General features: G+C 59.5%; 58 protein-coding genes, 1 tRNA gene and 1 pseudogene (1 of these 60 only partly in view). 17 read left to right on the top strand and 43 right to left on the bottom strand.

What is annotated here, in order from left to right; all coding sequences use genetic code 11:
• Nucleotides 1-17 precede the first annotated feature (17 nt).
• The 4 genes from LRP59_RS11325 to LRP59_RS11310 form a co-directional block, all read right to left on the bottom strand.
• On the bottom strand, nt 18-185 hold the full coding sequence (locus LRP59_RS11325; RefSeq protein ID WP_252236871.1) for a hypothetical protein: 168 nt from the start codon (nt 183-185) through the stop codon (nt 18-20).
• Nucleotides 186-352: 167 nt separating this feature from the next.
• Complete coding sequence (gene tyrS / locus LRP59_RS11320) at nt 353-1,609, bottom strand: tyrosine--tRNA ligase (protein ID WP_002514214.1); 1,257 nt, start codon at nt 1,607-1,609, stop codon at nt 353-355.
• A gap of 83 nt (nt 1,610-1,692) precedes the next feature.
• On the bottom strand, nt 1,693-2,241 hold the full coding sequence (locus LRP59_RS11315) for an arginine repressor (protein ID WP_002521289.1): 549 nt from the start codon (nt 2,239-2,241) through the stop codon (nt 1,693-1,695).
• Between the two features lie 95 nt (nt 2,242-2,336).
• The gene (locus tag LRP59_RS11310; protein ID WP_002514216.1) at nt 2,337-2,948 is read right to left on the bottom strand and encodes a TetR family transcriptional regulator; all 612 of its coding nucleotides are present in this window, start codon (nt 2,946-2,948) and stop codon (nt 2,337-2,339) included.
• Between the two features lie 12 nt (nt 2,949-2,960).
• Here LRP59_RS11310 and bioB point away from each other — a divergent pair, with 12 nt between their 5' ends.
• Entirely contained in the window at nt 2,961-4,127 is a 1,167-nt protein-coding gene (bioB, locus tag LRP59_RS11305) for a biotin synthase BioB (protein ID WP_002514217.1), read from the top strand.
• A 241-nt stretch (nt 4,128-4,368) separates the two neighbouring features.
• On the opposite strand, the gene pheT is transcribed toward bioB, so the two are convergent.
• The 7 genes from pheT to LRP59_RS11270 all read right to left on the bottom strand — a co-directional run bounded on the left by pheT (nt 4,369) and on the right by LRP59_RS11270 (nt 11,157).
• Nucleotides 4,369-6,888: a phenylalanine--tRNA ligase subunit beta gene (gene pheT / locus LRP59_RS11300; RefSeq protein ID WP_002514218.1), complete on the bottom strand. Its 2,520-nt coding sequence runs from the start codon at nt 6,886-6,888 to the stop codon at nt 4,369-4,371.
• Entirely contained in the window at nt 6,885-7,994 is a 1,110-nt protein-coding gene (gene pheS, locus LRP59_RS11295) for a phenylalanine--tRNA ligase subunit alpha (RefSeq protein WP_002514219.1), read from the bottom strand. Before pheS ends, pheT begins: the two co-directional genes overlap by 4 nt.
• A 122-nt stretch (nt 7,995-8,116) precedes the next feature.
• Entirely contained in the window at nt 8,117-8,938 is an 822-nt protein-coding gene (locus tag LRP59_RS11290; RefSeq protein WP_002518404.1) for an RNA methyltransferase, read from the bottom strand.
• Between the two features lies 1 nt (nt 8,939).
• Nucleotides 8,940-9,311 (bottom strand): 50S ribosomal protein L20, encoded by a 372-nt coding sequence (gene rplT, locus LRP59_RS11285; protein ID WP_002514221.1) that lies wholly within the window; start codon nt 9,309-9,311, stop codon nt 8,940-8,942.
• Between the two features lie 103 nt (nt 9,312-9,414).
• Nucleotides 9,415-9,621: a 50S ribosomal protein L35 gene (gene rpmI / locus LRP59_RS11280; protein ID WP_002514222.1), complete on the bottom strand. Its 207-nt coding sequence runs from the start codon at nt 9,619-9,621 to the stop codon at nt 9,415-9,417.
• A gap of 100 nt (nt 9,622-9,721) precedes the next feature.
• Nucleotides 9,722-10,363: a translation initiation factor IF-3 gene (infC, locus tag LRP59_RS11275; protein ID WP_002514223.1), complete on the bottom strand. Its 642-nt coding sequence runs from the start codon at nt 10,361-10,363 to the stop codon at nt 9,722-9,724.
• 353 nt (nt 10,364-10,716) lie between these two features.
• On the bottom strand, nt 10,717-11,157 hold the full coding sequence (locus tag LRP59_RS11270) for an SseB family protein (protein WP_002521294.1): 441 nt from the start codon (nt 11,155-11,157) through the stop codon (nt 10,717-10,719).
• A gap of 117 nt (nt 11,158-11,274) precedes the next feature.
• Between LRP59_RS11270 and LRP59_RS11265 the strand changes: the two genes are divergently transcribed.
• Nucleotides 11,275-11,874 (top strand): hypothetical protein, encoded by a 600-nt coding sequence (locus tag LRP59_RS11265; RefSeq protein WP_252236869.1) that lies wholly within the window; start codon nt 11,275-11,277, stop codon nt 11,872-11,874.
• Between the two features lie 61 nt (nt 11,875-11,935).
• Here the strand turns inward: LRP59_RS11265 and hisG are convergent, their stop codons facing one another.
• From hisG to LRP59_RS11240, 5 genes are all read right to left on the bottom strand, one after another.
• Entirely contained in the window at nt 11,936-12,790 is an 855-nt protein-coding gene (hisG, locus tag LRP59_RS11260) for an ATP phosphoribosyltransferase (protein ID WP_002514226.1), read from the bottom strand.
• Nucleotides 12,791-12,847: 57 nt separating this feature from the next.
• On the bottom strand, nt 12,848-13,114 hold the full coding sequence (locus LRP59_RS11255; protein WP_002514227.1) for a phosphoribosyl-ATP diphosphatase: 267 nt from the start codon (nt 13,112-13,114) through the stop codon (nt 12,848-12,850).
• Nucleotides 13,115-13,180: 66 nt separating this feature from the next.
• Nucleotides 13,181-13,852: a nicotinamide riboside transporter PnuC gene (gene pnuC, locus LRP59_RS11250; protein WP_002514228.1), complete on the bottom strand. Its 672-nt coding sequence runs from the start codon at nt 13,850-13,852 to the stop codon at nt 13,181-13,183.
• Nucleotides 13,853-13,920: 68 nt separating this feature from the next.
• Nucleotides 13,921-14,715 (bottom strand): SCO1664 family protein, encoded by a 795-nt coding sequence (locus LRP59_RS11245; RefSeq protein ID WP_002514229.1) that lies wholly within the window; start codon nt 14,713-14,715, stop codon nt 13,921-13,923.
• A 2-nt stretch (nt 14,716-14,717) separates the two neighbouring features.
• Nucleotides 14,718-15,299, bottom strand: coding sequence for a DUF3090 domain-containing protein (locus tag LRP59_RS11240; RefSeq protein WP_002514230.1), 582 nt, complete (start codon nt 15,297-15,299; stop codon nt 14,718-14,720).
• A 202-nt stretch (nt 15,300-15,501) separates the two neighbouring features.
• Between LRP59_RS11240 and LRP59_RS11235 the strand changes: the two genes are divergently transcribed.
• Nucleotides 15,502-16,476, top strand: a complete 975-nt coding sequence (locus LRP59_RS11235) for an aldo/keto reductase (protein ID WP_002521298.1) — start codon at nt 15,502-15,504, stop codon at nt 16,474-16,476.
• A gap of 11 nt (nt 16,477-16,487) precedes the next feature.
• Here LRP59_RS11235 and LRP59_RS11230 read toward each other — a convergent pair whose 3' ends face one another.
• Together LRP59_RS11230 and LRP59_RS11225 are read right to left on the bottom strand one after the other, a co-directional pair.
• Nucleotides 16,488-17,798 carry a citrate synthase gene (locus LRP59_RS11230; protein WP_002514232.1) on the bottom strand — a complete coding sequence of 437 codons (1,311 nt, stop codon included), beginning with the start codon at nt 17,796-17,798 and terminating at the stop codon, nt 16,488-16,490.
• Nucleotides 17,798-19,162 (bottom strand): M20/M25/M40 family metallo-hydrolase, encoded by a 1,365-nt coding sequence (locus tag LRP59_RS11225; protein ID WP_002514233.1) that lies wholly within the window; start codon nt 19,160-19,162, stop codon nt 17,798-17,800. The genes LRP59_RS11230 and LRP59_RS11225 overlap by 1 nt, the downstream gene beginning before the upstream one ends.
• Before the next feature lie 139 nt (nt 19,163-19,301).
• On the opposite strand from LRP59_RS11225, the gene LRP59_RS11220 reads away from it, so the two are divergent.
• The 4 genes from LRP59_RS11220 (at nt 19,302) to LRP59_RS11205 (ending at nt 22,088) form a co-directional block, all read left to right on the top strand.
• A tRNA-Leu gene (locus tag LRP59_RS11220) sits at nt 19,302-19,387 on the top strand.
• A 581-nt stretch (nt 19,388-19,968) separates the two neighbouring features.
• On the top strand, nt 19,969-21,102 hold the full coding sequence (locus tag LRP59_RS11215) for an alpha/beta fold hydrolase (RefSeq protein WP_002514234.1): 1,134 nt from the start codon (nt 19,969-19,971) through the stop codon (nt 21,100-21,102).
• Between the two features lie 218 nt (nt 21,103-21,320).
• Complete coding sequence (locus LRP59_RS11210) at nt 21,321-21,536, top strand: CsbD family protein (protein ID WP_002514235.1); 216 nt, start codon at nt 21,321-21,323, stop codon at nt 21,534-21,536.
• 21 nt (nt 21,537-21,557) lie between these two features.
• Complete coding sequence (locus LRP59_RS11205; RefSeq protein ID WP_002521301.1) at nt 21,558-22,088, top strand: methylated-DNA--[protein]-cysteine S-methyltransferase; 531 nt, start codon at nt 21,558-21,560, stop codon at nt 22,086-22,088.
• Here LRP59_RS11205 and dprA read toward each other — a convergent pair.
• The 7 genes from dprA to rplS form a co-directional block, all read right to left on the bottom strand.
• The gene (gene dprA / locus LRP59_RS11200; RefSeq protein WP_002514236.1) at nt 22,063-23,196 is read right to left on the bottom strand and encodes a DNA-processing protein DprA; all 1,134 of its coding nucleotides are present in this window, start codon (nt 23,194-23,196) and stop codon (nt 22,063-22,065) included. The genes LRP59_RS11205 and dprA overlap by 26 nt on opposite strands.
• Nucleotides 23,193-24,677: a YifB family Mg chelatase-like AAA ATPase gene (locus tag LRP59_RS11195; RefSeq protein ID WP_002533590.1), complete on the bottom strand. Its 1,485-nt coding sequence runs from the start codon at nt 24,675-24,677 to the stop codon at nt 23,193-23,195. The genes dprA and LRP59_RS11195 overlap by 4 nt, the downstream gene beginning before the upstream one ends.
• 35 nt (nt 24,678-24,712) lie before the next feature.
• Entirely contained in the window at nt 24,713-25,135 is a 423-nt protein-coding gene (locus tag LRP59_RS11190; RefSeq protein ID WP_002514238.1) for a YraN family protein, read from the bottom strand.
• 263 nt (nt 25,136-25,398) lie between these two features.
• Nucleotides 25,399-25,710, bottom strand: a complete 312-nt coding sequence (locus LRP59_RS11185; protein ID WP_002514239.1) for a DUF2469 domain-containing protein — start codon at nt 25,708-25,710, stop codon at nt 25,399-25,401.
• On the bottom strand, nt 25,707-26,348 hold the full coding sequence (locus LRP59_RS11180; RefSeq protein WP_014604147.1) for a ribonuclease HII: 642 nt from the start codon (nt 26,346-26,348) through the stop codon (nt 25,707-25,709). The genes LRP59_RS11185 and LRP59_RS11180 overlap by 4 nt, the downstream gene beginning before the upstream one ends.
• Before the next feature lie 8 nt (nt 26,349-26,356).
• A complete protein-coding gene (gene lepB, locus LRP59_RS11175; protein WP_002514241.1) occupies nt 26,357-27,181 on the bottom strand; it encodes a signal peptidase I in 825 nt (274 codons plus the stop codon).
• Nucleotides 27,182-27,351: 170 nt separating this feature from the next.
• Nucleotides 27,352-27,705, bottom strand: a complete 354-nt coding sequence (rplS, locus tag LRP59_RS11170; RefSeq protein WP_002514242.1) for a 50S ribosomal protein L19 — start codon at nt 27,703-27,705, stop codon at nt 27,352-27,354.
• A 32-nt stretch (nt 27,706-27,737) separates the two neighbouring features.
• Here rplS and LRP59_RS11165 point away from each other — a divergent pair, with 32 nt between their 5' ends.
• Nucleotides 27,738-27,935 carry a hypothetical protein gene (locus tag LRP59_RS11165; RefSeq protein WP_002514243.1) on the top strand — a complete coding sequence of 66 codons (198 nt, stop codon included), beginning with the start codon at nt 27,738-27,740 and terminating at the stop codon, nt 27,933-27,935.
• Between the two features lie 20 nt (nt 27,936-27,955).
• On the opposite strand, the gene LRP59_RS11160 is transcribed toward LRP59_RS11165, so the two are convergent.
• The 13 genes from LRP59_RS11160 to LRP59_RS11100 all read right to left on the bottom strand — a co-directional run bounded on the left by LRP59_RS11160 (nt 27,956) and on the right by LRP59_RS11100 (nt 40,119).
• Nucleotides 27,956-28,729, bottom strand: a complete 774-nt coding sequence (locus tag LRP59_RS11160) for a succinate dehydrogenase/fumarate reductase iron-sulfur subunit (RefSeq protein ID WP_002514244.1) — start codon at nt 28,727-28,729, stop codon at nt 27,956-27,958.
• Nucleotides 28,726-30,753 carry a fumarate reductase/succinate dehydrogenase flavoprotein subunit gene (locus LRP59_RS11155; protein WP_002514245.1) on the bottom strand — a complete coding sequence of 676 codons (2,028 nt, stop codon included), beginning with the start codon at nt 30,751-30,753 and terminating at the stop codon, nt 28,726-28,728. The genes LRP59_RS11160 and LRP59_RS11155 overlap by 4 nt, the downstream gene beginning before the upstream one ends.
• On the bottom strand, nt 30,753-31,433 hold the full coding sequence (locus tag LRP59_RS11150) for a succinate dehydrogenase cytochrome b subunit (protein WP_002514246.1): 681 nt from the start codon (nt 31,431-31,433) through the stop codon (nt 30,753-30,755). The genes LRP59_RS11155 and LRP59_RS11150 overlap by 1 nt, the downstream gene beginning before the upstream one ends.
• A gap of 180 nt (nt 31,434-31,613) precedes the next feature.
• Nucleotides 31,614-32,333 carry a tRNA (guanosine(37)-N1)-methyltransferase TrmD gene (trmD, locus tag LRP59_RS11145; protein ID WP_002533336.1) on the bottom strand — a complete coding sequence of 240 codons (720 nt, stop codon included), beginning with the start codon at nt 32,331-32,333 and terminating at the stop codon, nt 31,614-31,616.
• A gap of 2 nt (nt 32,334-32,335) precedes the next feature.
• Nucleotides 32,336-32,875, bottom strand: a complete 540-nt coding sequence (gene rimM, locus LRP59_RS11140) for a ribosome maturation factor RimM (RefSeq protein WP_002514248.1) — start codon at nt 32,873-32,875, stop codon at nt 32,336-32,338.
• Between the two features lie 107 nt (nt 32,876-32,982).
• Nucleotides 32,983-33,261, bottom strand: coding sequence for an RNA-binding protein (locus LRP59_RS11135; RefSeq protein WP_002514249.1), 279 nt, complete (start codon nt 33,259-33,261; stop codon nt 32,983-32,985).
• Between the two features lie 2 nt (nt 33,262-33,263).
• Nucleotides 33,264-33,707 carry a 30S ribosomal protein S16 gene (gene rpsP / locus LRP59_RS11130; RefSeq protein ID WP_002514250.1) on the bottom strand — a complete coding sequence of 148 codons (444 nt, stop codon included), beginning with the start codon at nt 33,705-33,707 and terminating at the stop codon, nt 33,264-33,266.
• 190 nt (nt 33,708-33,897) lie between these two features.
• On the bottom strand, nt 33,898-35,061 hold the full coding sequence (locus LRP59_RS11125) for an amidohydrolase family protein (RefSeq protein ID WP_002514251.1): 1,164 nt from the start codon (nt 35,059-35,061) through the stop codon (nt 33,898-33,900).
• A 76-nt stretch (nt 35,062-35,137) separates the two neighbouring features.
• Nucleotides 35,138-36,724 (bottom strand): signal recognition particle protein, encoded by a 1,587-nt coding sequence (gene ffh, locus LRP59_RS11120; protein ID WP_002514252.1) that lies wholly within the window; start codon nt 36,722-36,724, stop codon nt 35,138-35,140.
• 75 nt (nt 36,725-36,799) lie between these two features.
• Nucleotides 36,800-37,942: an esterase family protein gene (locus LRP59_RS11115; protein ID WP_049785435.1), complete on the bottom strand. Its 1,143-nt coding sequence runs from the start codon at nt 37,940-37,942 to the stop codon at nt 36,800-36,802.
• Between the two features lie 49 nt (nt 37,943-37,991).
• Complete coding sequence (ftsY, locus tag LRP59_RS11110; protein WP_002514254.1) at nt 37,992-39,182, bottom strand: signal recognition particle-docking protein FtsY; 1,191 nt, start codon at nt 39,180-39,182, stop codon at nt 37,992-37,994.
• A gap of 50 nt (nt 39,183-39,232) precedes the next feature.
• Nucleotides 39,233-39,400 carry a hypothetical protein gene (locus LRP59_RS11105; protein WP_002514255.1) on the bottom strand — a complete coding sequence of 56 codons (168 nt, stop codon included), beginning with the start codon at nt 39,398-39,400 and terminating at the stop codon, nt 39,233-39,235.
• A 59-nt stretch (nt 39,401-39,459) separates the two neighbouring features.
• Nucleotides 39,460-40,119: a GtrA family protein gene (locus LRP59_RS11100; RefSeq protein WP_002521314.1), complete on the bottom strand. Its 660-nt coding sequence runs from the start codon at nt 40,117-40,119 to the stop codon at nt 39,460-39,462.
• Between the two features lie 422 nt (nt 40,120-40,541).
• Between LRP59_RS11100 and LRP59_RS11095 the strand changes: the two are divergent.
• The 3 genes and pseudogenes from LRP59_RS11095 to LRP59_RS11085 all read left to right on the top strand — a co-directional run bounded on the left by LRP59_RS11095 (nt 40,542) and on the right by LRP59_RS11085 (nt 41,456).
• Nucleotides 40,542-40,729, top strand: a pseudogene (locus LRP59_RS11095) (toxin-antitoxin system, toxin protein, HicA family).
• Nucleotides 40,729-41,070 (top strand): type II toxin-antitoxin system HicB family antitoxin, encoded by a 342-nt coding sequence (locus tag LRP59_RS11090; RefSeq protein ID WP_002521317.1) that lies wholly within the window; start codon nt 40,729-40,731, stop codon nt 41,068-41,070. The pseudogene LRP59_RS11095 and the gene LRP59_RS11090 overlap by 1 nt, the downstream one beginning before the upstream one ends.
• Nucleotides 41,071-41,204: 134 nt before the next feature.
• Entirely contained in the window at nt 41,205-41,456 is a 252-nt protein-coding gene (locus LRP59_RS11085; protein WP_002514259.1) for a hypothetical protein, read from the top strand.
• Here LRP59_RS11085 and mutM read toward each other — a convergent pair.
• The 4 genes from mutM to LRP59_RS11065 all read right to left on the bottom strand — a co-directional run bounded on the left by mutM (nt 41,407) and on the right by LRP59_RS11065 (nt 43,808).
• Nucleotides 41,407-42,249 (bottom strand): bifunctional DNA-formamidopyrimidine glycosylase/DNA-(apurinic or apyrimidinic site) lyase, encoded by an 843-nt coding sequence (gene mutM / locus LRP59_RS11080; RefSeq protein WP_002514260.1) that lies wholly within the window; start codon nt 42,247-42,249, stop codon nt 41,407-41,409. The two genes, LRP59_RS11085 and mutM, sit on opposite strands and share 50 nt — an antisense overlap.
• Complete coding sequence (rnc, locus tag LRP59_RS11075) at nt 42,242-43,039, bottom strand: ribonuclease III (RefSeq protein ID WP_002521318.1); 798 nt, start codon at nt 43,037-43,039, stop codon at nt 42,242-42,244. The genes mutM and rnc overlap by 8 nt, the downstream gene beginning before the upstream one ends.
• Nucleotides 42,993-43,184 carry a 50S ribosomal protein L32 gene (gene rpmF / locus LRP59_RS11070; RefSeq protein WP_002514262.1) on the bottom strand — a complete coding sequence of 64 codons (192 nt, stop codon included), beginning with the start codon at nt 43,182-43,184 and terminating at the stop codon, nt 42,993-42,995. Before rpmF ends, rnc begins: the two co-directional genes overlap by 47 nt.
• A gap of 63 nt (nt 43,185-43,247) precedes the next feature.
• Complete coding sequence (locus tag LRP59_RS11065) at nt 43,248-43,808, bottom strand: DUF177 domain-containing protein (RefSeq protein ID WP_002514263.1); 561 nt, start codon at nt 43,806-43,808, stop codon at nt 43,248-43,250.
• Nucleotides 43,809-44,070: 262 nt separating this feature from the next.
• Here LRP59_RS11065 and LRP59_RS11060 point away from each other — a divergent pair, with 262 nt between their 5' ends.
• The 3 genes from LRP59_RS11060 to LRP59_RS11050 all read left to right on the top strand — a co-directional run bounded on the left by LRP59_RS11060 (nt 44,071) and on the right by LRP59_RS11050 (nt 47,310).
• Nucleotides 44,071-45,381: a sugar ABC transporter substrate-binding protein gene (locus LRP59_RS11060; RefSeq protein WP_002514264.1), complete on the top strand. Its 1,311-nt coding sequence runs from the start codon at nt 44,071-44,073 to the stop codon at nt 45,379-45,381.
• Nucleotides 45,382-45,460: 79 nt separating this feature from the next.
• Nucleotides 45,461-46,417 (top strand): carbohydrate ABC transporter permease, encoded by a 957-nt coding sequence (locus LRP59_RS11055; protein ID WP_002514265.1) that lies wholly within the window; start codon nt 45,461-45,463, stop codon nt 46,415-46,417.
• Nucleotides 46,414-47,310 (top strand): carbohydrate ABC transporter permease, encoded by an 897-nt coding sequence (locus tag LRP59_RS11050; RefSeq protein WP_002514266.1) that lies wholly within the window; start codon nt 46,414-46,416, stop codon nt 47,308-47,310. The genes LRP59_RS11055 and LRP59_RS11050 overlap by 4 nt, the downstream gene beginning before the upstream one ends.
• A gap of 20 nt (nt 47,311-47,330) precedes the next feature.
• Here the strand turns inward: LRP59_RS11050 and LRP59_RS11045 are convergent, their stop codons facing one another.
• A complete protein-coding gene (locus LRP59_RS11045; RefSeq protein WP_002514267.1) occupies nt 47,331-48,341 on the bottom strand; it encodes a LacI family DNA-binding transcriptional regulator in 1,011 nt (336 codons plus the stop codon).
• A gap of 322 nt (nt 48,342-48,663) precedes the next feature.
• Here LRP59_RS11045 and LRP59_RS11040 point away from each other — a divergent pair, with 322 nt between their 5' ends.
• From LRP59_RS11040 to LRP59_RS11030, 3 genes are all read left to right on the top strand, one after another.
• Entirely contained in the window at nt 48,664-48,981 is a 318-nt protein-coding gene (locus LRP59_RS11040) for a TIM-barrel domain-containing protein (protein ID WP_002514268.1), read from the top strand.
• Nucleotides 48,982-49,292: 311 nt separating this feature from the next.
• Nucleotides 49,293-52,376: a glycoside hydrolase family 38 C-terminal domain-containing protein gene (locus tag LRP59_RS11035; protein ID WP_002514269.1), complete on the top strand. Its 3,084-nt coding sequence runs from the start codon at nt 49,293-49,295 to the stop codon at nt 52,374-52,376.
• Nucleotides 52,373-52,718, top strand: the start of a protein-coding gene (locus LRP59_RS11030; RefSeq protein ID WP_002514270.1) for a hypothetical protein. Its footprint extends 854 nt past the window's final position; 346 of the gene's 1,200 nt are visible here — the first part of the coding sequence; its start codon is at nt 52,373-52,375; its stop codon lies off the right edge, out of view. The genes LRP59_RS11035 and LRP59_RS11030 overlap by 4 nt, the downstream gene beginning before the upstream one ends.

Here is a 52,718-nt window from a genome sequence, read left to right as displayed (position 1 = left end):
AGGCGACCCGACCAACCCTACCACACCAACCCCGAAACCACAAAACCACGATCCCAGAACCAGCCAGCAGAACCAGCCAACCACACCACCACCAAAGCAGCAGCCCGGAAACCATACCCGAACACTCCCCCGCCGTCAAACCCGACAAGAAAACATCCCAGCACAACCACCACCAAGAACCACACACGCAGCCCCCAACGGCCCAACACACACTACACACACACCCACCACCAACACAAACCCACACCCACCAACCACCCGAGGCGTTTGTCTGGCACGCATCTGCGGGTACACAAAATCGTCCGGGGACCGCCCAACTAGCGGCCCCCGGACGGATCATGATCAGGACAGGTCAGCGAGTCAGAGCACCCACAGTCTTCTTTCCACGGCGGACCAGAGCGACACGGCCACATAGGAAGTCGTCGTCAGTCAGACGCTGATCAGGATCAGCGACTTTAACATTGTTGAGGTAAGCCCCACCCTCGGCGACAGCACGCCTGCCCGCAGACTTGGTGTCAACCACACCAGCGGCAACCATCGCGCCAACCACTGTCGGGTACTCGCCACCTTCGTGATGGGCGGCACCGAGCTCGTCAGACAGAGAGAGCACCGTCCGCTCATCGAGGTCGCGCAACTCGCCACGTCCGAAGATGGCCTGGGCTGCAGCCTCGGCAGCCTTACGCTGCTCCACACCATGCACCAGATCGGTCAGGTCGTCCGCAAGGCAATGCTGAGCCGCTCTACGCCACGGTTCCTCCTCAGTCTTACGGGCAAGATCCTCAATCTCCTCCCGAGAACGAGGGCTAAAGATTTTGAGGTACTCAATGACCTTTGAGTCCTCCGCGTTGAGGAAGAATTGATGAAAGGCATAGGCGCTCGTCAACTCAGGATCCACCCATACCGTCCCAGACTCCGTCTTGCCGTACTTGGTACCGTCGGCCTTAGTAATCAACGGAGTCACCAACCCATGAACAACGTCACCGGTCGTCTTGCGAATGAACTCAGCACCGGCAGTGATGTTTCCCCACTGATCCTGAGCACCCGTTTGTAACGTACAGCCATAGCGTTTATGAAGTTCGTAGAAGTCCAGCGACTGCAACAGGACGTAGCTGAACTCCGTGTATGAGATACCGCTTTCTAGTCGTCGGGCAACGACGTCGCGGGCGAGCATACGGTTGACTGAGAAATGCTTGCCGACGTCGCGCAGCAAGTCTAGGGCTGTGTACTTAACCGTCCAGTCGTAATTATTGACGATCTGAGCAGCATTCCGGCCATCAGTATCGACATACTTGCTCACCTGGTCCTTGATCGACTCCACCCACTCAGCAACGACTTCCCGATCGTTCATATGTCGCTCGCCGGTCATCTTAGGATCACCAATAAGACCGGTCGCCCCACCGACGAGGAGCAACGGCTTATGGCCGCGTTCCTGGAGGGCTCGCACCAGCATCAACTGGACAAGATGGCCAATATGGAGGCTTTTGGCGGTTGGATCAAAGCCCACATAGAAGGTGACGGGTCCTTGGGCGAGGTGAGCCTCCAACGCCTCACGGTCGGTGGAGTCAGCGACGAGGCCCCTCCACTCCAGGTCGTCCAACAGATCCGACACGTCATCTTCCTCTCGTCAACGACCTCGTGCGAAGCCGACTGACTATAAGTCTAGCGATGGGCCCGACCAGACAGTCTGTGTGTTCAAGCAAATTCCTCACGCACCGAGCGCGACAGGATCTCAGCCGGCACCCCCGTCACGGCCATTTGCGAAAAGGCATCCGCAAGTTCTCCTGCATCCACCCCAATAGCACATATCAACGCGATAGTGTCATCTCCAGCAATCGTCCCCAACACGATGTCCAGACCTGCCTTATCAATGGCCGATCCGTAATACTGGGCCGCACCTGGTGGCGTTTTCAGGACGACCAAGTACTCGTTGTTCCGTACCCCGGTACACAGTTCCTTGGTCATCCTTGCCAACTTGACCCACGCCGGCGATCCTGTCGTCACATCGGAGGGATGCTCGCCCTCGGGAATCGAATAACACGGGTTCCCAGCATGATCACGTCCACGCACAGCACCAATCTCAACCAAATCACGTGACAACGTGCCTTGAGAGGCCACAAAACCCTCAGAAGCAAGGATCTCCCCTAGCTCAGCTTGGGAGGAGATTCGTCCCTCCTCAATTAAGACGCGAATCCGGGCATGCCGCGCCGTACGTGAGGTCGGTGCACACTGCCCCTCACTCATCGAACCCCCTCGGTTACGCCCATCAGGAGCGCCTACTAAACATTCACCTAGCTACATATATGTACCATGGTGAGCCATGGAATCCAGTTGCTAGTTCACAGCAAAGAGACAAGACCGGCGACAAAAATGGCCAGGGCCAGGTCAAAATCGTCATCTTGTCTGGCCGGATCAATCTTGCCCACCACCCCGAGGTCATGCAACTGGGTACGGGTCTGCTCCTCCATCGTGTGGCCAAGCACCAAGTGCACCAAGGCCCGACAGGCCGAATCCGCACGCTCGCGGCAGACCCCCTGACACTCCATAAATTGGCGCAACTTAACGGTTGGGTCGGTTTTCCCTAGTCCCACCGAAATCGTCGACGCAACGAGTTCAGCACCGTCACGGTGAGCAAGGAGAGTAACCCTAAAACATCGCGCCCATTCGTCAACTCCGTCGGAAAGTTCGGCGTCCTGAGATGGCACCGTCGTTGGGCCTCCGTCAACCGCAAGAATTTCGTCGCTTACCGCAGCAAGCAAGCTCTGCTTATTAGCAACGTGCCAGTACAGCGCTCCCGCCTTCACTCCAAGACGCTCAGCCAGACGTCGCATGGACAGGTCGCCGAGCCCGTACGCGTCGAGAATCTCTACTCCTGCCCGAACAACGTCCGGCTTCGTCAGGCTCACGATGACTCCCTTGACGACGACACCATTTCCGGGGGTAGTCCACATTGGTGCTGCCTCATGGACTACATTGAATCCCGTTCAATCCTGAACGGCGTTCAGGACGTCTCCAGTCTCGGAAGGACCAGAGTATTGCTGAATCTAGCCGACATGACCGAACGCGGCCTGAGGGGGGAGTCCATTACCCGCGAAGAGGCCCTCGAGATTCTTCGCAGCAGTGATGATGAGCTCATGTCAATCATCGCCGCCGCCGGAAAAGTGCGTCGCCACTTTTTCGATAACCGGGTTCGCCTCAACTACCTGGTCAACCTCAAGTCCGGCCTGTGTCCCGAAGACTGCTCCTATTGCTCGCAGCGTCTGGGATCGCGTGCCGAGATCATGAAATACTCCTGGGCCGATCCGCAGAAGGTACACGACGCCGTCGAGGCTGGGATTGCCGGTGGTGCACGTCGCGTCTGCATGGTGGCCTCCGGTCATGGTCCATCTCGGCGAGACGTCGAGCGCGTCAATGGCATGGTACGTTCCCTCAAAGCCGACCACCCCGACGTTGAGGTTTGTGTCTGTTTGGGGTTTGTCGACGACAAGAAGGCGGCTTCCATCAAGGAGGCGGGCGCCGACGCCTACAACCACAATGCCAATACCGCTCGCTCTCATTACGGCGAGATCTGCAGTACCCACTCCTACGAGGACAGGATGGATACCGTCGAGGTCCTCAAGCGCAATGGTCTGTCGCCCTGCTCCGGAGTTATTGCCGGCATGGGCGAGACCGACGAGGAATTCGTCGATGTTATCTTCGACCTGCGCAAGCATGGGGTCGATTCGGTGCCGGTGAATTTCTTGCTCCCCTTCGAGGGCACTCCGCTGGCCGGTGGAGCCCAGCACATCACCCCACAGTGGTGCCTCAAGCGTCTAGCCATGGTGCGCTTTGTTCACCCCGACTCCGAGGTGCGCGCCGCTGCCGGGCGTGAGCAACACATCCGTACCATGCAGCCGCTGGCCCTTGAGGTCGTCAACTCGATCTTCCTGGGGGACTACCTCACCAGTGAAGGGGCTGCCGGCGCCGCCGACCTGCAGATGATCGAGGATGGTGGATTCGTTCCGGAGGGGGCTGACGGTCAACCGATGGTTCACACCGACGTCAATTCGCATCGTTCAGCAAACCTGCCCGTCAACGCGGTCCCGATCCGTCATCGCGGCATCGGAACCGAAGTTCCGGCGAACGCCTGACTACCCGAGTCACATCGTGGGGTGGGAGCGATGGCGTCGTCTCCACCCCACATACGTCAGTTGTGCTGGGAGTCCGCCGTCGTCACAGACTCCGGCGGCGGGCGGAAACCAGGACGCCTGAGCGTCCAAAACCCGTCCCTGCCTCATAATCGATCAAGCTGCGCGACTCACCGGAGGTCTGTGTCCCGAACTCACCTCGGCTCGCGAAGGCCTCGCACGATCCTCGACGACATTGGCAGCGTCAGGACCTCAACTGGGCACCGCAGGTTTCCTCAGCCCGCACCACCGCAGCGTCACGAGCCTCGAGGGCCTCAGAGTCGGTCAAGGTTCGGTCAGCTCCCCTCAGCCGCAGGTTGAAAGCCAACGACTTGCGGTTATAACCCACCTGCTCGCCCTCGTAGACGTCGAAAAGCTCGACGGACTCAAGCAACGGTCCCGCTCCCTCGATGAGAGCCTGCCGAACATCCTCTGCAGCAACAGACTTATCAACGACCAGGGCAACGTCCTCCTTGGCGACCGGGAAGCTTGAAATAGCCATGACCTCACCACCGCGCGGAGCCGCAGCTACCAAAGCATCTAGATTGAACTCGACCGCACAGGTGCGCTGAGGCAGACCAGCCTTCGACACTACTGTGGGGTGCAACTCACCAGCATGGCCAATGACCTTCCCATCGACGATGAGAGCCGCACAACGACCGGGATGCCATGGAGCCTGACGGTCAGCCTTGCGCACCAGCCTCACGCCAAGAGCATCAGCAGCCTTCTGGGCGACCAGCACAGCGTGTCGCCAGTCAGCCTTGACCGACTCTCCATCCCAGCGATCGGGCAGCCAGCTGCCACAGATCACGGCCGCGAGCATGCGCGGCTGGGCTGGCAAGGCGGCGTCGATCTCGGCAAGGACTTCATCGGAGGGGCGCTCGTCGACACCGGGACGCGGTGCCGCAGCCGGAGTGACGGCGCGGAATACAGTTCCGCTTTCGAACACTGCAAGATCATCCTGAGATCGCGACATATTCGTCGTTACTGCATGGAATAGACCAGGCAACAACGTAGTGCGTAGGTAGGGGCGAGTATCGTCAAGCGGATTGGCAAGTTTGACAGTTGCGTGACGCGTGTCATCACCGCTAATGCCGAGAACGTCGAGATCCTTATCCCCGATGAATGGCAAGGTGATGAGCTCGACGAACCCAGCCTCGACAACTGAACGCAGCACCCGACGACGACCCCGCTGAGCCTTCGTCAGACCGCTAGCACCCAAGCTCGGGGGCAGAACAGCCTTGATGCGATCAAACCCAATCTTGCGGCCGATCTCCTCAACATAGTCGTAGGCATCAACAAGGTCAGGACGCCAAGTCGGGGCAACAAGGTGAAGGGAGTCCCCCAATGCGGTCACCTTAACCCCAGAACGCGTCAAGATCTCGATGACCTCTTCAGTTGGCACCTTCGTGCCGAGAATCCGGTTAGGTAAATCAGCGTTGATCGTTTGACGTGGCATCTCGGGGACCTCACCAACGACGGTGGGCTCACCGACGGTGGCACCGCCGTACTGGGCGAGCAATTCCGCTGCGCGAACGGCTGCGGTATGGGCGCAAATCGGATCAACGCCCCGCTCAAAGCGGCGGGAGGCCTCCGAACCGAGCTTGTGGCGTCGGTAAGCACGAGCGACCGTCATCGGGTCGAAGTGAGCGCCCTCGAGGATGATTGACGTCGTCTCAGCAGTCACTTCGGTGGCCGCACCACCCATGACGCCAGCCAGGCCAATGGCTCCCAAGTCGTCGGCGATGACTAGATCGTCAGGATCGAGGGTGCGATCGGTGTCGTCGAGGGTCAATAGATGCTCACCCTCGTGGGCCTTACGGACCACAATCGTCCCGCTGACGTTGTCGGCATCATAGGCATGAAGCGGCTGACCAGACTCCAACATGACGTAGTTGGTAACGTCGACAACCAGATTAATCGGACGCATCCCGGCACGGGTGATACGGTCGGTGATGAACCGGGGCGTTGGAGCGCCGGGGTTCATACCACTGACCGGCAGAGCGATGAACTGGCTGCAGGCGTCAGATTGGACGTCCACAGCAACGGGACCCAGCACCGGACCGATGGGCTCATCGTCGTAAGGGTCGCGAAAGTGTACCGACATGGCGTGCGCCACCTCGCGGGCGATGCCGCGCATCGACATGCAGTAGCCGATATCTGGAGTGACGTCAACATCCAGGACCTCTTCGGGGACCCCGAGAATCGGCAAGGCGTCCTCGCCGGGAACGAGCTGGTGACCCTCCACCGATGGTGGCAGGGTGATGATGCCGGCGTCGTCGACACCGATACCCAACTCGTCGGAGGCACACAGCATGCCGTCAGACATGTGGCCGTACGTCTTTCGGGCACTAATGGCGAATCCGCCGGGGAGCACGGCGCCAGGCAGAGAGACGACAACCCAGGCTCCCTCGACGGCATTGGGAGCGCCACAGATGATGCCGCGGCCCTCGACCCCCTCCTCAATGTTCTTAGGATGTCCCTCTGCGTTATAGCGGGGGCCAACGTCAACCCGGCACCAGTTAATGACCTTGCCGTTCTTCTGCGGTTCGGGAACCGAAGAAAGAATGTGTCCGATCACGATCGGGCCGGTCAGCTCCCCACCAACGACCTCGACCTTCTCAACGGTCGCTGTGTGGTTGGTCAGCGCCTTGGCCACCTTGTCAGTAGTGGTGCCGTCTGGCAGATTAACCATGGCCTGCAGCCATGACATAGGAACCTTCATCGTGCTCCTCCCCTCAGTGAGCGGCTGAATCGAACGTCACCCTCGACGAAGTCGCGCAGGTCGGGGGCATTGTTGCGGAACATCACCGTGCGATCGATGCCCATGCCAAAGGCAAAGCCGGAGTAGACGTCCGTGTCGATACCGCAGGCAATAAGTACCCGTGGGTTGACGACCCCGCAGCCGCCCCACTCGATCCACCCCTCGGAACGGCAGGTGCGGCACGGACGATCAGGGTTGCCAACCGAGGCCCCATGACAGACGAAACATTCCAGGTCGACCTCAGCGCTGGGCTCGGTGAAGGGGAAGTAGTGTGGACGGAAACGGGTGCGCACGGCACCGAACATGGCGCGGGCAAAAGCGTCGACGGTGCCCTTGAGGTGACCCATGGTGATGCCCTTGTCGACGCACAATCCCTCGACTTGATGGAAGACTGGAAGGTGAGTGGCATCGTACTCATCGGCACGGAACACCTTGCCCGGGCTGATAATGCGCACCGGAGGTTGCTGCTTAAGCAAGGTGTGGATCTGCACCGGACTGGTAGCTGTGCGCATGCACTTACCGTCATCAACCGGGTCGAGCCACAGCGTGTCCTGCAAGGCACGAGCCGGGTGATCAGTGCCAAGGTTCAGAGCGTCGAAGTTGAACCACTCGGATTCAGCTTCGGGACCCTCAGCAACTTCCCAACCCATAGCAGTGAACACGTCGCAGACGTTGTCAATAAGAGCCGTGATCGGGTGCGGAGCACCTTGAGGCGAAGTAACAACCGGCAACGTAACGTCGGTGGTTTCCGCTGCGAGTCGGGCCTCAAGCTCAGCCTCGGCAAGTTCCTGTTGGCGAGCCTTTAAGGCCTGATTCACCCGCCCTCGAGCCTGCCCAATGCGCTTACCGGCATCCTTGCGGGCAGCAGGCGGCAGCGCACCAATCTCGCGGTTGGCCAGAGCCAGCGCAGACCGGTCACCGGTATGAGTGATACGCACCTGCTTAAGCTCAGCAGTAGTAGAAGCCCGGGCAATCGCCTCCAAGGCCTCGGCCACCCGGGCCTCGACCTGATCGGCGTCCAGGGCGCTTACCTGGACCGGGTCATAATTCGTGTTGGGGCCACTCATGGGCCTTCCCCCTGATGGGTTGACGTTGGACAACGCGCGTGTTCCGGACACACGTGTACGACTAATGGACATAAGTCTAGTGGCGTCGACGCCGTCAACAATGGCCGGGCGCCCTACACTCTTCAGGCTCGCTGTTCACTTGCTGTGGCGTACAGCACTACTGCGGCTGCGGTTGAGAGGTTGAGAGACTCGGCGGCCCCCCACATCGGGACCCCCACGATCTCATCAGCTAAAGCTCGATCGGCCTCAGGAAGCCCCCACGCCTCATTACCCATCAACCATGCAATAGGCCGCTTGAGGCATCCTGACCGAGCAACGACGTCAAGGCTATGACCTCCCCCGTCAGCCGCCAATACCGACATCTGGTGTTGATGGGCCCACTCAACCGCATCGGCCAGCTCGACACCGACAACGACGGGCAAGTGAAAGATCGACCCGACCGAAGAGCGAACCGTCTTGGGGTTATGTGGATCAACCGATCCCCGCGTCAAGATGACGCAATCGGCGCCAAACGCGTCGGCGCAGCGGATGACCGTTCCGGCATTTCCGGGATCGCGCACTTGAGCGCAGATGACGGCGAGACGAACAGCTTCGTCAGGCAGCTCACGACGCGTAACCTGCCGACATACCGCGAAGATCCCCTGACTGGTGACGGTATCAGAAAGCGCATTGACATCCTCGTCAGTGAGCACCACGACCCGAACGCCACGACATGTAGCCACCTCGACATGCTCAGCATCGCGAGCTGGGTCCGAGGTTGCCAACAAATTGACTTTACCCGGCCATGCTAGGGCTTCACGAACTGCCTGCGCACCTTCTACCAAGAACAGCCCGGACTCATCGCGTCCGCGCCGAGATGAAAGACGACGGGCCGAACGCAATGACCCCTTCGAGATGCGATCCCATCCCAAATAGTCGTCGTTCGGCCCGCCAGTCATGGCCATCTCAGGCAGCAGCGTTCTGCGGCTGGTTAGCCTTAGCGACCTCGACCAGGCTGTTGAAGGCGTTAATGTCGGAGACGGCAAGCTCAGCGAGCATCTTGCGGTCGACCTCGACGCCAGCGTTCTTCAGACCGTTGATGAAACGGTTGTAGGTCATGCCCTGGGCACGGGAAGCAGCATTGATGCGCTGGATCCACAGCGAGCGGAAGTCACCCTTCTTAGCACGACGGTCACGGAACGAATAAGTGGCCGAATGGAGGGTCTGCTCCTTGGCCTTGCGGTACAGGCGCGAGCGCTGACCACGGTAACCGGAGGCCTGATCGAGGACCTCACGACGCTTCTTCTTGGCATTCACAGAACGCTTCACGCGTGCCATAGTGATTCTCCTTGGATCTCCCGGGGTCAATCCCGGATTGGTTCGAGGCGGATATCGCCCAACGGATTTGGGGGGACGTCGTCAGCCGCGACGTCGGCTGTCATCAACGGCCAGGATGACCAGCGAGCAGCTTCTTAACCTTGGCAGCCTCGCCCTTGGACAGCACGGTCTCCCCGGTCAGACGGCGAGTAACGCGCGAGGACTTGTGCTCGTTGAGGTGGCGTTTGCCGGCCTTGCGAGCGGTGACCTTGCCCGAGCCGGTCACCTTGAAACGCTTCTTCGTCCCGGAGTGGCTCTTCATCTTGGGCATGGATAGCTCCATTCGTTCATGTATGTCGTCCCGCGAACCGGAGGGAAGGTCCCGGGCTGGCTCACCGGCGAAAACCGGATCGCCAGGTTCTGAGCAACGCTCAGAGGTCAATGTCAGGATCCATATTGTCGGCCGGACCCTTCTTCTTCTTTTTCTTCGCAGTGCCTGCAGCAGCCCGCTGCGCAGCCTCGTAGGCCTTATCAGCCTCAGCAGCCTCGGCACGCTCAGCGGCGCGACGGTCACGCTCAGCCTTCTGATCCGCCTTGGCCTGGTTCTTCTTACGAGTCGGAGCCAGGATCATGAGCATGTTGCGGCCCTCCTGTTTGGGAGGAGACTCGACGGTCGCGTACTCAGTCAGATCATCGGCAAGACGACGCAGCAGGTTGACCCCGAGCTCCGGTCGAGACTGCTCACGACCACGGAACATAATCGTGATCTTGACCTTGTCCCCGGCCTTGAGGAAGCGCAGAACGTGGCCCTTCTTGGTCTCATAATCGTGGTCATCAATCTTCGGACGAAGCTTCATCTCCTTAATGATGGAGTTCGCCTGGTTGCGTCGTGACTCCCGGGCCTTTTGGGCCGCCTCGTACTTGAACTTGCCGTAGTCCATGAGCTTGACGACAGGGGGCCGGGCCTGCGGAGCCACCTCGACGAGGTCGAGGTCCTGCTCGCGGGCAAGTTGCAATGCCTGCTCGACCCTGACGATGCCGACCTGTTCGCCATTAGGGCCGACCAGGCGCACCTCGGGAACGCGAATCCGCTCGTTGATGCGGGGTTCAGTACTGATGGGGTCCTCCCGGATGTCTGTTCTCTTAGATCGTGGCGCATAACTGCGCCTCCACGATCCGGATACAAAATAAGGCCCTCGCGAATGCGCGAAGACCTGACACGTGGGATGTACACACATCCCGCCAAGCCGATGAAACTCATCAGCATAACCCGGCGAACGGAATCCGCCTAGGTGGGAGGTCAGGCCCCCGCTTACGCAAGACCAGTTTTGCCCTGATCGCTTCGCTCATGGTACGGCAAGAGATGACATCGCCACAAATCGGGGCTAAACGTAGCGAGAGGACGACACCGGCGAAACTGACAGGGTCATCCCAACCCCCCGCTGCGCGCCCATCCCCAACCATCATCGAGTTTCACGAGTCGCCCGCCATCCTCGATTGGCTTGAGGACATCAGTCCCGATGACGAGGGGCGCTGGACCAGCCACGTCAATAAGAAGGGCATCAGCCGCCACCTCGGTCACTGTGGCCGCAAGATCTGGGAGACGGCCCGGTACCGGACGAGCCCGCGAGTCCCACGCTGTGAGGGAGTCAATCCCGGTGAATGCCAACAGAGCGGTGTCTCCTAACTTGTTAGTGAGCTTCACAGCACCGATTTCCCCCTCCTCATCTGCCATCACCGGCATGAATAGGCGTACTCCTGCGCACAACGTGGACACTGCTTCAAGGTAGGACTGTCGGTAAACCTCCGGATCGTCAGTAAGACAAGTGGCCAGGACGGCGCGAGCTCGGGGATCGGCGTCTCCCATGTCGCCGCCGGTCGGAGATAGTGGAACAGACACCTGCAGAACACTAGTTGACAGTCAACGCCAGAATCAGCGAGTCCCAGAACGCAAGTACGCCCCTGGATGTGGAACAGTGGAGGTATGAGCGAACCGACCGTCGTTGCCGTCGTCACCATTGTGCTGATCGTCCTACCGCTGCTGTGGGCCCTGTCGGGGTGGTTTTCCCGCCGCTCCTCACGCGCCATGCTTCGCGGAGTGGGTCTAGCTCTCATTCCTGTTGGTCTGGTACTAACTGGCCTGATGCGCCTTCTCGTCCGGGCGATCCGCCTCGTCGTGGATTGGTTCGCCGGTACGGTCATGACGACGACCATTTGGATCGGCATCATCGTCATCGCTGTGGGCCTCGTTACCTGGTTTGTGTCTGGGATCATGTCACCGGTCGATCGCGAAACTGGACGTCAGCGTCGTCAAGACCATACTGCCCGTAAGCAGGCGCGCGGCGACTCGCAAACCAAGGGTCCTCGCTCTACAAAGACCCCGGACCACAATCCCACAGGTAATAATGCCCCGACAACCGGTGCGGCCCCGTCACAAGGTGCCTCAAAAGCTCAGCAGACCCCAACCGACGCGCCGGTGGCCACGTCAGGGCCTGCTTCCAGCCCGAAGCCCACGATCTCGACTGCCGATAAGGACGAAGACGCCGAACTCGAGGAGATCTTGCGCAAGCGCGGGATTGAGTAATCCCTCGTTCACAGACACTCCTGTCCCGGAGTTCAGAACCCGATCACTGCCTGATATCCGACTACAGGCGACATGCAGATAACTCGGTTGACAAAATCGCTCGAGCGCCAGCGTCCCACAATTGGTCCATAAGGCCTTGCACTACTATACGCGGCACCATAGCTCGCACGGCATACCAGCCGTCCTTGGACAACGGCGACACTGTGGGAGCCTCGAGCCCCGGCGTCAGGGCGGTAGCGGCATCAAGAGCTTCAGCGGGAACATCGTAGTCGACCATGACGTAGGTACGAGCGACCTGCACGCCGTCAATACGACGCATAAAGTGATCAAACGTCGTACTACCAGCGAAGTCTCGACGTTGAACCAGCACAGCCTCAGACTCCAAAATGACGTCACCAAAAATCTCGAGGCCAGCCCTGCGCAGGGTTGTCCCAGTCTCGACGACGTCAGCAATTACATCGGCAACTCCGAGGCGGATCGACGACTCAACTGCACCGTCTAAGTGAATGAGGTGAGCATCAATCCCCCGCTCCGTCAGAAAAGCGCTCAACAGGCCGGGGTAAGAGGTAGCGATCCGCTTTCCCGCCAGCCCTTCAATAGTGTTTTGGGGACTCTTAGGAGCGGCAAAACGAAAGCGGGAATGACCAAACCCCAGCCCTTTGATCTCGGTGGCATCAGCATTGGAATCAAGTAAGAGATCCCGTCCGGTAATACCAATATCGAGGGTCCCCTCCCCCACATACACCGCGATATCGCGAGGCCTCAGATAGAAGAACTCCACCCCGTTCTCCTCATCAACCAGGGTGAGATCCTTGTGATCTGTGCGTTGGCGGTAGCCAGCCTCGGCGAGCAGGGAAGACGCTGCCTCTGAAAGAGCACCCTTATTCGGCACAGCAATGCGAAGCAAGTCGGACATGAAGTCTCCTCAGGGATTATCAGGGATGACGATGACAGGTCGGGAATGTCCGGGAATTCACAGATGCTTATAGACGTCGTCGAGCGACAAGCCCTGCTTAATCATCATGACCTGCAGGTGATAAATCTCCTGGCAGATCTCCTCAGCCAACCGTTCATTGCCCTCGTGCTCGGCTGCCATCCACACTTCGGAGGCTTCCTCCACGATTTTCTTACCGATGGCATGTACTCCGCGGTCAAGCTCCTCGACGGTTCCCGAACCTGCAGGACGGGTCTGTGACTTTATTGCCAGCTCGGCGAAAAGTTCCTCGAATGTCTTGCTCACAGTTGCCAGGCTACCGATTGTCCTAGCACCGCCACAGATGCGCCCACGTGACGGACCGTTGCTATGTCAGTGACAGGGGTCGTCGGTGACCGCACGTTGGGCACGCCACCACGTCACAAATCCGTATAGGCAGAAAGCTCCATAGAAGACGTACATGAGAGCGCTCGGGTAGTACTGAGCCGTGGCCAGTAGCGGGACGCCAACGACATCGACCGCAATCCACACAAACCAGAACTCATTCCAGCCGCGCGCCATCCCCCAGGTCGCAAGGATCGATCCAGTAAGAATCCACGAATCCGACAGCGGACCCCAGGACCCCAATGCCTTGAGAGCGAAGGTGAAAACAACAAGCATGATGACAGTAGCTGTCAGCGCCAAAATGCGTTCTCTACGAGTGGCCCAGCGCGGGTGGACGGCCACTTGGGACGCGCCATTATTGTGCCGGGTCGCTGCCCAGACCACCCAGCCATAGGCGCTTGTCGCGAGGAAAAAGATCTGACGCCCAGCCTGTCCCCACAGATTAAGGTCCTGCGGAGTGTGAAATACCCCACCGAGAAACACCGTGAAAAGGATGACGTTGCCGATAATGCCGACTGGCCAAGCCCATAGTCGACGTCGGGCACCGCCGAGAGCCGAGGCAAGCCCGAATAGATTCCCAATGACCTCACGCCACAGGATCGGCTTTCCTAGACCCACATCAAGCTGGGCATTAAGCAGGGACGCGAGAACGTCGGACACAGTACACACCTTTCCAACCACCCACAGGTGGCCGCCCTATTCTCGCAGATCGGCAGCAGTCCGTCGCATCACATCGGAGGCCACGGCAAGGCAGGCCTCAGCCCGCTCGGTCCCGGGAAGGCATCAAACTCCAGAAGACCCTGGGCACGTTGTCTCACCGCATCGATCTCCTCTGGGGTAATGAGATCCTCAAAATCAGTGTCAGCAATGGTAAGGACCTCGTCGAGCATCATCTCCTCGACAGGCTCCAACGGCTGACCAGCCCATCCCCACAGCACCGTTCGAAGCTTAGGATCTGTGTGAAAGGTCAAGCCATTATCGACCGCCCAGACGTGGGCAGTACCACCGAGATCAGGATCAGGACCGACTAAGACATGTCCACCCTTACGATCAGCGCTATTCACGACGGCGTCGAATAGGGCCAGGGCACGCAACGCCGGGTGAGGAGAATGGGCAAGCCCAATCTCCCGATCATCTTCGTCGACCCCCAGCAGAAACCCGTGCCAATGCGGTGGAAGACGCTCGGTCACGTCGACACGAACCAGAGGGCTCTCAACGTCGTCGGCGATCCAACGCTGCATCGAGCCAGGTCCTTGTGGTCCATCGCCGACGAGAACCGTCACCGGCACAAGACCGATACCCATCACCTGGGACAAGAGGCATGCCGCTACCTCCCGCCTAGCGAGGGTGCCCGATGGGAAATCGTGGAGACGACGTTTGCGGGCTGTCGGTTTATACACCCACAGCCGAAGGTCGGCATCACGCACCAGCAGCGCACCGTTACTGGAACCAGGCAAGGCCCCCTCAACGTGCCATGGAGCTCTCGGCCCGGGAGGACATGGCAGATTCCAGGGATTCGTCACGCTCACCACACCAGGGGCTTACGGTAGCCATTCGACCGCGGGCACAGATGGCCCTCGGCCGAGAGGATCTGCTGCGAACAATATGGGCAGTATTGACGCCCGGATGCGACGACGACACGGCACCTCGCGACGAACTGGCGAGCTTGAGACGTCGTCATGAGGATTTCCAGGGAATCTGGGGCCACCTCAGGGAGGGTTGTCAGCAGCATTGCTGGGTCTTTGATCATGAGTTCGTCATCGCTGGCAGCGTACATCTCGATCTCGATGCGCTTAGTCTCATCGTCAAAGGCCATCGCCATCGTCCCAACGGCGAACTCTTCCTCGAGTGGCGCATCGAGAGGGGCCAGATCGTCTGGGTTGTCGACTGACGGTGGGACGAATACATCCGCAACATGCGCAGCCAGACCGTCCAAGATCCTGTCCATTTGAAGGGCAAGCTGATCGATCTGGACCTTTTCACAACGGACTGTCACGACTCGGGAACCCTCACGGACTTGCAGATGGAAGACACGCGCTCCTGGCTGGCCCACGGTGCCGACCACCACACGGTCGGGTCGTTCGAGTCGGAAGGTGCGACGAATCATATTCCTACCCTAGCTACGCGATCGAGATACGCGGGTTGGCGACCGTTTCGCTGGGTGTCTCCACCAAGGTGCCGCCGGCACTCGATGCCACCCCGGCAGGCTCGTCGGGGTGCCAATGAAGAGCTTGGAGACGTCAGGCTTCGCTGTTCTGTCTCAAGGTCGGCTTGAGGGTGCTCCGTTAGGGTGATCGGGGACGAGGAGGATGCACATGCGCATGAGAACCGTCGGGGCCAGCGGCCTCAAGGTATCTGCCATTGGGCTAGGGTCCCTGACATGGGGCGGGCAAACCGACGCTCGTGAGGTTCGCTCGTTGGTTCGTCGCTTCGTTGACGCCGGTGGCAATCTCGTCGATACCGCACCAGCGTATGGAGGCGGGTTCGCCGAACAACTCATCGGAAAGCTCACCCATACCGATATCAGTCGAGATGACCTTGTCATAGCGACCAAGGCGGGATTCATTGTTGAAGGCCATAAGAGAATCGTCGATACGTCACGCAGTGCGCTGCTGCGTGACCTCGAAGGGTCCCTGCGCCGTCTCCACACCGATCACGTCGATCTTTGGCAAGTTCATGCCTGGGGAGATGCCCCCATCGAAGAAACCTGTGCGGCACTCGACCATGCCGTGACATCGGGAATGGCCCGGTACGTCGGGGTCTCCAACTTCGTGGGTTGGCAGGCCGCCACGGCAGCGACCTGGCAGCGGGCAACCGGAACACGGACCCCTCTAGTCAGTAACCAGGTGGAATACTCCTTGCTGGCTCGACGTGCTGAAATCGAGGTCGTTCCTTCGGCCCAGCACCACGGGATGGGACTTCTGGCATGGTCAGCGCTAGGTCGCGGCGTGCTGGGAGGCCGGTACCGACACGGAACCCCTAAGGATTCCCGGGGCGGTTCTGATCGCCTGTCTTGGTTCGTGCAGCCCTATCTGACGCGCAAGTCCAACGCTGTCGTCGAGGCTATTGTGAAAGCGGCCGACGGGCTGGGAGCGACGGTCCCGCAAATCGCGCTGGCATGGGTGCGTGATGCCCCTGTAGTCGCCTCGGCTCTTGTCGGACCGAGGACCACCTCACAGCTCGAAGAATTGCTCAGAGCTGACGAGGTCAGTCTTCCTAAGGAGATCACCTCAGCCCTCGACGACATCACCGGCGGGCCAAACCTCGCCCGCGAAGAAGCCTAGGGTCAAATAGCTCAGCGCTCGCCGCGTGGCACCCACGGAGTCGATACCGGACCATCGTAAAGCTCGCGAGGACGGGAAATCCTCGTTGTCGGATCCTCAAAAACCTCCTTCCAGTGGGCGATCCAACCAGCCATCCGCCCGATAGCGAACATGACAGTGAACATGTTCAGCGGGATGCCGAGCGCGCGTAAAACGATCCCGGAATAGAAGTCCACGTTGGGGTACAGCCTGCGCTCGATGAAGTAGTCGTCGGCCAGCACAGCTTCCTCCAGCTCCATGGCAACGTCGAGCAGCGGATCCGGTTTGTGCATGGTGTCGAGCAGCGGACCGACGACACTGCGGAAGATTCTCGCTCGGGGGTCCCAATTGCGGTAGACGCGATGCCCGAAGCCAGAAATCCTCTCCCCCGAATCTTTGGCCTTCGCCAGGTATTGACGTGGGGTGAGTCCAGAATTGCGGATACGTTGTAAGGCGAGCACAGCGTTGACGTTGGCGCCACCGTGGCGGTCTCCCCACAGAGCGCACACTCCGGCTGAACACGACGTGAAAAGGTTGGCACCCGAGGACCCAACCATCCGCACTGTCGAGGTCGAACAGTTCTGGCCGTGATCAGCGTGTAGCACGAAGAACAGGTTGAGGGCTCTTGCCGCCACCGGATCCGGCTCGTAGGCGCGGTACGGCAGAGAAAACATCATGTGCATGAAATTTTCGACATATTTGAGGTCATAGCGCGGGTAAATCGCTGGCTCCCCAATAGACGCCTTATAAGAAGCAGCCGCGATCGTCCTCACCTTGGACATGAGCTTGGCAGCCGCGTCGGTGAAGGACTCCTCATCAGTGATTCTCGGACGGTCGTGGGTGCTCATCGCGTTGATCATCGAGGACATGATCGCCATCGGGTGGCCGTTAGGTGGGAAGGCATTGAAGTGAAGGTTCATCGACCGGTGTAATGCCGAATACTCGGTCAAGCGATTCCGGAAGTCGTCGCGTTGAGCCTCAGTGGGCAGGTGACCGAAGATCAGCAGCCAGGCGGTCTCCACAAAGGAGACGCGCTCCTTAGCTAAGGTCTCGATGGGTAGGCCACGATAGGTGAGCACGCCTTCTTCGCCGTCGATCCACGAGATCGCCGAGCGGCAGGACGCAGTATTGGCGAATGCCGGGTCGAAGGTTGTCACCCCGCCGGTTAGTTGACGAAGGTTAGAAATGTCGATGACTCGATCGCCGGTGGTTCCTGCGATAACGGGCAAAGTGTATTCCTGGCCGTCCAGGATAAGGGTTGCCGTTGGTCCGCCCTCCGGCTTCTTATTTGGGACACTCATCATCAGGCCTCCTGCAGTATGTGATCGACGACCTTGGCACCGAAAACGAGGGATCTGACGGGGACTCTCTCGTCGACTCCGTGGAAGAGACTGATAAAGTCGAAATCGGCCGGCAATCTCAGCGGAGTGCAGCCGTAGCAATTGATTCGTCGACCGTCAGGCAAAACTGCGAACCCTTTAGCGTCGGTTCCTGCCGAATTGAGGTAGGGCAGCACAACAGCCCCTGGGTCCTCAGCGTCAACGGCCCGGCGAATCGCATCGACGGCTGCTCCCTCAAAGGGCGCCGCTGTTGCCGGCTTGCGGGAGATCGTCTCGAAGTCGATTCCAGGACCAGCCAAAGACTTAATCGTCAAAATTATATCCTCCTCGGCCCCGGGGATGAATCGGGCGTCGACCTCGGCGCTGGCACGCGTCGGCACGACGTTGACCTTGTAACCCGCCGATAGCACGGTCGGGGTGACATTGTGCGCGCAGCACGCAGCCACCATGCGCGACAGGGGCCCAATGGGAGACAGGCTGGATTCGAGATCATCGCGGTCGATCGTCAGACCCCACATGGCGGCGACCTGGTTAAGGAACTCTTCCTGGACCGGGTGATGTAGGTCGGGCCATTGGTAGGAGTCGATACGGGACAGGGCATCAAGCACACGGGTGACGGCGTTGTCCGGGTTGCGCATAGACCCGTGCCCTGCGCTGCCGGTGGCGCTCATCCGGAACCACCACAGCCCCTTCTCGGCGGACTGGATGACGTAAACTCGCTTGCCCTGCGGCGTCGTCAAGGAAAAACCACCGACCTCGCTGATGGCTTCGGTGACGCCGTCAAAGGCCTCCGGATGAGTGGCCCCGAGCCACGTTGAACCGAGGGTTCCGGAGCATTCTTCATCGGCGAACATGATGAAGCGAATGGGGCGGGACGGCGCTTCACCTCGACGCTGACGAGCCCGGATAGCCGAGAGGACCATCGCCAGAAACCCCTTCATGTCGATGGCGCCCCTCCCCCACACGCAGTTGTCGTGGATCTCGCCAGACAGCGGGTGATGAGTCCAGTCGGCAGCCTCGAAGGGGACGGTGTCGCTATGGCCGTGCAGCAGCAGGGCGGGACGACTCGTATCGGTACCTTCCGGCGCCCACTCGGCGACCAAGGTGACACGGCCGGGCTCGGATTCGTGGAGGGTCACGCCGACTCCGATTTCATCGAGGAGCCCGGTCACGTAGTGACACATCTCGACCTCGCCCCGAGCGTCCTGTGGACCAAAATTCTGCGAGTCGATCTGAATCATTCGCGAGCAGATGTCGACAACTTCGGCCTGCGGGCAATCTGGCCCGTCGACAAGGTTCTCGACGGTCATACTGAACAGATCTGACATGTCGCGATTGTGTCACCAGGAAGGAGCTAGACCCCCAACCGGGACGCTCAATGGACACTGATTTGCATTGCTGGCCGAAGGTCCATTACAGTTCTGTGACTGTCCGGTACCGCGCAAAAGCGTAGGATCGGCGCCCCGAGTCCGGGTGGCGGAATTGGTAGACGCGCTAGCTTGAGGTGCTAGTGGCCGATTAAGGCTGTGGAGGTTCAAGTCCTCTCTCGGACACCCCGGGATTGGTCCCCGGCCAAGTTTCTTGGCCGGGGACCTTTGTTTTTAGTCGTGTTGTGTCAAGTTGTGTGTGGTGCAGGAGAGGTCGGGTTAGTGAATTCCAGCCCTCAGACCTGGCCAATGCGGGACAGCGACCAAGGCGGCCGCGATCTCGCTCCGCCATCGATCACGGCCAGCCCAGGCACTAAGAGTTGGGTGGGCAGGCCGTTAAAACTGCTTTCGCTTCCCGGTCACACCATTGCCAGTGACGACACGTATGCTGGTGACCGCGACCAGCACCCACGCTCCTGACGCGGGCGACTCATGGTGCACGCTACGCTCACCGCACCTACGAGTGGGCCTATCCGCCGTCACTGTGCAACCATGGCCTAATGCTCAATAACGACCATTGCAAAGGCAAGGTGGGATAGTCGTGCTAACGATACCGAGGATGGTCATCCTCCCAGGCTGAAATTCGCCTCATGCACGGTTACCCAGACCAGCTCGCCGGCAGCCCATGACGAACCTCAGGGCTCCTATCGTACGTAGCAGTCGCCTTCGAGGATGAGGCGGCTCAATCGACGCAAAGGAGCATCTTGATGTCATTCCCACGCAAACTCAGCGCATTGGCGGTTGCCAGCACCATGGCGGTGACCGGCGTAACCATGGCAACTCCGGCCCTGGCCAACACCGGCACCAGTTCCCAGCCGGCCGCAGCGGCACCCGCTATCAACCAGGTCCACAAGGAGACCGGCTACTTCAAGACGACCGATAAACTGGGAACCCAGCTCTTCTACCGCAAGGACATCGTCCCCAACGCTAAGGGAGCCGTCGTCCTGGTGCACGGGCTTATGGAGAACTCCTCCAACTACGAGTACCTAACCAAGAGCCTTACCAACGCTGGCTACAGCGTCTACCGCTTCGACAATCGTGGCCATGGGCGTAGCGCGGCCCCGTACATCAACAACGCTATCCCGCGCGGCCAGTTCGACGACTGGTGGAACATCGAGTCCGACATCCATCAGGTAGTCGGTACCGCGCACAAGGAAAATACCGGCAAGAAGGTGTTCCTGCTGGGCCACTCAATGGGTGGAATCGCCGTACAGTCCTACGGAATCATGTATCCAGGAACTGTTGACGGCATTGTGTCCTCCGGCGGCGGCACCATCGTCAACGTGGATGGTCCCGACACCGAGGGTGCCACCACCATCACCCCCGACAATCTCAATTTCTTTGCTCGTCACGCCCTGCCCCAGATCAGCCAGCTTCTCCCGATGGCCCAGCTGACCAGCTTCAACGGACGCTTGGTGAAGGACCTCGTCAAAAATCCCAAGGCGATTCGGATGCCTTCGGGTCCGTTGTCTGCTGACATCATTCTGCCCGGCTACCCGCCATACGGCCTGTGTTCCGATCCGGCGGTCCGCTTCGACCACTGGCACCGCGACCCGCTGTACAACCATTACATGCGTCTCGGACTCGTCGAGCAGATGGGTGTCGCCGAGGCTTACAACGTCATGAATGCCCACGATTTCAAGGCTCCAACCTTGATCATGCATGGCGAGAACGACGGCCTGGTGCCCAGCTACTTCGATGTCAACTGGTACAACGCCATCACCTCGAAGGACAAGAAGATCATCCAGTGGCATGGCCTCATGCATGAGATCTTCAACGAGCCCACTAAGGATCAGGTCATCAAGACCGCCATCGACTGGATCGACGCCCACAACAAGTGAGCTAACCCGTCCTGATCCTGCCTGAGGTTGCGTCCCCGCGATGAGTCGAGGGGACGCAACCTCTGCTCTCCCTCATCGCTTGACCTCGCCCTTTGAATCCCCGACAATCCCACAATCCTTTGAATATAAACCCCTAGTCGAACTTGGGTAGCCGAGTAAAGTATGGGGTATGACCCTGGGCTGACCAGCGGCCCTGGGACCAACGAAAGGAGTGACTGGTGGGCCTGAGTGATAAGATCAACAGCAAGAGCGACGAAGCCGTCGGCGCTGCTAAGGAGAAGATCGGTGGCCTCACCGATGACAGCGATCTCAAGAGCGAGGGCGCCAATCAGAAGGCCAGTGGCAAGGTAGCTCAGAAGGTCGAGGACGTCAAAGACAAGGCGAATGACCTCAAGCACAATATCCAGGCTGCGGCTGACAAGCTAAAGGGGTGATAAAGTCGGGCGGGGCATCAGGTGCCCGGCCCGCTTCCTGCTATGACAGCACAGTCCCAGCACCGCTTCGGCACCGTCATTGGCGAGTTAGAAGTAACAGCCACCGCCAACGGGCTCAGTCGGCTCGTCTTCGTCAAGACAGATCCGTCACCGTCACCACCACTTTCGACATCGCACGCTCACCGCAGCGGTGACATCATCTCGTGTGCCATTGCACAGGTCACCGAGTACTTGTCAGGATCGCGGACCTCATTCGACGTAGCGCTGGATCTTTCTGCGACGACGGACTTCCAACGCGCTGTGTTAACCGGGTTGCAGACAGTGCCTTATGGGCAAACTGTCAGCTACCGCCAACTTGCGAGCATCATTGGACAACCGAACGCGTCGCGCGCTGTCGGCCACGCCTGTGCAACAAACCCCCTGCCCATCCTCATTCCGTGCCACCGCGTGCTACGCAGTAACGGCCAGCTAGGAGGCTATCTCGGTGGTCCTCGCCTCAAGCGCTTCCTCCTAAATCTAGAGAGTGTCACCTCCGCTCCCTTGCCAGCGTGACCGACCAGGTGCCGTCGAGGCAACAAGCCGCCATGCCGAGTTGTTCGAGGACGCTTAGCGCAGCCGAACACTGAGCAACGGGAACTCCAGCCAAAACCGCTAGCTCATCTAGCCCGCACGATCCATGAGCAGGAAGTGCCTCATGAACAGCCAGCTCAGTGGCATCCAGGATATCAGTCGGCAAGCTGCGCCCTGCTGGTCTCTCCGGTTCTGGGGCGAGCTCCCCAACAATCCCTCTGACGTCGTCAGCATCGCGCACCAAGATCGCCTCACCATCACGGATCAGCTTGTTCGTCCCCGTCGACCGACTCGAGGTCACTGACCCGGGGACTGCCATGACGGCATTTCCTAATGCGTTGGCCCAGGACGCGGTATTGATCGCTCCCGACCGCCACCCAGCTTCCACAACGACCGTGCCAGTCGTCAGTGCCGCGATGAGCCGGTTTCGGGCTAGGAACCCAGGTCGCGTCGGGTGACGGCCCGGCGGTAGCTCTGAAATGAGGGCACCTGTTCCCGCGATCTGTTCCAGCACTGCGCTGTTGCCACGGGGATAAAGGGTGTCAAGTCCACATGCGAGGACGCTAACCGTGTTTCCGCGAGCGGACAATGCCCCACGGTGAGCCGCCACATCGATACCGAACGCGCCGCCAGATATAACAGTATGGCTCCCCGTTCCGTCACAGTGTCCCCGTACTAGGTGGTAGGCCATTTCTACGGCGACGTCTTGACCATAGCTGGTAGCAGACCGGCATCCCACAATGGCCACCGACCGCTGTGAGATATCAGCGAGGTGAGCAGGCCCCATAACCCACAGCCCCACAGGTGCCCCACCCATTCCAGATTTCCCCACCCCCGCGAGGCTGTCGAGACTCGTAGGCCATTCCTCATCCCCTGGAATGAGGAACCTCATCGCAGCCTTTTCCGACCGCTCCACGAGTTGATCGACGTCGAGCGATTTAGCTCGTTCATGCCATCGTTCGCCAGAATCGGTGAGTAGTTTCCACCACAGCTCCTCAGTGGTCATCTCAACTAGTCGTTTCGCCATCACCCCCGGCTCGGCAGCAACTGTCAGAGCGGCCCGCGCCAATCTCTCGCTCGTCCACGTCATCGCAATCTCCCTCGTCGCATTCCCATGGCCTCCGCCACACACGCTTTGTCAACCCCGTCCTTGCCCTCGAGGTCGGCCACCGTCCACGCGATTCGCAACACTTTGTCGACACCCCTTGCTGTGAGCCGTCCGGTCGTTAGAGCATCTTCGATAATCCGAGTGGCGTCGTTAGCCGGCAATATCTGTCGTAAGACTTTTCCTGGCACCTCGGCATTGCATCGCCAGGGAGCTCCCCGCCATCGAGCGGCAGCACGCTCACGGGCTTGCGCAACCCGCTCGTGCACTACTGCACTAGATTCCCCCGCGGGCAAAGCTGATGCATCAAGCAGATGCGCGGACGTCAGCGGTCGCATCCGCACTGTGACGTCCACTCTGTCTAAGATCGGGCCCGAAAGCCGGCCTGAATATCGGCGAACCTGTTGCGGAGTGCACGTGCACCGTCCCGATGGGTCATCGGCCAGCCCACACGGGCATGGGTTCAGTGCCATGACGAGCTGAAACCGAGCTGGGAACGTCGTGTGTGCCTGAGAACGTCCGATAACGATTTCCCCAGTCTCCAGCGGTCCACGCAGCGAGTCCAACACCTTTGGCGCGAACTCCGGAGCCTCGTCGAGAAACAACACCCCTCGATGCGCTAGCGAGATCGCGCCGGGTTGGGCAATACGTGCTCCCCCACCGACCATGGCCGCCATCGACACCGAATGATGGGGTTGAGCCAGTGGGGGCTTCGTCATGAGACGCCCACTCCCTCGCCCGGCCAAGGAATGCAGCGCGGTGACTTCGAGAGCGTCACGGTGATCAAGTCGGGGAAGAATCCCGGGTAACCGTCGTGCCAGCATAGATTTCCCACAACCAGGAGCACCACGTAGCAGAATGTGGTGACGACCCGCTGCCGCTACTTCAAGGGCTCGGCGCGCCTCGTGCTGGCCGATAACCTCCGCTAAGTCTCCGATCCCCGGATCGGTGTCGGGAGACCCCACAATGGGGCCCTCAGGAGGCACCACTGGACGACCATGTAACACGTCGACAACGTCACCCAGATGGCCGACTGGCCATATCGTCAGTCCCTCGACGAGACTGGCCTCATCACTCTGACTAGCCGGCACTACCGCCCGCTCAAACCCAGCCTCCCGCGCCGCTAGCAGCGCGGGCAGCACGCCGCGCACAGGCCGTACTCGGCCGTCCAGCCCAAGTTCTCCAATCAGAACCGTCGATCTCAAGAGAGCCTGTGGGACCTTTCCATCAGCAGCGAGCGTCGCTGTAGCAATGGCCAGATCAAAATGCGTCCCAGCCTTTGGTAGACCAGCTGGCGTGAGATTGATCGTCAACACATTGCTAGGCCACGACAACCCCGTCGCGCAGACAGCGGCCCGACATCGGTCCCGGGCCTCGTGGAGGGCCGCGTCTGGCAGACCGACAAGCACGGTACGCGGCAGTCCGGACGAAATTGCGGCTTCCACCTCAACCATGGAGCCTTCCATCCCTACCAACGCGACTGACCACGCACTTGCGCCGGTCACCGGATACCTCGCACATGTGTGACAGTTGGCTCGGCGCCCGGGCGCACCATGACACCGATGGCGTCAATCCGCACCGAATGGACCCCCTCGTCCTGGTTAACCAACCACGCCAGTGCTAGTTCGTGAAGCTTACGGACCTTCGCCGTCGTAATAGATTCCAGCGGGTCGCCGAAGCCGGTGCCTGACCTGGCCTTCACCTCGATAAAGACGACGGTCTGGTCGTCACGCGCGATGAGGTCGATCTCTCCCACATCACACGTCCAGTTACGCGCGATGATTGTCCATCCCAGGGACTCCACATACTGAGCGGCAAGATCCTCGCCCCACGCACCGAACGCGGGTCTGCAACCACGACGCCCACGCAACGCAGCTCCACGCGGGGTCGTCAGCTCTGCCGACAATGGCTTAGGTGTCATCATTCACCACCTCCGACAACAGTTATCGTCGGAGAACACCTGATTATTCAGTTATCCACAGATCAATGTTTCGGGATCAGAAGCACCATAAGTTGTCCACAAAGCCCCACGCCGGTAGCGAAACCTCTGCCACCGATATCAGATGACCTACGAGGTCTACAGACGATTCCGGCTCGGAGTGGAAACCGGTCAAGACCACACGATGCCCACACTCACGTCACAGGATTGGACATGGACACGTAACGTCAAGGAATGCGAGCCTGGCGTTACTTAGACGGCACCTCGTCAAAGTCAGGATGCACGATCTCCTCAATGGATACATCGCGGAAGGTAAGGATTTTGGCGCTCTTGACGAACCTAGAAGGCCGGTACATGTCCCACACCCAGGCATCCGCCATAGACACCTCGTAGTAGACGTCGCCCCCTTCGGTGCGAACCTTGAGATCGACGACGTTACACAAATAGAACCGTCTCTCGGTTTCCACGGCATATTTGAAGATCCCGACGACGTCCTTGTACTCGCGGTAGAGCTCCAACTCCATCCGATTCTCGTACTGTTCCAGATCTTCGGCACTCATGATGAATGAAGCCTAGCCGCTCGTCGCACATTGGCGTAGCTCATCCGGTGCTGACGAGACGGTCCTAACTCCTTCAGACGACGCTGGTGTAAGGCTGTCGCGTACCCCTTGTGCACCGCAAAATCGTAACCAGGAATCTCGGCGTCCATAGCGATCATGATGCGATCCCTGGCCACTTTGGCCACGATGGAGGCAGCTGCCACACATGCACACACTGAATCGCCCTTCCACATTCCCAGATCGGGAACCGTCAGTCCGTCGACCGGGAAACCGTCCGACAGCACGTAGCCCGGTTCAACTCCCAGCCTCACCACGGCACGCCTCAAGCCGCTGATATCTGCCTCCTGCATCCCCAACCGATCGCATTCGTCGGCTTCTACACGTACCCACGACACTGCCAAAGCTTTATCCATGATGACGTTAAACAGGGCCTCTCTCTTGGCCGCAGATAGTGTCTTGGAATCTGCTAGCCCCGCAATCCTGCCGGATCTGCGATCGTCAAGAATGACAGCTGCGGCTACCAATGGCCCTGCACACGCGCCCCGACCCGCCTCGTCGCATCCGGCCACGGGTCCGAGTCCGGCCCTCGTCAGGGCCCGTTCATGGCCCATCGGCCCCGGCCCGACTCGCACCGACATGGAATCCGTCACTTAGGGCAGCACGTGTTACCGACGCAGATGCGCGCCTTGGCTGGAGCTGACGACGACCTATCCGGGATTCCCCGGAAAGTGTTAGGAGTCCCCAGTCCCTCAATGCGATTGAGAGGCATAAGAATGGCCTTTGCCGGCCCAACGACGTCATCGAGCGGCACAAACGCAGGAGCGCCCGTATACTCACCCGGATCAAGGTCTTGGAGGTGATAGCGCGAGTCACCCGAGGCATTGCGATGGTCCCCCAAGACGAACATCCGCCCCCGAGGAACAGTGACCCGGAATTCCATCGCCGAGGGTTTAACCATTTCACCATTTTCGGAGTACAGGTATGACCGCTCGTCAAGCGCCTTACCGTTGACGGTCACCTGGCCGTTGACGTTGCAGCAGGCAACGGTGTCCCCAGGCATGCCGATCACTCGCTTAATGAGGTAGTTCGAGCTCTTGTTAGGCAACAACCCGACGAATTCGAGGATCTGTCCTGGAACAGAGCGGCGATCCTGAACAGCAGGTAACCAATGTTCGGTGTCTTTGAACACGACGACGTCGCCCCGATGAAAATCGGCGGCTTTCACCGCGATCACGCGGTCACCCACCTGCAAGGTGTTTTGCATGGACTTCGACGGGATGACAAACATCTGAGCGACGAAACCACGCAGCACAGCTGAGATGATGAGGGCACCAACGACGATGAGAACAACTTCGATGGCCCCCGACCGAAAGCGCTGCCACCCAGACGCCTGTTCCCCACGTGCTGTTGCATCGTCAGAGTCCCTGGTGTCGCCGTTTGCAGCCCGCCTCGCCCGGTAGTCATCCGCCACGGCAAAACCTCTCCCTCATCCCCTGTGGGAATTTCCCGTCGGGTGCCACCTTGCAGTGTAACTAACGCACGGAAAAAAGCTGCATCATGACGCGCCTACCCCAGATGTGAGTCGACGCATACAAAAACGGGGCTTCGCCGTAACGAAACCCCGTTGCTGTTAAGACGACGTCAGCGAGCTGAGCCCCTCTCCTTAATCTTGGCCGCCTTACCACGCCGGCCGCGCAGGTAGTACAGCTTGGCGCGACGGACCGCACCGTGGCGATCAACCTCGATCTTGTCAATGATCGGGGAATGCAGCGGGAAGGTACGCTCAACACCGGTCCCGAAGCTCAGCTTGCGGACGGTAAAGGACTCCTGGACGCCACCACCGGTACGCGAGATGACGATCCCGGAAAAGACCTGCACACGGGTACGGCTACCCTCAACGACCTTGACGTGGACCTTCACCGAATCGCCAGGACGGAACTCGGGGATGTCGTCGCGCATCGAGGCCTTGTCGATCTCGTCGATGATGTTGCTCATAGTGTTTCCTCGCCGGTGCCACAGGTCACCTGGTGCTCGTGTTCACAAAGATTTCGTTCCCCGAGCGCCGGACTGTCCCCCTGTGGCAGGAGCCGGACACGGACAACACCGCGGTATTTTTCCATACCCATGGCTCTGGCATCAAATCCACCATCACTCGTGCCCGCCAACAGGCAGTGCTCCACAACATAACCGGGCTCCGACACCGCGAGGTGTCGGAGCCCGAGTGATCGACCACACGAGTCAGGACTCAGTCGTCCTTGCCGTCGTGCTTGAACAGCGACGCAATGAGGTCACGGTTGAGCTGGCTGATGGACTCCAGCGGAATACCTTTCGGGCACACCGAGGCACACTCACCAATGTTGGTGCAGCCGCCGAATCCTTCAGCGTCGTTCTGCGCAGCCATAGCCTTGACACGACGCATCCGCTCCGGCTGACCCTGCGGAAGCATGGCCAGGTGAGTGATCTTCGCAGAAGTAAACAGCATCGAGGAGCCGTTCGGGCAAGCCGCCACGCAGGCGCCACAACCGATGCAGGTAGCGGCGTCGAAGGAGCGATCAGAGCGCTTCTTGTTGACCTGAACAGCGTGAGCGTCCGGGGCAGCACCGGTGTTCACCGAGACATAGCCGCCAGCCTGGATGACACGGTCAAGGGCCGAGCGATCCACGATAAGGTCACGCAGAATCGGGAAGGCACCCGACTTCCATGGCTCGATCGTGATGGTCGAGCCATCGGCGAAGGAACGCATGTGCAGCTGACACGTAGTGGTACGCACCGGCTGGGCAACACCCATACCACCATGCGGCACACCATTGATGACGACGCCGCACTGACCGCAAATACCCTCGCGGCAGTCCGAGTCAAATGCGACGGGCTCTTCGCCCTGAGCGGTGAGGTTCTCGTTGAGCATGTCCAACATCTCAAGGAAGGACATATCACCGGAAACACCGTCCAGGGTGTACTCGACGAGGCGGCCCTGATCCTTGGAATTGCGCTGACGCCAGATTCGCAGGTTGATCTTCACTTGTAGCTCCTCTGCTTGACCTGGATGGACTTGTAGACCAGCGGCTCCTTGTGCAGGGTCGGCTTGTGGCCTTCGCCAGTCCACTCCCAGGCAGCGACGTACTGATACTCGTCGTCGTGACGCATGGCCTCGCCCTCTTCGGTCTGAGACTCAGCGCGGAAGTGACCACCACAAGACTCGCGACGGTGTAGAGCGTCGATGCACATCAGTTCACCGAGCTCCAAGAAGTCGGCGAGCCGACCAGCGCGCTCGAGGGTCTGATTGAGCTCCTCGTTGACGCCGGTGACCTTAACGTTGGTCCAGAACTCGTTGCGCAGATTGCGGATGAGACCAATAGCCTTAATGAGGCCGGCCTCGTTGCGCTCCATACCGCAGTACTCCCACATGATGTGGCCAAGTTCCTTGTGGATCGAGTCGACGGTACGGGTTCCATTAATCGTTAGCAGCTTATTGATACGGCTCTCGACAGCCTGACGGGCTTCAACCGCGGCGGGATGCTTCTCATCGACCATGCCGAACTTCGGAGAGTCCGCCAGGTAGTCGGTGATCGTGTTGGGCAGAACCCAGTAGCCATCAGCCAGACCCTGCATCAGGGCCGAAGCACCGAGCCGGTTAGCGCCGTGATCGGAGAAGTTGGCCTCACCACAGACGAACAGACCCGGAATGGTCGACTGCAGGTCATAGTCGACCCACAGGCCGCCCATCGTGTAGTGCACCGCAGGGTAGATACGCATGGGAACCTCATACGGGTTCTCGTCGGTAATCCGCTGGTACATGTCGAAGAGGTTGCCGTACTTCTTTTCCACGGCATCCTTACCCATACGCTGGATGGCCTCGGAGAAGTCGAGGTACACGCCACGGGCACGCATGTGCTCGGTGCCGTCAGAATCGACCTCACGAACCTTCGGACCGACACCACGACCCTCGTCACAGCGGTACTTGGCTTGACGGGATGCAATGTCACGAGGAACCAGGTTGCCGAAGGACGGGTAGATGCGCTCCAAGTAGTAGTCGCGATCTTCCTCGGGGATGTCGCGAGGATCCTTTTCACAATCTTCCGCGCGCTTGGGCACCCAGATACGGCCGTCGTTACGCAGCGACTCCGACATCAGAGTCAGCTTCGACTGGTTTTCACCATGCACCGGGATGCAGGTCGGGTGGATCTGGGTGTAGCAGGGGTTGCCGAAGTAAGCGCCCTTACGGTGGGCACGCCACGAGGCGGTGGCATTGCAGCCCATGGCGTTCGTCGACAGGAAAAAGACGTTGCCGTAACCACCGGTAGCCAGGACGACGGCGTCACCAAACCACTCTTCGATCTTGCCGGTAACCATGTCACGAGTCACGATGCCGCGAGCTCGCCCGTCGGCGACGATGAGCTCGACCATCTCGTGACGGGTGTGCATGTGCACGGTGCCGGCGTGAACCTGCCGCTCGAGGGCTTGGTAGGCGCCGATGAGCAGCTGCTGGCCCGTCTGGCCGCGAGCGTAGAAGGTGCGCTGCACCTGGACGCCACCGAAGGAACGGTTGTCGAGCAGGCCACCGTACTCACGGGCGAACGGAACGCCCTGGGCGACACACTGGTCGATGATGTTCGCGCTGACCGCGGCGAGCCGGTAAACGTTCGTCTCGCGGGAGCGGTAATCGCCACCCTTGACGGTATCGTAGAACAGGCGGTAGATCGAATCACCGTCATTCTTGTAGTTCTTCGCGGCGTTAATTCCCCCCTGGGCCGCGATCGAGTGAGCGCGACGCGGAGAGTCTTGGTAGCAGAAGTTCTCGACGCGGTAACCGGCCTCACCGAGAGTTGCGGCGGCAGCGCCACCAGCTAGACCGGTACCAACAATGATGACCGTCATCTTGCGACGGTTAGCCGGGTTGACCAGACGCGAGGTGAACTGGCGATCAGTCCAGATCTTCTCGATCGGAAGGTCATGGTTGGCCTTCGTGTCGTGGATTTCGTCGCCGGTCGTCCAGTACTGGTCGGCGAGAGCGGCGTTGTTATTGGATGCAGCAGTTGCAGTCATCAGGAGATCACCCCGAACAGGACCAGGAATGGAGGAGTCATGAAGCCCACGAAGATCACGATGGCGACGATCCAGGAACACACGCGCAGCACAGCGCGAGCGGTACCAGAGACGTTGACGCCGAGGGTCGCAAAGGCACTCCAGAAACCGTGGGAGACGTGCATGCACACCGCGATCATGGCGATGAGGTAAATGAGCACGAACCACCAGTGGCTGAACGCCGTAAGTACCATCCCTGCGCGTCCAGCTGCATCGGTGGGCGGGTTATTGAGCAAGTCAGGGCTAATGGTGAACTGCAGCAGGTGGAGGATGAGGAATAGGAAGATGATCCAGCCACCCCAGAACATCGTGCGGGCAGCATAGGTATTCTCCGGCGAGAGGTTCTTCTTGACCGAGTAACGGCCAGCGCCACCGGTTCCAATGTTGCGCTGCTTGTTAACGCGAATCGCCGACCAAATGTGCAGCACGATCGCCAGCAACATGAAGATCCGGAAAATCCACAAGAAGGAGTCACCCGGCAGGATCGGGTTGAGAATCGTGCGAAGAAAACCGGCGTAACGGTTGAAGTCCTCGTTACTAGCGAGCAGCTTCAAGTTGCCAAACATGTGCATGAGCAGGAAGAGGATTAAGATCAGCCCGGTGACGGCCATGAGGGCCTTCGCCGCGACAGTTGATCGCACCGCTCTCTGATGAGTAGTAAGTGTTGTAGTCGCCACGGACCAAAGACTAGCCAATTACCAGCCCTTTTGCGCCCCCACCCCCTGTGTTTTCGAAAACTTCCCTCAACCCTTGGTTCACTAGGGGTTTTGCTCTTGATTATCGCAACATTTTCGGTTCGAATTTTGTCGATTAGAGACGCTTCAATGGGGAACACCGAAGTCGGAATCCGTCAGATCAGGACGCCGCTCACAAGTCAGGCGGACTGACTCATCACGGCGCCACTTCGCAATTCGACCATGATGACCACTCATGAGAACCTCGGGGACATCGAGGCCACGCCATGAGACCGGCCGGGTGAACAGCGGATACTCCAGCAAGCCGTCTTGCCCGGCCGAGAACGACTCCTCCGCTAGAGACTCCGGGTTACCCATGAACCCGGGCACCAGCCGAACCACGGCCTCAGTGATAGCCAGAGCCGCTACTTCTCCCCCATTAAGCACGTAGTCTCCCAGGCTCACCTCGTGAACAGTCCACATCGACCGCGCATAGTCGATCACGCGGTGGTCGATCCCCTCGTACCGTCCGCAACAGAACACGATCCGCACTGCCGACGACAACTCTTGAGCAGCAGACTGGGTAAATGGCACACCTGACGGGCTAGGGAAAATCACATGAACCGACGAGTCCGGCTCAGTGCCAATGATCTCGTCGAAAGCTTCCCCCCACGGGTCAGGCTTCATGACCATGCCCGCACCTCCGCCAGACGGGGTGTCGTCCACGGTGCGATGGCGATCGTGGGTCCAGTCGCGCAAGTCGTGGGCGTGGACCTCCACCAGACCGTCGGCTGCCGCCTTACCCAGCAAAGATATGTCGAGGACATCAAAGTACGCCGGAAAGATCGACAGGTAGTCCAGCCTCATCGTCACCTCGCCTCTTCGGCGTTCGAATCGAGCAGGCCAGGAATGCCACTGACGATGATCTGCCCGGACGCCACATCGACAGTAGGGACGAGTTGGTGGACGAAAGGAACCAGATGTTCCTCCCCACCTACGTCGATCACGAGCACATCTTGGGCTGGCATATGAAGCACATCTTTGACAGCCCCGCGGCTTTTACCGGATTCATCAACCACTGTCAGCCCACGCAACCGACGATCCCAGAATTCATCGGGGTCATCGGGGTCATCGTTGGGCTCAACGTCAACGACGAGAACCGATCCGCGTAGCTCCTCTGCCCCCTGACGATCTTTCACTTCGCCAAAAGCGACGATAAGGCTGCCCTTGGCCCAGCGGGACCGCACAACCGTCAGATCACGTCTGGACCCCTCAATCTGCACCGTGGCACCTACTCCAAACCTCGCATCCGGTTCGTCAGTACGCACCTCAACGACGACGTCACCTCGCAGACCATGGGCACGACCTACTCGTCCGACGACGACCTCCACCGTTGCCGACTCTTCCACTGTGACTCCTGGGGAATGATGGGATTAGACAAGATGCCAGACACAGCACATGGGCCGCAGCCCCGCCAGAGCGGGACCACGGCCCATATTGTCAAAGAACTGGCGATTCAGTGACGATGGCCACGGTGGTCGGAATGCCGTCCCGACCCGCGTCGATCAACATCAACGAAGTCGATCCTGATCTGCTCGTCACCGGCCAACGCACCAATAACCGTGCGCAACGAAGAGGCCGTACGACCCTGACGACCGATGACCTTACCAATGTCGGAAGGATTGACGCGCACCTCAAGCATCCGGCCGCGTCGCAGGTCCTTCTCCCGGACCCGGACGTCGTCAGGATTGGCGACGATGCCAGAGACGAGGTGTTCCAGGGCGTCGGCTAGCACGATCAGGCCTCAGCCTTCTCGCCACTATTGTCTCCAGCCGCCGGCTCGGAAGCCTCGTCAGTAGCTGGCTCTTCGGACTTCTTGGTGATGGCCTCACGCGGGGCCTCGTCGGCCTCAGCCAGGGCAGCGTTGAACAGATCATCCTTGTTGGGACGCTCGGGCTGCGGTTTGACACCAGACGGCGAAGTATCGCCGGTGAACTTCTGCCAATCACCGGTGCGCTTCAGCAAAGCAACAACAGCTTCAGTCGGCTGGGCACCGACGCCGAGCCAGTACTGCACGCGCTCAGAGTCGATCACAATGACCGACGGATCAGCCTTGGGATGGTACTGGCCGATTTCCTCAATAGCACGACCGTCACGCTTAGCGCGCGAGTCCATGACGACGACACGGTAGTGCGGGGTACGGATCTTGCCGAGACGCTTCAGACGAATTTTGGTAGCCACGTGTGTGGTAACTCCTGTAGTGAGACGCCCGGGACGAAACCCGGGAAGTTACGGGTGAGCACGGACACGACGTGGGGACATCGCCCCCGAACTCGGGTGGAACTATCCGCCGATAAGAGAGGGCACCGAACGGACAGAAGCTCTCGATATTGTGCCACAGATAGGCAGATGACGCGAGCCGGGACGGACTTCACCTGATGACTACTCGTCCCCTCAGCACGATGTAGGTGGGAGACTCCAGCACCCCAACGTCAACCCTCGGGTCACGGTCAAGGACGAGGAGGTCAGCAGAATCGCCAATACCCAGCTGCTCACCGCCCAGCCACGCGCGAGCCCGCCAGGACGCTGCTCCCAATGCCATCTCCGCTCCCCCTACAGCAACCAACAACCGAACCTCGGAGGCAATGAGGCCGTGCTTGATAGTGCCGCCAGCGTCGGTACCGGCATAAATCGGCACTCCGGCATCCCAAGCCTTGGCGATCGTTTCATGACGGTGAGTATGGAGGTGACGCATATGTGCGGCATATTTTGGGAACTTGCCGTCAGCCTGAGCGGCGATGGACGGGAAGGTCTCGATATTGATCAAAGTCGGGACAAGCCCGACCCCGCGCTCAGCCATAGTGGCGATTGTCTCGTCGGTAAGCCCAGTGCCGTGCTCAATACAGTCAATACCGGCATCAACGAGCTGTGCGGGAGCTTCCTCGGAAAAACAGTGCGCAGTAACACGGGCACCAAGCTCATGAGCACGATCGATGGCGGCCTGGGCGATGTCTGCGGGCCACAACGGAGCGAGATCCCCCTCGTCGCGATCAATCCAGTCACCGACAAGCTTGACCCAACCATCACCGGATCGAGCCTGACGATCGATCTCGGCAACGAGATTTTCCGGATCTACCTCAGCTGCGTAGTTACGGATGTAACGCTTAGGGCGGGCGATGTGGCGTCCGGCACGAATGACCCGCGGAAGGTCGTCGCGGTCGTCGATCCAATGGGTATCACTCGGCGATCCAGCATCGCGGATGAGAAGGGTGCCCGTCTTCGCCTCGGTCCGGGCCTGCTCCTCGGCAGTCTCCGTGCCAACGGCACCATGAGCATCGAGGCCAATGTGGTTATGGGCGTCAACTAGACCGGGAATGATCCAACAGCCGTCAGCCAAAGTTCGAGCCCCCGAGAGCGGCCCTTCCACGAGGACTCCGTCGTGAACCCATAGTTCACGTTCTTCCCCGTCAGGTAGCACGACGCCCCGGATACGCAAGTCTTCAGCGGGAGCGGTTTGGGCCTCACGGGCCATATGGGTATGAGTCCATCCGTCGTGGGTGTGAGTGTGGAACAACGGCTGGGTGTCCTCGGTCATGGCCCCATCGTGTCACGAAGTCGCGGGGAGAGGTAATGTCAAACTCGCGATCTCTTCACACATCACCGACGCTGGTTCAACGCGGTCTCTTGTTCGTTTGGTTGAACATCTGCTGCATTGACGGCGGCATCTTGAATTCACTCATTGCCTTCTGCAAATCTTCCTGACTGGGTTGCTGCTGGCCCTGTAACCCGAACGCCTCACCGCTGCTCCGCTGCGGTTTCTTTGCAGCTTGACGAGCTTGAGTAGCACGCTTGGCGGGATTACCAGAGCCCTTACGGTTCTTCTGCTTCTTCTTCGACTGTTTGGAACCGCGCTTAGCCATGGACCCCATCATGCGGCCAGCACCAGGACCCATCATCTGGCCCATCTGGCTCATCATCTTCCGAGCGTCAACAAATCGATTGACCAGGTTGTTGACGTCACGAACTTCCATGCCAGACCCGTTAGCAATACGGGCACGACGCGACCCGTTGAGGATCGACACGTCGGCACGCTCGGCCGGAGTCATCGCGCAGATGATGGCCTCAATGCGGTCAATCTTCCGCTCGTCGATGTTCTCAATCTGGCCTTTCATCTGGCCGACGCCGGGGAGCATGCCCATGATCTTGGACATCGGGCCCATGCGACGCATTTGACGCATGAGCCCGAGGAAGTCATCGAGACCGAACTCCCCCTTGCCTGCCATGAGCTTGGCCGCAGCCGCCTGAGATTGCTCCTGATCGAAAGCTTTCTCGGCCTGCTCGATAAGGGTGAGCATGTCGCCCATATCGAGGATGCGCGAGGCCATCCGGTCGGGATGGAAAACGTCGAAGTCCTTGAGACCCTCACCCGAGGAAGCAAACATGATCGGCTTGCCCACCACACGAGCAATGGACAAAGCCGCGCCGCCGCGAGCGTCGCCGTCAAGTTTGGTCAGGACGACGCCGTCGAATCCGACTCCCTCCTGGAAGGCCACCGCAGTGTTGACCGCGTCCTGACCAATCATGGCGTCAACGACGAAGAGGGTCTCGTCAGGGTCGGTAGCAGTCTTGATGTCAGCCGCTTGAGCCATCATCTCGGCGTCGACACCCAGACGACCAGCGGTGTCGATGATGACGACGTCGTACAGCTTGTGCTCGGCCTCTGCGACGGCATCACGGGCTACCTGGACGGGATCCCCAACTCCGTTGCCAGGTTCAGGAGCGAAGACGTGCACCCCGGCACGTTCTCCGACCACCTGCAACTGAGTGACGGCATTGGGCCGCTGGAGGTCGCAGGCGGCCAACAACGGGGAGTGGCCCTCTTCCTTGAACCACTGAGCCAACTTCCCAGCCAGGGTCGTCTTGCCAGCACCTTGCAAGCCGGCAAGCATGACGATCGTCGAGGGAGTCTTCGCAAAACGAACCGTACGGGTCTGCCCTCCGAGGATCTCGACGAGTTCCTCGTTGACAATCTTGACGATCTGTTGGGTCGGATTGAGCGCTTTAGAAAGCTCCTCGCCGTGGCAACGCTCTTTAATGGCCGCCACGAATTCCTTGACGACCGACAAGTTGACGTCAGCCTCAAGTAGGGCGATGCGAATCTGGCGAGTCGTGGCATCGATATCGGCATCAGTGAGACGTCCCTTACCACGCAATCCCTTGAAGGTTGATGCGAGGCGGTCTTGGAGAGTGTCGAACACGGTTGTCCTTCAGCGCGCTAGTTCCTTACCAGGACAGACTACCGTCCCAGACTTGATCATGACTCCCGGCGGCAATTACAGCCCGAACTGGCCAAGCCACTGTAATGACTGCTCGGTATACGGTGTGTACACACTGACGCGGTGTCCGCCACCTGCGAGCAAGATGAAGGCGAACTGCTTCATGCCTTTGGCGACATGGTAAAATTGACCTCCGTCCGGGCCGACCTGCCCGTTCAAAACCACCGGTACACGACCGGGCCCCCAGCTCTGCAAATCGTTGGGGTTGAGCACGGACAGAAACCGCACGCTGCGCTCAATCTTGCGTTCCTGGACCCTACGCACCACCGAGTTGTTGGCCATAAGGGGTCGGGCCATGTTGGCGATGCGCGGATTCTCGAACATGGGATGGTAGTACCCGCCCAAAGAGAACCCGGCATTGAAAGCCCTGGGATATTTGGTCGACAAATTGGCAGCGCAGTAGCCACCGGTGCTCCATCCACCGATGAAACGTGACCCGCGCTCGTGACCGACCCGGTAGTGCGACTCAAGCCGCGGGATAACAATCTTCATGATCCATGTCTCATGCCGGTAGGGACCAACGTCAACACACTCGCTGTCGATACCGTTACGAATCTTGCCCGGCAAGAACACGATGACGAAGGGATTGACCTTCCTGTCCTTGATGAGTTCGGTTGCTGGATCGATGAGGTCGATCGACTTGTCGTCACGCTGACCAGTGTCATTGACGCCCCCGATGTAGAACAACACCGGAAATCGAGTGCGACGCTCCGACTTTTCAAAGTACTGGGGCGGCAGCCAGACCGGAACGCGCGCATATTGGGCATCCGCGCCAGGCACCGTTATTGCGCTCACCTGACCGTTGGGATGGGGGTTGGACTTACTGATCGGAATATCTTTGACCTTGGTGCGTCGGATCGGGACTAGATCATGGGTCGGAGCCTCTGGTTGGACCTCTCCCAACAGGTCAGACCATGACGTGAAAAACCCATACTCACGGTTAGTGTAGAGAAAGACGCCGGTAATCAGTAAGGCCTGCGCGAGCAAAATCACCACAAGATGGCCGAGACCGCGCAGGATCTTGCGCCACCAGCTCCCCGTACCCGCTATAGCCCGCCACACGACGAAAGTTAGAGGCAAAGCGAAAGCCGCAATAAGCACCGCTACGCACAGCTTATGGCTGAGGATACTGACCATCATGACCCCACCAGCCGGGGCAAACCACGCGATATCTGTCACTTATCGGACCTCAGCACTCGGCAGAATCGTCACCCATGAGACCGGTGACAAAATTATCAGCATCAAAGGGAGCCAGATCGTCGGCTCCCTCGCCGAGACCGATGAGCTTGACGGGCACACCTAGCTCACGCTGCACTTGGACAACGATGCCGCCCTTCGCGGAACCGTCAAGCTTTGACAACACGATGCCAGTCACGTCGACGACCTCCGAGAAGATGCAGGCTTGAGTTAGGCCATTCTGCCCGGTGGTGGCGTCCAAAACAAGCAACACCTCGCTCACCGGTGCAAGCTTCTCGATGACGCGCTTGACCTTGCCCAGCTCATCCATGAGACCGGCCTTGGTGTGAAGCCGCCCAGCAGTGTCAACGAGCACGACGTCAACACCGTCATCAATGCCAGCCTGAACGGCCTCGTAAGCGACGGAGGCAGGATCGGCGCCCGCGTCCTTACGGACGGTACGCACACCGACACGTTCTCCCCACGTCTCCAGCTGCTCGCCAGCGGCGGCGCGGAAGGTGTCTGCTGCACCGAGGAGGACCGTCTTTCCCTCGGCGACGAGAACGCGCGCCAGCTTGCCGCAGGTCGTCGTCTTACCCGTGCCATTGACGCCCACCATGAGGACGACAGCCGGCTTGCCTTCCGGGCGGTCTAGGTTGATGGAACGATCCATATCCGGTCCGACGAGTTCGACAAGCTCATGGTGCAGAACCTCGCGAGCGTGGGCCGAGTCAGAGATCCCATCAATAGCCAGTTCCGAGCGCAGCTTCTCGACGAGCTCCGTCGTCGGACCAACACCCAGATCGGAGGTGATAAGGGTGGTCTCGAAGTCATCCCAGGCGTCATCGTCGAGCTTGTCAGCGCTCAGCAACTCGGCCAAACCACGAGCAAGCGCGTTGTTGCTGTTAGCCAGACGACGACGCAGTCGGGCCATCCGCGAGCCTGGCGCCTCGGGCGCCTCGACCGCTGGTTCAACGACCTGCGACGCTTCTGACTCGGGGCGTCCGACAGCAGACTCGCCACCCGCTGGAGTCTCCGCTTTGAGAACTGCTTTGCCACTTTCCGTGGGAGCCGGGGATACCTGGGCAGGTTTAGACCCCTCACGCAGAGCCTTACGCCGCGAAACTCCAGCAGTGACGGCAGCAACCACCGTCACCAAGACGAGTATGCCGAGGATAATCCAGATCAGGGTTATGGGGTTCACGTCGGCCGATATTAGTCGGTCAATTCACAAAACCACGAGGACAGACCGCCTCAGCGATGTCGAACACCGCTGAGATCTTCACCCACACGGGTGGCGGTGTGACGCCAAAAACTAGCATCGGGATCGGCACCAGGATGACGTAGACCCAGCATCACCACGGCGCAGACGCCCAAGGCGACTGCGAGAATCAGGACCATCGCGATGATGAAAACGACCATCCGAGACCGACCTTTCCGTCAGGGTACGCACATGCAGATTACCCGAGACGCCAGGCTCCCTAACGCGATTCGGCTGCATCGCCGTCATCATAACTTTCGGGAGCAACTGCAGAGGCAATCATAGGAAGCTCTCCGGAGTGCTTCACTGCTCGGAAGGTCCACAACTTATTGACGACGAAGTTGATAGGCATCGTCACGACGATGGCGAAGATCTGGGACCAGTACTCGCGTGACTGGATCCCCCTTCCCTCGTTAAACCACGGCTCCGGTAAGTAAATCGGGGAGGTTGGGTTGGTAAAGAAGATCTTAATAAACATACCGATGATGGCGGCTATCGACCCTACGGCAAAAAAAGGCCAGAATTCACGCCACCATCCCCGACGGTATTCGCGCTTGAACGTCCAAGAACGGTTGAGCTGGAAGTTCGTAATGTTGGCTACCACGAAACCAACGAGCCACACCAGGCTAGTGAAGCGGAAATTCCACCGGGTACCCGCAAGATTGAACAAGATGTCCTGAGCATGCTCAGTACCGCCATTCGCCTTATTCATGATGATGGCGACGATGATGTTGACCAGAAACCCTGATCCACCGACGACCCCGAACTTAATGAATTCAATCAAGTGACGCTTCTTGATGCGTCTCCTCGTAGGTGCAGTCGGTTCAGTGATCACTCGCGATATAATAGGCCTAATGCCAAGAGACCTGAAACCGCCCATCAAGATTAATATGGCGCGCTGGGACGAGTCGTCACGCCGCGAAGGCAGCCAATGGTGAGATATGGCCTCGGACCGGGATAGCGGGCTACCTCAGGCACCGCGTCGAGCTCCGGTCCATCAACTGGATACGGCTCATCAGGGTGCCACAACGCTTGCAAGGTTTATCCTCTCGCCCCATAGGCATCAAGCGACCGATCGAGGTAGCTCAACTACATCAGCAATGCACATTGATACAGCCAGACGAGTCTTACCTTCTCCTCTTCGGCAACGCGAACATCGGATCGGGCCAGCAGCCATCCCCAGCAGCCCCGCCTCTAGGACGCCAGTCACTTCTCCCTGGTACCACATGTAGTACCATTAAGCCATGCCGAGCGTTGCCAAGATCCTCGCTTCCATGCGAGCCAATCCGCGCAACATCGACTATGCAGACTTGTTCCGCGTGTGCGAGGAGTTCTTCAGAGCAGCCAGGAACACTGGCGACTCGCACGCCGTCTTCAAGACCTCATGACCCGGCGACCCGCGGGTCAACATCCAGAACGACCACGGCAAGGCCAAGACATACCAAGTCCGACAGGTACTCCAAGCAATCGAGAAGTTGAAGGAACAGTGATGAGCCAGACGATCACCGACACCGCACGCTACAGCTTCCGCGTGACCTGGTCCCCCGAGGACACCGAGTTTATCGCCACGTGCGTCGAGTTTCCTTCGCTGTCGTGGCTGGCCGGTACTCCCGAGGAAGCGCTCACTGGGCTCCGGATCGTCGTCGACGAGGTCGTTGACGACATGCGCGCCAATGACGAACCTGTGCCCGAGCCACTGTCCACCCGGCACTACTCCGGGAAGTTCCAACTCCGACTTGGCGAGGACCTGCATCGACGACTCGTGACCGAAGCTGCGGAGCAGCACCTCAGCCTGAACCAGTACGTCACGCGCAAACTGGCCGTCTCCTGAACGCCAGAAGTGTCACTCCCCCCGAGCGCAATTCCTGGGCAAGTCGCAGTCACTTCAGTCGCTGGCCCCGCAGGCAGGAAGGAGACCCCACCTACTATCCACGATTCAACTTCACAGATGCGGCCAACTTTGCGGTGACCACGACAGAGGGCGACAACTTTCCCGCCTTCATGGGCATGGAACTACAACTCGGCAGCCTTGAAGGTGCCAGCGAACGCCTCATCGGGAGCTCGTTCTTCGCGTTTTCACCCACCGATGTTGACCGACGCAGCATTCACCCACCGGCCCAAGGCGACAGGGCCACAGCTGCGCTAGCCATGCCAGATGACGGCAGGATCACCGTAGTCTCTGACACCTCGGGCACCGGAACGAGCTCCGGTTCATGAAAGACTCGCGTACGATCGGCATCCCACATCGGTGGCAGGGCTCATCCTCACGGCCATAGGCATCCACAACGCGGAAAAACCACCCCGATTCCCCGTTAACGTTGACATAAAGGGAGTCGAAAGAGGTACCGCCCTGAGACATGGCCTCTGCCATAACATCGCGGGCCGTCTGTAACAATTCCACCGCTTCAGATTGACTCAGGCGAGAGCATGGTGTCTCGGGGTGACGACGGACCCGCCAAAGAGTTTCGTCGGCATAGATATTGCCAATCCCGGAAACAAGGGTCTGATCGAGCAAACTCCTCTTAATGGCGGACCTGCGTGCGCACAACCGTCGCGCTACCTCGTCAACGTCGAAACACTCCTCGAACGGATCAGGGGCGATGTGGGTCACCGGACCGGGAATACCGTCAACGAGCGGGGCTAGGGTCAATCCGCCGAAGGTGCGCTGGTCGAGGAAGCGCAGGTCACGACCATCGTCGAGGGTGATGACTATACGGGTATGGCGATGCTGCGGGGCATGTTGGGGGCTAACACGGAATTGTCCGCTCATACCTAGATGAGCCAACATCGCGGTGCCATCGTCAAGGATGAACCACAGGTACTTACCCCGGCGATTCACGGCAGTAAATTGACGACCCGACAAGGTCGTCTCGAAAAGCGCAGCGTCCTCGAGTCCACCGCTGGGGCGAAGCCCGCGAGTATCGACGACGTCGACGCTGTCGACGACAGCCGGAACAACGAAATGTTCGAGTCCGGCTCGAACGGTCTCGACCTCGGGGAGCTCAGGCACCTGTGTGAGAGCTTGGTATCAGCGCGGAGACAGCACGGCGGGCCGCACCTTGCTCCGCTTCTTTCTTGTTGTGGCCGGTGTAGGCGGCATATAGCCTGCCGTCCACATTCGCTCTGGCACAGTACCGACGATTGTGATCTGGGCCAGACCCGACGATTTCGTATCGGGGGGCATCGAAGCCATGCTCAGCGCAGTACTCTTGCAGGACAGTCTTCCAGTCTGTGCCCGCCCCAGAGCGGTCTGCCTCATCAACGAGAGGATCGAAAAGGTGATGGACTAAACGCAGTACGTCCGGAAGCCCAGCTGACAGCTCGACCGCGCCCAGCAGTGCCTCGGTAGTGTCGGCCAGGATCGACGTCTTGTCGTGGCCGCCAGTACGTTCCTCTCCCTTGCCCAACTTGATCCGAGGACCAATGCCGAGTTGACGTGCCAGCCGTCCTAGCGAGACGGTACTCACAACAGCCGACCGTAACTTGGCTAGCTGGCCTTCGGGTTTATCCGGGAACGCCCGGTACAAATAGTCGGTAACACCAACTTCAAGGATGGCGTCACCTAAAAACTCCAGCCTCTCGTTGGTGGGAATACCACCGTTTTCGAACGCATACGAGCGGTGCGTCAGCGCAAGATCGAGGAGCTGGGGATCACACCGGATTCCCAACTCCTCGAGAAGGGCGAGAAAAGGCCAATCCTCGACGTCGGGGCGGCCGATATTCTGATCCCTGCTTGCGTGCACAGTGTCGATCTCAGGCCTCGACAACCTGACGACGGTCGCCGCGCGGCCCGTACCCACCGCAAGACGGGCAGGCGGTGTGGGGCAGGTGCTTCTCACCGCAGGCCGGGTTGGCGCAGGTGACGAGCTTGGTAGCAACCGTCTTCCACTGCGAACGACGGTGCCGGGTATTGCTGCGGGACATCTTCCGCTTCGGGACGGCCACGATTTTCTCCTTGGTGTGCTTGAAGGGTCAGCATCCGCACGCGGCGGTTGCCTATGGCGACGTTCAGGACCGATCCGAGTCATCCCCGCCGACGAGGCCCTCGAGGGCCGACCAGCGTGGGTCGATCCGATCCGGATGGTCATGATCCGGGTCGTCATTGAGGTTGGCACCACAGTCTGGGCACAGCCCAGCGCAGTCATCGCGACACAGCGGGCTGAACGGAAGGTTCAGCACGACCGCGGCACGCACCACGGGGTCAAGGTCGATAGTCTCCTCGGCACTAACCCGACTGGCATCCTCGTCGGCTTCCTTGTCGGGGTAGAAGTACAGCTCTTGGACGTCAAGGAGAAGTTCCTCCTTGATGGGGTCCAGGCAGCGAGAGCACTCCCCCTCCAGGGTGGCCTTGACGGTCCCGGTCGCGAGGACCCCCTCTCCAACCGACTCCAGGCGGAGATCAAGTTCGAGTGGAGAGTCCTCGGGAACGCCAATCATGTCGACATCGAGATCCGCTGGAGCGGGTACCGTCCGTTGAACCCGGATCATCTGACCCACTTGCCGACGCAGCGAATGGGTCTCGAGAACGAGACCCGAAAGCGCGTCGGAGTGGCGATGGGTGGTGTTCATCGCAAAGATCCCTTCGACCAGTGGAACACGACGAGGTCATGACCAGCCAGTAACTCTACACGGCCACTGCCACCGGGACCAAAACCTGGGATTCTCCCACGCTTTGGCTTCCAAACCATGGGGCAACGAGACCAATCGACACCTTGACTATCGACTCCTGTTCGGGCGATACTGTACTAAATCGTATTAGTTCAGCAGGAACCGGCGCCAATGGTGGCCCAGAACCTGCTCAGGCCTCACCTCTCAAGGAAGAAGCAAGATCATGGGAAACTTCACCATCGGTCGACGTCAACTGCTTGGCGGCACCGCCGCACTCGCGACAGTGCTCGCTGCGAGCGCATGTGGCATGAGTGGCTCAGGCGACAAACCGTCGAGTCAGGCATCTGTTAACCCGTCCGCCAAGCTCGAAGGCAGCATCCAGTTCCAAACCTGGTCGCTCAAGAACGAAAAGTTCACGCCCTACTTCAAGAAGCTCGTCAAGTCCTTTGAGAAGGAACATCCCGGAACAACGATCAAGTGGGTTGACCAGCCAGGCGAGGGCTATGAGGAGAAAGTCCAGCAGCAAGCCACCGCTGGACAGCTGCCCGATGTCATTAACATACCGCCGAACTTCGCGTGGCAGCTCCTCAAAGCCAACAAGGTCATGGACCTCAAGAAGGCTGACGCGGCAGCCATCAACACATATATCAAGGGCGGCATTGACGCCTACACCTACGACGGTTACGACGGCGTCTACGGGTACCCGTGGTACCTCGGCACCGACCTGAACTGGTGGAACACCGAAGCCTTCGAGAAGTACGGTCTCGATCCCAAGAAGTTGCCGACCACACTTGATGAGCTTTATGCCCAAGCAATTACGATGGCCGAGAAATCCCACGGCACAATGCCCCTCATCTCCATCGCACCAGCTCTCGGTGATCTTGCCGCCCAGGGCGTCAAGGTCTACAAGGACGGAAAATTCACTTTCAACACCGACCAGGCCGTCGAGATCATTCAGAAGTATGTCGAGCTTTACGCCAAGAAGGCTATGCCGCCGGAGGTGTTGCAGAACAATTACCTCGGTAATTCGAAGCTGTTCCTCCAGGGCAAGGTTGCGTGGACCACTGGCTCGGCCTCCTTCCCTGTCGACCTCAAGAAGAGCGCACCAAAGCTCCTCCCCCACGTCGCCATGACCACACGCATCGGCGTTCCTCCCCTGTTTGTGCAGGGCATCTGCGTCTCCGCAGACTCGAAGAACCCTAATCTGGCCCTAGCATTCGCCCAATATGTCACCAATAACGCCAACCAGGTTGACTTCGTCAAGCTTGCCCAGGGCTTCCTGCCGGGAACTAAGGAAGCCAACGAGAACACAGACTCCTTTACCTCCGTCATCTCCGATCCGCAGATGAAGAAGGCCGCCGAGACCCTTGCCGGCGAGATGAAGTCCGCCAAGATCGGTGAGCCTATGGCCTATACCGACGCCATGAAGGCGTACGTCGGTCAGCAGATCTCCTCGGCAATGCGAGGCGATATCTCCGCTAAGGACGCACTCGACCGGGCCGTCAAGTACTGCAACGACCACGTCACCAAGTGATCTTCCTGTTGGCTTCGCCCTGCTGCGGGACCAGCAGAATCATCGTCCGCTCACCTACCTCGCCCAAGGATTGCGCTCCATGAACTCCCACCGCTGGTACACACCGTGGTTGTTGGTGGCCCCGGCAGTCGTGTGGACCGTCGTGTTCGCCCTCTACCCCTTCATCAACACGATCATCCTGTCCTTCACGAACACCCGGCCCCTCGTCGGCGGGGAGTTCATCGGTTTCGCGAACTACGCCGAACTGTGGCACGACGACATGTTCTGGAATGCCATGGTGACGACATTCATCTATGTCATCATCTGCATCCCGCTGTTGACGATCCTGCCATTGCTGCTGGCCCTCCTGGTCGAGAAGAAGATTCCGGGCATCTCGTTCTTTCGCACGGTGGCGTATTTCCCCGTCATCGCATCGGTCGTCGTAGTCGCCCTCATCTGGAGCTGGATGTTCGATTCTCGCGGCCTTATTAACCAGTCCCTGCAATGGATGGGCGCTACCAGCAGCCCCATCCCTTTCCTCGTCGATCGCTGGAAGCTGCTCGGCTGCGCGATCCTCCTGACGGTTTGGAAAGGCCTCGGTTACTACATGATCGTCTACCTCGCGGCGCTGGGAAACGTTGACCATGATCTCCACGAAGCAGCTGCCCTCGACGGTGCGGGCACCTTCCAGAGATTCCGCAACGTCACCATTCCCGGTATCCGCCCCGCAATGGTCCTCATCATTGCCCTCATCGCGGTGTCCGGCATGAGGATCTTCTCCGAGCTGTACGTCCTCACCAACGGCACGGGTGGCCCAGGCGGTGAGGACTCCAGTCTGGTCATGGTCATTAAGCAAGTCGGAACCGGACTGTCCGGACAGCTCGGATACGCCTCAGCCCTATCAGTTGTGTTGTTCTTCCTCACCCTCATCCCATTGACGGTCATCGGGTGGGCCAACAACAAGGACCTCCGATCAGGACGTCGGACCAGACGAGGAGAAGGTCGCGCTCGCCGCGCCGCCGCTATCCAGAGCGCCACCAAGGAGACGATGGCATGAGCACTGCACAGGCAACCCGTCCAGCCAAGCAGAAGCCGTGGCGCGGCCGACACGCCTTCGACCCAACTCGTCCCACCCTCGCCGGGCTCATCGGGCGTTACCTCCTCCTGATCTTCGTCGTCATCATCTCGATCGGACCATTCCTGTGGCAGCTCTCGACCTCCCTCAAGAGTGTCAATGAGAACATCTACTCCTTTCCGCCCCACCTCATCCCCCAGGAATTCACTATTGACGCGTACCGACGCGTTGCCCATGTGGTACCAATTCTCCAGTATGCCTGGCATTCAGTGTTTGTCGCCGCGGTCTGCGTCGTCGGTAATGTCGTGCTGGCGTCGTTGGCCGGTTACGCATTGACCTGCATGAAGTTCCGCGGCAAGAAGGTCGTGATGGGCATCCTGCTGTCGGTTCTCCTGCTGCCGGGTGAAGTGACACTGACCAGCCAGTACCTCGTCATCAAGGGTATGGGCCTTGCGAACACGCTAGCCGGCGTGGCCATTCCGGGTGTCGTCGGTGCCATCAACGTTCTGCTCATGGCGACCGCCTGTCGAGCCGTCCCTCCATCGGTTTTAGATGCGGCAACCGTTGACGGCGCGAACACGTGGTCGAAGATTCGCCACATCGTATGGCCCAACATCAGGGGCATGGCCTCCGTGGTCGCGGTGTTCGCGTTCATCGGGGCCTGGGACGACTTTCTGTGGCCACTGGTTGTTCTCAATGATCCAGACAAGTACACGCTGACAGTCGGCATGCAGTACCTCAGTTCGACGATGTCCACCGATCCACGCGAGGTCGCGGCCGGTACGGTGATCGCCCTTATCCCGATCATTATCATCTTCGCGTCGATGCAGAAGGTGTTCTTCCGCGGTGTTGAGAGTGGCGGGGTCAAGGGTTGACACCACCGCCGCGTCGCCCGTTACTGGGCCTGGCCAGTGGATCCTCTCACGATGAGTTCAGGGGGTTGCTCGGTAACATCCTCGACGTCGTCACCGCCAAGGATTCCCATCAGCATGGTGATAGCATCCCGGCCCAGAACCGACGGATCTCGTCGCAAAGCGGTGATTCCTGGCGACATCACCCGACATGCTGGTGAGTCCTCAAACGACACCACCGAAATGTCAGTGGGAACCTGTAACCGGTGCTCGGCAACGGCAGCCAAACCGCCCAGCGTCAGCACCTCATTGTCATAGACGATCGCGGTAGGACGATCTTCAGTCTTCAGCAACGCATTGGTCTCTCGCAGCCCAGACTGTTCCGAATAATCCGTTGCTGCTGCCTCGATAACAACAGCTCCCAGTCTCTCGGCTTCCTGAGCAAAGGCTCGTCGCCGCACCATGCTATGTTCGAGAGTGGGGTCGCCACCGATGTGGGCAATACGACGATGACCTTGATTAATCAAGTGAGTGACGACGTTTCCGGCAGCAGCTGCGTCATCGATATGGACACCAGGCAACGGTGTGTCACTCATAGCGCCAACAACCGTGCACGGCATCTTGATCTCTGCCATGAGCGGCCACCGTGGATCATTGCGAGCCGGATCGACTAGGACCACACCGTCAACCCGTCGCTGCGCCCACCATTGACGATGGACCTCGCATTCCTCCTCACGTGATGCGACCAACTGCAGCACCAAGGCAGTACGTGCGGGAGTGAGGATCTCCTCCATGCCAGCAATAAGGTGGAGGAAGAAGCCTTCACCAGCAAAACTGCGATCGTCGCGCGCGATGACGAGCCCGACGGCTCCAGCCCGATTGGCCGATAGCGCTCTCGCAGCCACATTGGGACGCCACCCCAGGTCCTTGGCCACTGCCTTCACCCGGGCTCTCGTGGAATCGGAGACGCCCGGCTTGTCATTAAGGGCGAAGGAGACTGCGCCAGGGGACACACCGGCAACCCTGGCGATGTCCTTGATCGTCGTCCTGTCCATGAAGTCACGGTCCTTCTCGAAGCATGAATGCCCTGTCGGGGGCCTAGGGGCGTCATCGCCCGAGGCTCATTGCCTCGACCCCGCGCGGCATCATTTTAAAGCTATCTGCAGCGATAGGTAAAACGCTTCAGCACCCTTTCGAATTAGTCTTGCCAATTCCATATCCGTCACTAGTTCCCTATGCCGGGAGATGTCATGCCCAGACGAGCCTTCGAGGTTCGCCCAAGCCAGGTCGTTGCCGACCGGATGGCACACCAGGTCATGAGCACCATCAAGCGGACTAGCCGACGTATCATTATCCACAACCCATACTATGAGCTTCATGACGATGGTGGTTCGTTCTCACCCGAAAGTCGGTATGCCTCGATCACGAGCGTCTGTAACTACTACGCAGTATGGCGGGGCGACGACCCATTACGGATGGTGGAGTCATGACATCGGGGGTCATCTCTTCGGATCCCGCGACGATGAGCTCATGGCTCGGTGGGCCCAATTCGGCGTGCTATCTCCCATCAACCGGCTGCACTCCACTGAGATCGGGTCTAAGGAACCCTGGCATTGCGCGGACCTGTCACTGGCTGGGCAACCACCCATCCCTTGTTACCTCCCCGTTACCTCCCTCGCTGATGGACTGCAATGAGTCGATCTCCTCACCGGGTCATATTCACCACACAGATTCGTCACTTTCAGTCGCGCCATCAATGAACTCCTGGTGCTAGCCCAACCTAGGGCCATTACCCTAATCGCTACTGGCTTGCTAGCCCGGTCCACGACGATCGCCCCTAGACCACACCACGATCCTCCTCGACGAGGGGCCCCGAGTCGCTCCGAAATGCGCTCTTGGAGATCGTGTGGTCAATTCCTAACTCAACAGGTTGACTAAACCGTATTAGTCACTACACTTCACACTGAAACTATCCGTTGTCAATGTCGCAACCGCCAGGGACTCCCATGCATGATCACGCCCCCATTCTTGACGACAGGGTGCATCGCCATCTCGCTGAGAAGATTCGCCCCGCCGAGACCACCACGGTGTGCCACCTTAACGTCGAGTGGGCCCCCGTCACCGACACCGTCGAGGGGTTGAACAGCCGGCCCGGGGTCGTCGGCCAGGGTGAACCCATCTCAATCAGTGCGGGCCTAACCCTGGCATATGAGCCCTTCCGGATAGGCGACACATGGGGACCGCCATGGGGAACAACATGGTTCCACCTCACCGCGACCGTACCGCCAGAGCACCGCGACGACCACCTTGAGATGATCGTCGACCTCGGTGGAGTCTGGGACTCCCCCGGATTCCAGTCCGAGGGGCTAGTCGTGCGTCCGGACGGATCCATCATCAAGGCCCTCAACCCGCGCAATACCTGGATTCCTGTCGAGACTGACGCTGAAGGTCACATTGACGTCTACGTCGAGGCTGCCTCGAACCCCATCTTGCTAGCCCAGCCACCCTTCCAACCTACCGAGGACGGTGACAAGCTCACCGCCTCTACCGACACCTATTACTCGCTCAAGCGAGCCGACCTCGTCCTCGTCAATGACGAGGTACGCGAACTCATTGCCGACATTGTCACCTTGTCTGGTTTGGCCGACCAGTTGCCGGAGGACTCCGAGCGTCACTGGGACGTTCGTCGCGCCCTGGACCGCGCTATGGATCGCCTTGACCTGTTCGACGTCATCTCTTCTGCATCAGCAGCTCGCAGCGAGTTAGCCCCTGCCTTGACCCGCCCCGCGCATGACTCAGCCCAGACGATGACTGCCATCGGCCACGCCCACATTGACTCCGCCTGGCTGTGGCCACTGCGCGAAACCCGACGCAAGGTCGCTCGAACAATCTCCAACCAGCTCAACCTCATCGACACCGACCCAGCCCACATCTTTGCCTTCCCAGCCGCTCAGCATTCGGCCTGGCTCGAAGAGGATCATCCTGATCTCTTCGCCAGGTTGCAGAAGGCTGTCAAGGATGGTCGCATCATCCCGGTCGGCGGTATGTGGGTGGAGTCCGATGCCAACCTTCCCGGGGGCGAGTCGATGTGCCGGCAGCTGTTGTACGGACAGCGCTATTTCATGGCGAAATTCGGCCACCATTGTCCCGAAGTGTGGTTGCCCGACTCTTTTGGCTACTCCGGCGCATTACCCCAACTCGCCAAATTGGCCGGTGCCCGCTGGTTTTTAACCCAAAAGATTTCTTGGAATCAGGTCGATAAGTTCCCTCACCATTCGTTCTGGTGGGAAGGAATCGACGGCACCCGCATCTTCACTCACTTCCCGCCAGCCGATACCTACGGTTCCGACTTGTCGGCTCACGATCTCGAGCATGCCCGGGCTAATTTCCAGGACAAAGGTCGCTCCAATTCCTCCTTAGTGCCCTTTGGCTACGGTGACGGCGGTGGCGGCCCCACTCGCGAAATGCTCGCTCAAGCCCGCCGAGTTGCTGATCTTGACGGATCCCCCAAGCTAGCCATCGAGCCTCCGGCCACCTTCTTCTCTCGGGCGGAGTCCGAGCATGAAGACCCTGGAACATGGGTCGGAGAGCTCTACCTCGAGCTGCACCGTGGCACCTTCACCAGCCAGTACGAGGTCAAAAAGGGGAACCGTCGCAACGAACACCTGTTGCGTGACGCCGAGCTGTGGTGCGCCACTGCAGCCGTACGCGGGCTCATGGATTATCCCGGGGAGCGCCTGGCCGAGATCTGGCGGACGATCTGCCTGTATCAGTTCCACGACATCTTGCCCGGGTCAGCCATCGCGTGGGTGTACCGCGAGGTCGTCGCCGATCACCGTCGTATCTCCGACGAATTAACCGAATTCATTCACCACGCCCAAGAGCTACTGGCTGGGAGGGGGGACGAAGAGATCGTCTTTGACTCCGCACCCATGGCCCGCCCATGGGCCTCCACGGTCGCCATGGGCGGCAGCAAAGCTCCGTCCATCACGGAGGGCGTCCACGCCGAAGAAAACGAGGAAGAGTTCATCGTTGATAACGGTCTGCTACGCATGACTGTTGACGCGCACGGACTCATCACGCACCTCGTCGACACCGCCAGTGGCCGAGACGCCATTCCTGCGGGTCAGCGTGGCAACCTACTCCAAATACACCCAGACTTCCCGAACATGTGGGATGCCTGGGACATCGACCCCTTCTACGCCAACAACGTCACCGACCTCGACGACGGCCAAGCCACCATGAGCCGCAAGGACGGGTCAGTGACCATCAGCATCACGAGGACTTTTGGCCACTCCAGCGCAATCCAGTCTCTGACTGTCAATCCGGGAGATCCGCGTGTCAAGGTGCACACCCATGTCGACTGGCACGAGCAGGACAGCCTCTTGAAGCTGGCCTGGCCAGTGGACGTCCACACGGATCATGCCGATTATGAGATCGAGATGGGCCACATCACTCGCCCCACCCACACCAATACGTCGTGGGATGCTTTCCGGTTTGAAGTCCATGCTCATCGGTGGGTTTACCTGTCCGAGCCCGGTTTCGGTGTTGCCATCGCCAACTCTGGCACCTACGGATGGAATGTGTCTCGTCACCCCAAAGACAACGGCGGCACTTGGTCGGTTGCTCGCGCATCTCTCCTTAAGGGGGCCCGCTTCCCCGATCCTCGTGCTGACGAGGGTGAGCATGATTTCTTCCACACTCTGCATACCGGCGCAGATCTCACCGACGCTATTCGCGACGGGTACGCCGCCAACCTGTGTGTACGTCGTCGTCAGGGTTCTCCGGTCGAGCCGTTGGTGAGTGTTGAGGGGGTTGCAGTCGAAGCCGTCAAACTAGCCGAAGACGGCTCTGGTGACGTCATCGTCCGGCTGTACGAGCCCTACGGGCGTCATGTTCACACCACGATGACTCTAGGGTTCGAGGCCACCTCGGCCGTCGAAGTCGACCTGCTCGAGGACCCCCTCGACGGCAACCCGCACGCCCAGGTAGCGCCGTCGGTCGTCACCGCTGACCTTGCCGACGGCACCATCGGTTTGTCCATGCGCCCCTTCCAAGTCGCGACCCTCAGGTTGGGACGCAACCGATGAAGATTGGCGTTAATTACACCCCCTCCCAAGGGTGGTTTCACAGCTGGCTTGACCTCGATCTCGACGCCACCCGCCGTGACTTTGAAGGCATTGCCCAGCTCGGCCTCGATCATGTGCGCCTGTTTCCGCTCTGGCCGTTGTTACAGCCTAACCGCGGTCTGGTCCGCCCACGGGCCCTCGATGACGTCGTCTCCGTCGTGCGCGCGGCCGGCGAATTTGACCTTGAGGTTACCGTCGATGCCCTCAATGGACATCTGTCGAGTTACGACTTCCTGCCCTCCTGGGTGATCACATGGCACGCGTCAAATCTCTTCACCGATCCGCTCGTCGAGGCTGGCCAGA

Origin of the sequence: Cutibacterium sp. 37298 (genome assembly GCF_023838685.1) — a bacterium.
In the GTDB taxonomy this organism is placed as follows: Bacteria; Actinomycetota; Actinomycetes; order Propionibacteriales; family Propionibacteriaceae; genus Cutibacterium; species Cutibacterium acnes.
Note: the sequence above shows the minus strand (reverse complement) of the source record. Positions and strands in the feature narration are given on the sequence as shown.

Coding starts and splice junctions, on each gene's coding strand:
- LRP59_RS11315 (WP_002521289.1), bottom strand. CDS start 2,241: ATGAGTGAGGGGCAGTGTGCACCGACCTCACGTACGGCGCGGCATGCC.
- LRP59_RS11310 (WP_002514216.1), bottom strand. CDS start 2,948: ATGTGGACTACCCCCGGAAATGGTGTCGTCGTCAAGGGAGTCATCGTG.
- bioB (WP_002514217.1), top strand. CDS start 2,961: ATGGACTACATTGAATCCCGTTCAATCCTGAACGGCGTTCAGGACGTC.
- pheT (WP_002514218.1), bottom strand. CDS start 6,888: ATGAAGGTTCCTATGTCATGGCTGCAGGCCATGGTTAATCTGCCAGAC.
- pheS (WP_002514219.1), bottom strand. CDS start 7,994: ATGAGTGGCCCCAACACGAATTATGACCCGGTCCAGGTAAGCGCCCTG.
- LRP59_RS11290 (WP_002518404.1), bottom strand. CDS start 8,938: ATGGCCATGACTGGCGGGCCGAACGACGACTATTTGGGATGGGATCGC.
- rplT (WP_002514221.1), bottom strand. CDS start 9,311: ATGGCACGCGTGAAGCGTTCTGTGAATGCCAAGAAGAAGCGTCGTGAG.
- rpmI (WP_002514222.1), bottom strand. CDS start 9,621: ATGCCCAAGATGAAGAGCCACTCCGGGACGAAGAAGCGTTTCAAGGTG.
- LRP59_RS11270 (WP_002521294.1), bottom strand. CDS start 11,157: ATGGGAGACGCCGATCCCCGAGCTCGCGCCGTCCTGGCCACTTGTCTT.
- LRP59_RS11265 (WP_252236869.1), top strand. CDS start 11,275: ATGAGCGAACCGACCGTCGTTGCCGTCGTCACCATTGTGCTGATCGTC.
- hisG (WP_002514226.1), bottom strand. CDS start 12,790: ATGTCCGACTTGCTTCGCATTGCTGTGCCGAATAAGGGTGCTCTTTCA.
- LRP59_RS11240 (WP_002514230.1), bottom strand. CDS start 15,299: ATGATTCGTCGCACCTTCCGACTCGAACGACCCGACCGTGTGGTGGTC.
- LRP59_RS11235 (WP_002521298.1), top strand. CDS start 15,502: ATGCACATGCGCATGAGAACCGTCGGGGCCAGCGGCCTCAAGGTATCT.
- LRP59_RS11230 (WP_002514232.1), bottom strand. CDS start 17,798: ATGATGAGTGTCCCAAATAAGAAGCCGGAGGGCGGACCAACGGCAACC.
- LRP59_RS11225 (WP_002514233.1), bottom strand. CDS start 19,162: ATGTCAGATCTGTTCAGTATGACCGTCGAGAACCTTGTCGACGGGCCA.
- LRP59_RS11215 (WP_002514234.1), top strand. CDS start 19,969: ATGTCATTCCCACGCAAACTCAGCGCATTGGCGGTTGCCAGCACCATG.
- dprA (WP_002514236.1), bottom strand. CDS start 23,196: ATGACGTGGACGAGCGAGAGATTGGCGCGGGCCGCTCTGACAGTTGCT.
- LRP59_RS11195 (WP_002533590.1), bottom strand. CDS start 24,677: ATGGAAGGCTCCATGGTTGAGGTGGAAGCCGCAATTTCGTCCGGACTG.
- LRP59_RS11190 (WP_002514238.1), bottom strand. CDS start 25,135: ATGATGACACCTAAGCCATTGTCGGCAGAGCTGACGACCCCGCGTGGA.
- LRP59_RS11185 (WP_002514239.1), bottom strand. CDS start 25,710: ATGAGTGCCGAAGATCTGGAACAGTACGAGAATCGGATGGAGTTGGAG.
- LRP59_RS11180 (WP_014604147.1), bottom strand. CDS start 26,348: ATGTCGGTGCGAGTCGGGCCGGGGCCGATGGGCCATGAACGGGCCCTG.
- rplS (WP_002514242.1), bottom strand. CDS start 27,705: ATGAGCAACATCATCGACGAGATCGACAAGGCCTCGATGCGCGACGAC.
- LRP59_RS11155 (WP_002514245.1), bottom strand. CDS start 30,753: ATGACTGCAACTGCTGCATCCAATAACAACGCCGCTCTCGCCGACCAG.
- trmD (WP_002533336.1), bottom strand. CDS start 32,333: ATGAGGCTGGACTACCTGTCGATCTTTCCGGCGTACTTTGATGTCCTC.
- LRP59_RS11125 (WP_002514251.1), bottom strand. CDS start 35,061: ATGACCGAGGACACCCAGCCGTTGTTCCACACTCACACCCACGACGGA.
- LRP59_RS11115 (WP_049785435.1), bottom strand. CDS start 37,942: ATGATGGTCAGTATCCTCAGCCATAAGCTGTGCGTAGCGGTGCTTATT.
- LRP59_RS11105 (WP_002514255.1), bottom strand. CDS start 39,400: ATGGTCGTTTTCATCATCGCGATGGTCCTGATTCTCGCAGTCGCCTTG.
- LRP59_RS11100 (WP_002521314.1), bottom strand. CDS start 40,119: ATGGGCGGTTTCAGGTCTCTTGGCATTAGGCCTATTATATCGCGAGTG.
- LRP59_RS11090 (WP_002521317.1), top strand. CDS start 40,729: ATGAGCCAGACGATCACCGACACCGCACGCTACAGCTTCCGCGTGACC.
- LRP59_RS11065 (WP_002514263.1), bottom strand. CDS start 43,808: ATGAACACCACCCATCGCCACTCCGACGCGCTTTCGGGTCTCGTTCTC.
- LRP59_RS11060 (WP_002514264.1), top strand. CDS start 44,071: ATGGGAAACTTCACCATCGGTCGACGTCAACTGCTTGGCGGCACCGCC.
- LRP59_RS11055 (WP_002514265.1), top strand. CDS start 45,461: ATGAACTCCCACCGCTGGTACACACCGTGGTTGTTGGTGGCCCCGGCA.
- LRP59_RS11050 (WP_002514266.1), top strand. CDS start 46,414: ATGAGCACTGCACAGGCAACCCGTCCAGCCAAGCAGAAGCCGTGGCGC.
- LRP59_RS11045 (WP_002514267.1), bottom strand. CDS start 48,341: ATGGACAGGACGACGATCAAGGACATCGCCAGGGTTGCCGGTGTGTCC.
- LRP59_RS11040 (WP_002514268.1), top strand. CDS start 48,664: ATGACGATGGTGGTTCGTTCTCACCCGAAAGTCGGTATGCCTCGATCA.
- LRP59_RS11035 (WP_002514269.1), top strand. CDS start 49,293: ATGCATGATCACGCCCCCATTCTTGACGACAGGGTGCATCGCCATCTC.